This window comes from Paenibacillus sp. OK076 (assembly GCF_900110055.1).
Taxonomy (GTDB): domain Bacteria; phylum Bacillota; class Bacilli; order Paenibacillales; family Paenibacillaceae; genus Paenibacillus.
Genome location: NZ_FOCH01000001.1, coordinates 1,211,100 through 1,268,770, shown reverse-complemented (window position 1 = coordinate 1,268,770; position 57,671 = coordinate 1,211,100). Strand labels below are relative to the sequence as shown.

General features: G+C 47.4%; 53 protein-coding genes, 1 tRNA gene and 1 pseudogene (1 of these 55 only partly in view). 19 read left to right on the top strand and 36 right to left on the bottom strand.

Annotation, left to right across the window (positions count from 1 at the left end):
- Nucleotides 1-309: the 3' portion of a hypothetical protein gene (locus tag BMY78_RS05860; protein ID WP_090895554.1), read on the top strand. 99 nt of this gene lie to the left of the window's left edge; only the last 309 of its 408 coding nucleotides appear in the window; its start codon lies beyond the left edge, outside the window; its stop codon occupies nucleotides 307-309.
- A gap of 116 nt (nucleotides 310-425) precedes the next feature.
- Here the strand turns inward: BMY78_RS05860 and BMY78_RS05855 are convergent, their stop codons facing one another.
- The 6 genes from BMY78_RS05855 to hemE form a co-directional block, all read right to left on the bottom strand.
- Complete coding sequence (locus tag BMY78_RS05855; protein WP_090895551.1) at nucleotides 426-1,061, bottom strand: fumarylacetoacetate hydrolase family protein; 636 nt, start codon at nucleotides 1,059-1,061, stop codon at nucleotides 426-428.
- Nucleotides 1,062-1,165: 104 nt separating this feature from the next.
- On the bottom strand, nucleotides 1,166-1,918 hold the full coding sequence (locus BMY78_RS05850; protein WP_090895549.1) for a glycerophosphodiester phosphodiesterase: 753 nt from the start codon (nucleotides 1,916-1,918) through the stop codon (nucleotides 1,166-1,168).
- Nucleotides 1,919-1,945: 27 nt separating this feature from the next.
- Nucleotides 1,946-3,364 (bottom strand): CapA family protein, encoded by a 1,419-nt coding sequence (locus tag BMY78_RS05845; protein WP_090895546.1) that lies wholly within the window; start codon nucleotides 3,362-3,364, stop codon nucleotides 1,946-1,948.
- A gap of 185 nt (nucleotides 3,365-3,549) precedes the next feature.
- On the bottom strand, nucleotides 3,550-4,974 hold the full coding sequence (hemY, locus tag BMY78_RS05840) for a protoporphyrinogen oxidase (RefSeq protein ID WP_090895543.1): 1,425 nt from the start codon (nucleotides 4,972-4,974) through the stop codon (nucleotides 3,550-3,552).
- The gene (hemH, locus tag BMY78_RS05835) at nucleotides 4,974-5,924 is read right to left on the bottom strand and encodes a ferrochelatase (RefSeq protein WP_090895541.1); all 951 of its coding nucleotides are present in this window, start codon (nucleotides 5,922-5,924) and stop codon (nucleotides 4,974-4,976) included. Before hemH ends, hemY begins: the two co-directional genes overlap by 1 nt.
- Complete coding sequence (gene hemE / locus BMY78_RS05830; RefSeq protein ID WP_063564891.1) at nucleotides 5,917-6,981, bottom strand: uroporphyrinogen decarboxylase; 1,065 nt, start codon at nucleotides 6,979-6,981, stop codon at nucleotides 5,917-5,919. The genes hemH and hemE overlap by 8 nt, the downstream gene beginning before the upstream one ends.
- A 204-nt stretch (nucleotides 6,982-7,185) precedes the next feature.
- Between hemE and BMY78_RS05825 the strand changes: the two genes are divergently transcribed.
- Nucleotides 7,186-8,397 carry an MFS transporter gene (locus BMY78_RS05825; RefSeq protein WP_090895539.1) on the top strand — a complete coding sequence of 404 codons (1,212 nt, stop codon included), beginning with the start codon at nucleotides 7,186-7,188 and terminating at the stop codon, nucleotides 8,395-8,397.
- Between the two features lie 108 nt (nucleotides 8,398-8,505).
- On the opposite strand, the gene BMY78_RS05820 is transcribed toward BMY78_RS05825, so the two are convergent.
- Nucleotides 8,506-9,732: a cytochrome P450 gene (locus BMY78_RS05820; protein WP_090895536.1), complete on the bottom strand. Its 1,227-nt coding sequence runs from the start codon at nucleotides 9,730-9,732 to the stop codon at nucleotides 8,506-8,508.
- Nucleotides 9,733-10,239: 507 nt separating this feature from the next.
- On the opposite strand from BMY78_RS05820, the gene BMY78_RS05815 reads away from it, so the two are divergent.
- Complete coding sequence (locus BMY78_RS05815; protein ID WP_090895534.1) at nucleotides 10,240-11,451, top strand: asparaginase; 1,212 nt, start codon at nucleotides 10,240-10,242, stop codon at nucleotides 11,449-11,451.
- A 244-nt stretch (nucleotides 11,452-11,695) separates the two neighbouring features.
- Here the strand turns inward: BMY78_RS05815 and BMY78_RS05810 are convergent, their stop codons facing one another.
- The gene (locus tag BMY78_RS05810) at nucleotides 11,696-12,328 is read right to left on the bottom strand and encodes an O-methyltransferase (protein WP_090895532.1); all 633 of its coding nucleotides are present in this window, start codon (nucleotides 12,326-12,328) and stop codon (nucleotides 11,696-11,698) included.
- A 241-nt stretch (nucleotides 12,329-12,569) separates the two neighbouring features.
- Between BMY78_RS05810 and BMY78_RS05805 the strand changes: the two genes are divergently transcribed.
- The 4 genes from BMY78_RS05805 to BMY78_RS05790 all read left to right on the top strand — a co-directional run bounded on the left by BMY78_RS05805 (nucleotide 12,570) and on the right by BMY78_RS05790 (nucleotide 17,350).
- Complete coding sequence (locus BMY78_RS05805) at nucleotides 12,570-13,721, top strand: THUMP domain-containing class I SAM-dependent RNA methyltransferase (RefSeq protein WP_090895528.1); 1,152 nt, start codon at nucleotides 12,570-12,572, stop codon at nucleotides 13,719-13,721.
- Between the two features lie 214 nt (nucleotides 13,722-13,935).
- On the top strand, nucleotides 13,936-15,933 hold the full coding sequence (locus tag BMY78_RS05800; protein ID WP_090895526.1) for an LTA synthase family protein: 1,998 nt from the start codon (nucleotides 13,936-13,938) through the stop codon (nucleotides 15,931-15,933).
- Between the two features lie 97 nt (nucleotides 15,934-16,030).
- Complete coding sequence (locus BMY78_RS05795; RefSeq protein ID WP_090902087.1) at nucleotides 16,031-16,456, top strand: cytidine deaminase; 426 nt, start codon at nucleotides 16,031-16,033, stop codon at nucleotides 16,454-16,456.
- Nucleotides 16,457-16,615: 159 nt separating this feature from the next.
- Nucleotides 16,616-17,350 (top strand): DsbA family oxidoreductase, encoded by a 735-nt coding sequence (locus BMY78_RS05790; protein WP_090895523.1) that lies wholly within the window; start codon nucleotides 16,616-16,618, stop codon nucleotides 17,348-17,350.
- Nucleotides 17,351-17,668: 318 nt separating this feature from the next.
- Here the strand turns inward: BMY78_RS05790 and BMY78_RS05785 are convergent, their stop codons facing one another.
- Together BMY78_RS05785 and BMY78_RS05780 are read right to left on the bottom strand one after the other, a co-directional pair.
- Nucleotides 17,669-18,499 (bottom strand): aldo/keto reductase, encoded by an 831-nt coding sequence (locus BMY78_RS05785; RefSeq protein ID WP_024629201.1) that lies wholly within the window; start codon nucleotides 18,497-18,499, stop codon nucleotides 17,669-17,671.
- Between the two features lie 174 nt (nucleotides 18,500-18,673).
- Nucleotides 18,674-18,955, bottom strand: coding sequence for a hypothetical protein (locus BMY78_RS05780; RefSeq protein ID WP_076292069.1), 282 nt, complete (start codon nucleotides 18,953-18,955; stop codon nucleotides 18,674-18,676).
- Between the two features lie 204 nt (nucleotides 18,956-19,159).
- Here BMY78_RS05780 and BMY78_RS05775 point away from each other — a divergent pair, with 204 nt between their 5' ends.
- On the top strand, nucleotides 19,160-19,558 hold the full coding sequence (locus BMY78_RS05775; protein ID WP_090895520.1) for a hypothetical protein: 399 nt from the start codon (nucleotides 19,160-19,162) through the stop codon (nucleotides 19,556-19,558).
- A gap of 91 nt (nucleotides 19,559-19,649) precedes the next feature.
- On the opposite strand, the gene BMY78_RS05770 is transcribed toward BMY78_RS05775, so the two are convergent.
- The 10 genes and pseudogenes from BMY78_RS05770 to BMY78_RS05725 all read right to left on the bottom strand — a co-directional run.
- Nucleotides 19,650-19,871, bottom strand: a complete 222-nt coding sequence (locus BMY78_RS05770) for a YuzB family protein (RefSeq protein WP_053783596.1) — start codon at nucleotides 19,869-19,871, stop codon at nucleotides 19,650-19,652.
- A gap of 21 nt (nucleotides 19,872-19,892) precedes the next feature.
- Nucleotides 19,893-20,195: a heme biosynthesis protein HemY gene (locus BMY78_RS05765; protein ID WP_090895517.1), complete on the bottom strand. Its 303-nt coding sequence runs from the start codon at nucleotides 20,193-20,195 to the stop codon at nucleotides 19,893-19,895.
- Between the two features lie 144 nt (nucleotides 20,196-20,339).
- A complete protein-coding gene (locus BMY78_RS05760) occupies nucleotides 20,340-20,597 on the bottom strand; it encodes a hypothetical protein (RefSeq protein WP_090895514.1) in 258 nt (85 codons plus the stop codon).
- Nucleotides 20,598-20,837: 240 nt separating this feature from the next.
- A complete protein-coding gene (locus BMY78_RS05755) occupies nucleotides 20,838-22,052 on the bottom strand; it encodes a M14 family metallopeptidase (protein ID WP_371129120.1) in 1,215 nt (404 codons plus the stop codon).
- A 241-nt stretch (nucleotides 22,053-22,293) separates the two neighbouring features.
- Nucleotides 22,294-23,103, bottom strand: a complete 810-nt coding sequence (gene racE / locus BMY78_RS05750) for a glutamate racemase (protein ID WP_090902080.1) — start codon at nucleotides 23,101-23,103, stop codon at nucleotides 22,294-22,296.
- Nucleotides 23,104-23,330: 227 nt separating this feature from the next.
- Nucleotides 23,331-23,717: a YtxH domain-containing protein gene (locus BMY78_RS05745; protein WP_090895511.1), complete on the bottom strand. Its 387-nt coding sequence runs from the start codon at nucleotides 23,715-23,717 to the stop codon at nucleotides 23,331-23,333.
- 186 nt (nucleotides 23,718-23,903) lie between these two features.
- The gene (locus BMY78_RS05740) at nucleotides 23,904-24,809 is read right to left on the bottom strand and encodes a DUF4261 domain-containing protein (RefSeq protein ID WP_177185664.1); all 906 of its coding nucleotides are present in this window, start codon (nucleotides 24,807-24,809) and stop codon (nucleotides 23,904-23,906) included.
- A gap of 11 nt (nucleotides 24,810-24,820) precedes the next feature.
- Nucleotides 24,821-25,282 (bottom strand): DUF86 domain-containing protein, encoded by a 462-nt coding sequence (locus BMY78_RS05735; protein ID WP_090895506.1) that lies wholly within the window; start codon nucleotides 25,280-25,282, stop codon nucleotides 24,821-24,823.
- A gap of 173 nt (nucleotides 25,283-25,455) precedes the next feature.
- Entirely contained in the window at nucleotides 25,456-25,743 is a 288-nt protein-coding gene (locus BMY78_RS05730) for a Dabb family protein (protein ID WP_090895502.1), read from the bottom strand.
- A gap of 284 nt (nucleotides 25,744-26,027) precedes the next feature.
- A pseudogene (locus BMY78_RS05725) lies at nucleotides 26,028-26,420 on the bottom strand (holin family protein); the annotation flags it as partial.
- Between the two features lie 439 nt (nucleotides 26,421-26,859).
- On the opposite strand from BMY78_RS05725, the gene BMY78_RS05720 reads away from it, so the two are divergent.
- The gene (locus tag BMY78_RS05720; RefSeq protein ID WP_024629188.1) at nucleotides 26,860-27,456 is read left to right on the top strand and encodes a helix-turn-helix domain-containing protein; all 597 of its coding nucleotides are present in this window, start codon (nucleotides 26,860-26,862) and stop codon (nucleotides 27,454-27,456) included.
- A 684-nt stretch (nucleotides 27,457-28,140) separates the two neighbouring features.
- Here the strand turns inward: BMY78_RS05720 and BMY78_RS05715 are convergent.
- A complete protein-coding gene (locus BMY78_RS05715) occupies nucleotides 28,141-29,295 on the bottom strand; it encodes a sn-glycerol-1-phosphate dehydrogenase (protein WP_090895501.1) in 1,155 nt (384 codons plus the stop codon).
- A gap of 160 nt (nucleotides 29,296-29,455) precedes the next feature.
- Between BMY78_RS05715 and BMY78_RS05710 the strand changes: the two genes are divergently transcribed.
- On the top strand, nucleotides 29,456-29,635 hold the full coding sequence (locus tag BMY78_RS05710; RefSeq protein ID WP_090895499.1) for a hypothetical protein: 180 nt from the start codon (nucleotides 29,456-29,458) through the stop codon (nucleotides 29,633-29,635).
- Nucleotides 29,636-29,694: 59 nt separating this feature from the next.
- Here the strand turns inward: BMY78_RS05710 and BMY78_RS05705 are convergent.
- A tRNA-Leu gene (locus BMY78_RS05705) sits at nucleotides 29,695-29,778 on the bottom strand.
- Between the two features lie 234 nt (nucleotides 29,779-30,012).
- Between BMY78_RS05705 and BMY78_RS05700 the strand changes: the two genes are divergently transcribed.
- The 4 genes from BMY78_RS05700 to BMY78_RS05685 all read left to right on the top strand — a co-directional run bounded on the left by BMY78_RS05700 (nucleotide 30,013) and on the right by BMY78_RS05685 (nucleotide 33,271).
- Entirely contained in the window at nucleotides 30,013-31,200 is a 1,188-nt protein-coding gene (locus BMY78_RS05700; RefSeq protein ID WP_090895498.1) for an adenosylhomocysteinase, read from the top strand.
- A 40-nt stretch (nucleotides 31,201-31,240) separates the two neighbouring features.
- Nucleotides 31,241-32,233 (top strand): Gfo/Idh/MocA family protein, encoded by a 993-nt coding sequence (locus BMY78_RS05695; RefSeq protein ID WP_090895497.1) that lies wholly within the window; start codon nucleotides 31,241-31,243, stop codon nucleotides 32,231-32,233.
- A 65-nt stretch (nucleotides 32,234-32,298) separates the two neighbouring features.
- Nucleotides 32,299-32,694, top strand: coding sequence for a DoxX family protein (locus BMY78_RS05690; RefSeq protein ID WP_090895495.1), 396 nt, complete (start codon nucleotides 32,299-32,301; stop codon nucleotides 32,692-32,694).
- Nucleotides 32,695-32,911: 217 nt separating this feature from the next.
- Nucleotides 32,912-33,271: a winged helix-turn-helix transcriptional regulator gene (locus tag BMY78_RS05685; RefSeq protein WP_090895493.1), complete on the top strand. Its 360-nt coding sequence runs from the start codon at nucleotides 32,912-32,914 to the stop codon at nucleotides 33,269-33,271.
- Between the two features lie 79 nt (nucleotides 33,272-33,350).
- Here the strand turns inward: BMY78_RS05685 and BMY78_RS05680 are convergent, their stop codons facing one another.
- From BMY78_RS05680 to BMY78_RS05660, 5 genes are all read right to left on the bottom strand, one after another.
- Nucleotides 33,351-34,967, bottom strand: coding sequence for a sensor domain-containing diguanylate cyclase (locus BMY78_RS05680; RefSeq protein WP_090895491.1), 1,617 nt, complete (start codon nucleotides 34,965-34,967; stop codon nucleotides 33,351-33,353).
- A 178-nt stretch (nucleotides 34,968-35,145) separates the two neighbouring features.
- Entirely contained in the window at nucleotides 35,146-35,895 is a 750-nt protein-coding gene (locus tag BMY78_RS05675) for a spermidine synthase (RefSeq protein WP_090895488.1), read from the bottom strand.
- 96 nt (nucleotides 35,896-35,991) lie between these two features.
- Complete coding sequence (locus tag BMY78_RS05670) at nucleotides 35,992-36,894, bottom strand: LysR family transcriptional regulator (RefSeq protein WP_090895486.1); 903 nt, start codon at nucleotides 36,892-36,894, stop codon at nucleotides 35,992-35,994.
- A gap of 146 nt (nucleotides 36,895-37,040) precedes the next feature.
- Nucleotides 37,041-37,778, bottom strand: a complete 738-nt coding sequence (locus BMY78_RS05665) for an SDR family oxidoreductase (RefSeq protein ID WP_090895484.1) — start codon at nucleotides 37,776-37,778, stop codon at nucleotides 37,041-37,043.
- A gap of 26 nt (nucleotides 37,779-37,804) precedes the next feature.
- Nucleotides 37,805-38,047, bottom strand: a complete 243-nt coding sequence (locus BMY78_RS05660) for an Atu4866 domain-containing protein (RefSeq protein ID WP_256221963.1) — start codon at nucleotides 38,045-38,047, stop codon at nucleotides 37,805-37,807.
- 196 nt (nucleotides 38,048-38,243) lie between these two features.
- Here BMY78_RS05660 and BMY78_RS05655 point away from each other — a divergent pair, with 196 nt between their 5' ends.
- Nucleotides 38,244-39,176 (top strand): AraC family transcriptional regulator, encoded by a 933-nt coding sequence (locus tag BMY78_RS05655; protein ID WP_090895482.1) that lies wholly within the window; start codon nucleotides 38,244-38,246, stop codon nucleotides 39,174-39,176.
- A gap of 335 nt (nucleotides 39,177-39,511) precedes the next feature.
- Here the strand turns inward: BMY78_RS05655 and BMY78_RS05650 are convergent, their stop codons facing one another.
- Complete coding sequence (locus BMY78_RS05650) at nucleotides 39,512-39,949, bottom strand: MerR family transcriptional regulator (protein ID WP_090895480.1); 438 nt, start codon at nucleotides 39,947-39,949, stop codon at nucleotides 39,512-39,514.
- Nucleotides 39,950-40,153: 204 nt separating this feature from the next.
- Between BMY78_RS05650 and BMY78_RS05645 the strand changes: the two genes are divergently transcribed.
- Nucleotides 40,154-41,038, top strand: coding sequence for an SDR family NAD(P)-dependent oxidoreductase (locus BMY78_RS05645; RefSeq protein WP_090895478.1), 885 nt, complete (start codon nucleotides 40,154-40,156; stop codon nucleotides 41,036-41,038).
- A 110-nt stretch (nucleotides 41,039-41,148) separates the two neighbouring features.
- On the opposite strand, the gene BMY78_RS05640 is transcribed toward BMY78_RS05645, so the two are convergent.
- On the bottom strand, nucleotides 41,149-42,543 hold the full coding sequence (locus BMY78_RS05640; protein WP_090895475.1) for a DUF1254 domain-containing protein: 1,395 nt from the start codon (nucleotides 42,541-42,543) through the stop codon (nucleotides 41,149-41,151).
- 159 nt (nucleotides 42,544-42,702) lie between these two features.
- Here BMY78_RS05640 and BMY78_RS05635 point away from each other — a divergent pair, with 159 nt between their 5' ends.
- A complete protein-coding gene (locus tag BMY78_RS05635; RefSeq protein WP_090895473.1) occupies nucleotides 42,703-43,863 on the top strand; it encodes an oxalate decarboxylase family bicupin in 1,161 nt (386 codons plus the stop codon).
- Nucleotides 43,864-43,940: 77 nt separating this feature from the next.
- Complete coding sequence (locus BMY78_RS05630) at nucleotides 43,941-45,080, top strand: zinc-dependent alcohol dehydrogenase (RefSeq protein ID WP_090895471.1); 1,140 nt, start codon at nucleotides 43,941-43,943, stop codon at nucleotides 45,078-45,080.
- Nucleotides 45,081-45,191: 111 nt separating this feature from the next.
- Here the strand turns inward: BMY78_RS05630 and BMY78_RS05625 are convergent, their stop codons facing one another.
- The 4 genes from BMY78_RS05625 to BMY78_RS05610 form a co-directional block, all read right to left on the bottom strand.
- Nucleotides 45,192-46,001: a class I SAM-dependent methyltransferase gene (locus BMY78_RS05625; protein ID WP_090895468.1), complete on the bottom strand. Its 810-nt coding sequence runs from the start codon at nucleotides 45,999-46,001 to the stop codon at nucleotides 45,192-45,194.
- Nucleotides 46,002-46,174: 173 nt separating this feature from the next.
- Nucleotides 46,175-48,163: a PTS fructose transporter subunit IIABC gene (locus tag BMY78_RS05620; protein WP_090895466.1), complete on the bottom strand. Its 1,989-nt coding sequence runs from the start codon at nucleotides 48,161-48,163 to the stop codon at nucleotides 46,175-46,177.
- Nucleotides 48,164-48,300: 137 nt separating this feature from the next.
- Complete coding sequence (pfkB, locus tag BMY78_RS05615; RefSeq protein ID WP_090895464.1) at nucleotides 48,301-49,212, bottom strand: 1-phosphofructokinase; 912 nt, start codon at nucleotides 49,210-49,212, stop codon at nucleotides 48,301-48,303.
- A 2-nt stretch (nucleotides 49,213-49,214) separates the two neighbouring features.
- The gene (locus BMY78_RS05610; protein WP_090895462.1) at nucleotides 49,215-49,961 is read right to left on the bottom strand and encodes a DeoR/GlpR family DNA-binding transcription regulator; all 747 of its coding nucleotides are present in this window, start codon (nucleotides 49,959-49,961) and stop codon (nucleotides 49,215-49,217) included.
- Nucleotides 49,962-50,224: 263 nt separating this feature from the next.
- Between BMY78_RS05610 and BMY78_RS05605 the strand changes: the two genes are divergently transcribed.
- Complete coding sequence (locus BMY78_RS05605; protein ID WP_090895460.1) at nucleotides 50,225-50,926, top strand: G1 family glutamic endopeptidase; 702 nt, start codon at nucleotides 50,225-50,227, stop codon at nucleotides 50,924-50,926.
- A gap of 116 nt (nucleotides 50,927-51,042) precedes the next feature.
- Here the strand turns inward: BMY78_RS05605 and BMY78_RS05600 are convergent, their stop codons facing one another.
- The 3 genes from BMY78_RS05600 to BMY78_RS33615 form a co-directional block, all read right to left on the bottom strand.
- Nucleotides 51,043-51,492 carry a hypothetical protein gene (locus tag BMY78_RS05600; protein ID WP_143067007.1) on the bottom strand — a complete coding sequence of 150 codons (450 nt, stop codon included), beginning with the start codon at nucleotides 51,490-51,492 and terminating at the stop codon, nucleotides 51,043-51,045.
- Nucleotides 51,493-51,656: 164 nt separating this feature from the next.
- Nucleotides 51,657-53,084 carry an FAD/NAD(P)-binding protein gene (locus BMY78_RS05595; protein WP_090895455.1) on the bottom strand — a complete coding sequence of 476 codons (1,428 nt, stop codon included), beginning with the start codon at nucleotides 53,082-53,084 and terminating at the stop codon, nucleotides 51,657-51,659.
- A gap of 410 nt (nucleotides 53,085-53,494) precedes the next feature.
- Nucleotides 53,495-57,661 carry a beta strand repeat-containing protein gene (locus BMY78_RS33615; RefSeq protein ID WP_371129119.1) on the bottom strand — a complete coding sequence of 1,389 codons (4,167 nt, stop codon included), beginning with the start codon at nucleotides 57,659-57,661 and terminating at the stop codon, nucleotides 53,495-53,497.
- Nucleotides 57,662-57,671: the final 10 nt, after the last annotated feature.

The following is a 57,671-nucleotide window of genomic DNA, read 5'->3' as shown; positions in this document are numbered from 1 at the left end:
ACGAAATGGTCCATCGTTAACATCGATACCAAAGACGAGAGCGAAGATGAGTTGCTGAGTGCTCTGAATCAACCGTCGGAAGATGACTTGGTTCAGAATTTGTACGCGGGTAAATCGCTGAAGATGATTGCAGATGAAAATGATGGTGATTTCAACGAGGTTGTCGCATTGCAAATCAGGCAGCTCATGGAGCAATTAGATCAACGACTCGCAAATGGAAGTATTAGCGCGGAGCAGCACGCAGTGCAAAGCAGTGAACTGGAAGAGCTGGTCACGGAGAGTGCCAATACTGCCTACAGCTTCGCGTAAATGAAAAGCCTCCGCTTGCTACGACAGAAAATGAGGGCACGCCAAAAAGGAGCGTCGAAACGCCCCTTTATCTGTTTCATATTTACTCTAAGTAAGCAGATTGATGATCTATGAAACTACTGAACCGCTGCTGCAATCGTGCATTTACCCAAAGATTCGCCGCCCCAGGTCAGTTCAAGCACATCTCCTGCTGCCGTTGGTCCAACCCCTTCTGGTGTACCTGTAAAGATGACATCTCCAGGTCCCAGTCCGTAATGATGACCTACATAATCCACAATATCCTGTAGACTGAAGATCATGTTACGAATATTGCCACGTTGGACCTCGGCACCGTTCTTGGTAAGTGTAAAGTCTTTCTCAAGAAGAGCCTGAGCCCCCGGAAAGGACTGGAATGCAGTAATTGGAGCCGAGTTCTTGAACCCTTTAGCTGCCGTCCACGGATGGCCTTTTTTCTTAATAACCGTCTGTACGTCACGTAATGTAAAATCAATGCCAAACGCATACGCATCAACCAACTCATCCACAGCCATACCCGGCTCATAATCCCGCCCGATTTGGATGACCAGTTCAGCCTCATAATGAACTTCGCCCTTTGTCGCAGGCAATTGCAGCGTTTCACCATTCAAGGGGACAACCGCATGGGAAGGCTTCATAAAGATCATCGGCTCATCCGGAACCGCGTTACCCAATTCTTCTGCATGAAGTTTATAATTACGTCCTACACAATATACATTACGAATGTTTGTCAGCATGGATTTACGACCACCTTTATCGGATTCATTAGCGTGTATGGAGCATGTTTATCTTTTTATTATATAAGTACATATCATATTTGCGCTATTCAAAAAATTGGAGCTTACGGCCTGAAAAATCGGCTGCTCGTTTCCTGAAAAGCCTGTTCCCACACATCAGGCCGGTTTGTGCATAACATCAGCTCCGGATCAATCGCCGCAAGCCGCTTCATGATGATTTTGTCATCCACTGTCCAGGCCATGACCTGAATGCCTTCATTTCGCATCTCACGCATCAGTGATTTGTCCACATTGGTGTAACCGATGGAAAGAAAACTGCAATTCATCTGCCGCAGCACTGCGGCCAGATCCCCTGGACGTGCATCAATAATCAACCCCGTTTTGAACTCCGGGGCCCGTTTCTTCACTTCAACCAGAGCCGCAGGCTCAAACGAAGTGATCACCACATCATGCTGCATATGTCTCTTCCTCACCTCATGGATAACCGCTGCCGGCAGACCGGGATACATATTGCCTTGCGTTTTCAGCTCGATATTCAATCGCACTTTGCCACAGGCCCGGTCCAGCACTTCGCTAAGCGCAGGAACGCGCTCCCCTTTATAGGCTTTTCCTTTCCATGATCCCGCATCCAGCTGCTGTATATCTGCCCAGTCCTTTTCTCGAACAAACCCTTTTCCATTCGTAGTCCGATCAAAAGTAAAATCATGAATAACCACCGGCACACCATCACGTGATAACTGTACATCCAGCTCCATCCACTGAACTTCCGGCTGTTCCATGGCAAGCAGAAATGCAGCCATCGTATTTTCTGGTGCAATGGACGAAAATCCACGGTGCGCTACACAAAGGTTGTTCATTTCATCCCCTCCTAAATAAATTGAATCTTAATTTACCGATGCGATTCCGTTCGCATCAAAACGAACACCTGGCGAGAGCTGTGTCATCTGCTCCAATAGCAGTTTGTTAGCTTGATCCACCATCGGAATGGCCTGGCCCAACCCTGCCTCATAAGGAATAACCTTCATGCTGCATTTGGCATCCTTACTACAGCTCGCCTGAAAAACCGCTGTTTTCCACGTTTCCTCTGTCGTTGATTTCGAGAAAATAAAGTTGCCTGTACTATATGCAATCCATTTGCCTTTGTAGTACTCCACCCCTTGCAAGACATGGGGATGCCCGCCTATGACCAGATCGGCTCCGGCATCTACAAATTCATGTGCTAATCGAGTCTGATCATTATTTGGTGTGCTGACCCGTTCCTCTCCCCAGTGTGCAACAACAATAACCAAATCAGCCTTTTGACGGGCTTCCTGAATGGCTTTTACCGCCCCAGTAGAATCGTAGGTCTCGGCAACACCTGCCCGATTCCCTTCCGCTTTCCAGCTTGTTTCAGGTACAACCCGGCTGAAGCCAAGCAGTGCAATCTTCATGCCCTTGCGCTCCAGATATGCAGGTGCATAAGCCTCATCCCTGTTCATCCCCGCCCCTGTGTGCGCAATACCATATTGCTCAAGATAAGTTAATGTGTCGACCAAGCCTTCTATACCTTGATCCAGAATATGATTGTTGGCCAGATTCACGGCATCAAATCCTGCTGAAGCCATCGCTTCGAGCGCCTTTGGCGAAGATTTGTATACATAGGTTTTGTCTGCTGCACCAGTTCCACCAAGGGTTACGGGAGTTTCAAGGTTTCCAATGGTCAGATCATCTTCCTTGAACAAGTTGCCGAGCTTTGCAAAGGGATAGTCATAACCATTCTTCTCCAACAATTCAGCCACTTTGCCTGAAAACTGAATATCACCCACAAAGTTAATGGTTACATCCTTCGCCGAATGAGAAGGCTGTGTCGTCCCAGTTCCTGCACCTTCGCTGCCCTTTGAACCGGAAGAACCCGAAGAAGCGGGAGTATCCGTCGATTTTTTCGTTCCGGTATCTGTCTTTCCATTTGCCTTGGAGTCTGTAGCATCAGGCTTGCTCTCACCAGACTTACCGCCGGAATTTTCAGTTACCTGTTCATCAGAATCCTCCGATTCTTCATCCGGAGTATGACCTTTCTCCGAATCCGGTTCAGTTGAACTTACCTGATCACCGCCCTGTGGGCCCTCTTCATTGGTAGGTTCCTGCTTCACAGTCGTTTCTGTCACCACCGGGTCTATTTGCTGCTCCTGCATGCCTACTGCGTAATAGATGCCGACGAGTCCAATTGCCGCAATTAATACCAGATTAATGATCCAAATCCGGCGTTTGCGGGCACGTTTCACTTTTTTCTTTTGTACACTTCGTTTTGATCTTGGGGGATACATAGGCAGCTCCTCTTCTTCACAGCAATCCTTATCATATTATATCAGGCATATTCTGGATTTCCATCATTCCTTGGAACTGCAAGTATTGAAAGAGTTCACATCTCTCCCCTTTTCGCTATATGGTGCAAAAAAAAGGCCGTCTCCCCTGTAGAAAAACTCTACGTTCGAGACAGCCATGTACGTTATTATTTTGCAGCAATGAGTTGCGTAGCTTGAACTGACATTTCCTTCGCCTGTCTGATGCAGTCAGGCAAGCCTACCCCTTCATAACCAGCACCCGCAATGTATACCCCCGGCAATTTGCGGCCAAGTTCCTCCCGGAGTGCTGCAATCTGCTGCAGATGGCCTACCGGATACTGTGGCATGGATTTGCGAAGCCGAGTAATTTCCGAGAAGATCGGAACGGCTTCTACACCCATCGTTTCACGCAAGTCCTTGAGAACCAGGTCCGTCAGTGCATCATCCGGGAGTTCCACATTCTGTTCATCTCCGGAACGGCCAACGTAGCAACGAAGCAGTACTTTGTCATCCGGGCTGGTGTGCAGCCACTTGGTTGATGTCCAAGTACATGCTGTAATATTGCGACCTTCCTTACGCGGAACGAGGAAACCAGATCCATCAAATACATGTTCGATATCCTTTTTCTCAAAAGCCAGCACCACATTCGCTACCGAAACGTAATTGATTGCATCCAGAGCCGCTGTATCCACATGTGGTTGCAGCAGTTCGGATGCAACATACGTAGGCACGGTAATGACTACATCATCTGCTTCAAGACGCTCTCCGTTATCCAGTTGAATGTTATATCTAGCCGCATCTCCATTCAGAACCTCCAGGGATTGCACGGAAGTGTTCAGCCGTTGATCCACGTCCTGCAACTCATGTACAAGCGCATGAACCAGGCTCTGCAAGCCCTGACGAAAGTTCAGAAAAGCACTTTTCTTCGTTCCCGTATGAGTCTCTGCCGGTTTGCGGCCAGTCATCATTCCCCGGATCAAACTACCGTAATCCCGCTCCACTTCACCGAATTGCGGAAAGGTTGCCTGAAGACTCAATCGCCGCATATCACCTGCATAGATGCCCGCAAGCAGTGGCTCAGTGAGGTTTTCCAGCACTTCCGCTCCAAGACGGCGTTCAATCATATAACCGAGCGATTCATCCTCCGTTGTACGGCGGGGAGGGATGACAAAATCCATTAATGCCCGCAGCTTGCCTGCCGGAGATACAAGACCACTTCTTAGAAACGGTCTTAACTCCGTCGGAATACCGAGAACGAGTCCTGCCGGCATGGGATGCAACTTGCCACGCTGCATGATGTACGTTTTTTTGGATTCCGGATTTTGACTGACCAGTTCATGGTCCATTTCCAGCTCTTTAGCCAAATCAATCATCGCCGTTTTGCGGGCAAGGAAAGAATCCGGCCCCTTCTCAATAACGAACCCATCACGGTGCAGCGTCTCAATCATGCCACCCATGGAAGAATTTTTCTCAACCAAGGTAATGACAGGTTCAACTCCTGCTTCCCGGTAATGCTTTCGGATATAAAATGCCGCGCTTAGGCCGGTCAGACCTCCGCCGACAACAACGACACGACGTTTATGGTCTTCCATTACTCATCCGTTCCTTGCTGCCATTGGCTAATAATGACGTCACTTAACGTTTCCATGTAAAGCGGGTCACTATTGAGAGAATCGATACGCATGAGGCGCATGTCGATCTCTTTCGCAATCGCTTTGGCCTCAATATCAAGATCATAGAGCACTTCCAGATGATCTGATACGAATCCAATCGGTGCTACAAGCACATCCTCCACCTGTTCACGAGCAAGCTCCTGAAGGGTATCCAGAATATCAGGCCCGAGCCAAGGCTCTGCTGTCCGCCCCGCACTTTGCCACGTGAACTGCCAGTTGGTAATTCCCAAACGGGATGCAATAACTTCCGAAGTCTCCAGCAGTTGCTGCGGATATGGATCACCGATATCTACAATTCGCGCAGGCAGACTGTGTGCACTGAACAGCACTCGTACATCCCCGCGTTTGGCTCCCGCTTCCTCGAAAGCATCCAATTTGGCGCTAACACGTGTGGAGAGAGCCTGAATCAATTTGGGATGCAAATGATAACTCTCAATAAAGGACATCTGGATACCCAGTTCTTCCGCTTTCTCACGAGCGCGCTTGATGTAGCTTCCTACACTCATCGTGGAGAAATGAGGTGCCAGTACGATGCCTATTGCAGTCTGAATTCCATCCTTCGCCATCTGTTCCACGCCATCCTCAATGAACGGATATGCATGCTTCAACCCTTGATAACAACGGAATTCAACTTCTTCTGAACGGCCATCCTCGTTTAACGTCTCCTGAAGGGCCTTAACCTGATTATCCGTGTTTTCCCGAAGAGGAAATACACCCCCAACGATGGCTTCATAACGGTCGGTCAATTCCTTCAGTTGTTCCGGTTCAGGCGGACGTCCTCTGCGGATATGTGTGTAGTATGCTTCAATACTTTCCATATTCTCAGGTGTGCCATACGACATCACCAGTACACCTACTGTATTAGTCATTAGTTACCGTCACCCCAGTCTTCAAAGCTTCAGCGGAATATTCATGAATATACGCCGTGAGTTCTCTTAATTTATCCAATGATGCCTCAGGAAATAGTCCGTGCCCCAGATTGAAAATATACCCTGGCTCCTTGATGCCTTCATCAATAATCAGTTTGGCATGCTGCTTGATCAGATCCATCGGTGCAGTCAGCACATAAGGGTCCAAGTTCCCTTGAACAGCAAATTTTCCGCCCAGTCGTTTACGTCCCTCAGAGATCGATACTCTCCAATCCAGCCCAATCACATCGGCTTGCAGATCATGCAGGGTTGGCAGCAATTCACCAGAAGCCACACCAGGGAAATAAATTTTCGGTACATTCAAATCCGATAATTCGGTAAAGATACGAGTAATCGTCGGCAACACATACGTTCTAAAGTCGTTTGGCGAAAGTGCGCCCACCCAGCTGTCAAACAGTTGGAATGCTTTACCGCCGTTCGCAATGTGTGCACGGACATATGTAATCACCATATCGCCCAGTTTTTGCATCAATTTATGCCACACTTCAGGTTCACTGTACATCATCGTTTTGGTCCGTATGTACCCTTTGGAAGGTCGGCCTTCAATCAAATAGCTGGCAATGGTAAACGGTGCACCGGCAAACGTAATCAAGGGTACATCCAGTTCCTTGTCCAGAATGCGAATCGTCTCCAGAATATGAGACAGATCTCCTTCCACATCAATAGGACGCAAACGATCCACATCTGCCGCCGTGCGGATTGGATTGTCTATAACAGGTCCAATATTTTTAACAATATCAAAATCTATACCGAGGGAAGCAACCGGATTCATAATATCGGAATACAAAATAGCCGCATCCACACCGAGTTTACGTACCGGCATGAGTGTAACTTCAGCTGCTAGCTCAGGTTGACGGCAAATTTCGAGCAAAGAATACTTTTCTTTAATCTTGCGATATTCGGGATCATAACGCCCAGCCTGACGCATGTACCACACGGGAACACGGTCCACCTGCTGTTTGAAGCTGGCTTGAATCAGACGATCATTATAGCTCATGTAAGAAGCCTCCAATAGTTTTTGGACTCATAAATAACATTATGCCCTTTTTAAAGAGCAGTAACAACCACGTGTCGATCTGTTCCGATGACAATACTATGACATTCCTTACATCCCCTCACTCATATGCAAATTATGTTATAATGAAAGAATCGTGTTTTTTTGAAACGTTGCAGAAACGATCTGAAAGGAAGTGAAAGCACTTTGAAAACGTGGAAAGTAAACCTCATTGTGCTTTGGTTTGGACAATTTCTGGTCAACTCGGGCATGACCATGATTACCCCGTTTTTGTCCCTTTATCTCGCCAAGGATCTTGGCGTGGTTGGTGAGCATGAGATTGGCATATGGGCGGGATTTATATTTGCTGCCAACTTCCTCACCTCATTTTTGTTCCAGCCCTTGTGGGGCAAATTGTCCGACAAGTACGGCCGGAAAATTATGTTGCTGCGTTCCGGCTTCGGGATGGCGATCGTAATTGCCTTAATGGGTTTTGCACAGAACCCGTGGCAGCTCCTTTTATTACGGTTGCTCAACGGTACGATCTCCGGCTTCAACCCGGCAGCAGTTGCGCTGATCTCGGGCACAACGCCGAAGGATCGCATGGGTTTCGCCATGGGCATCAGCCAGTCCGGTCAAGTGGCCGGTACGATTCTGGGTCCGCTGATCGGCGGTTTGCTCGCTGATGCAGTGGGCTTCCGCCCGATCTTCTATATTACTGGCGGACTGATCTTCGCAGCTTCGATGCTCGCCATGTTCCTGGTCAGAGAGAAGTTTGACCGCAAAGAAGCGGCCAAACTGCCGGAACAATCCGTATTGTCCGGTCTGAAGGAACTGAACAAGTCTCCCCAATTACCTGCCTTGTTCGCTGTAACATTCCTGCTGCAATTTGCCATGATCAGCCCGATGTCACTCTTGCCGCTGTATGTACAGAAACTACACGGTTCGGATGTCAACGTGGCCTTCTGGGCAGGTCTTGTCGGTGCAGTCACGGGACTCTCCAACATGGCCATGTCCCCGATTCTCGGGAAGCTCAGCGACAGGATAGGTTCACACAAAGTACTTACGTTTTCTCTTATAGGAACAGGGCTCATGCTTATACCTCAGGCTTTCGTGCAGACGGTATGGCAGCTCATTCTCGTCCGTTTCATGATGGGTGTGTTCATGGGTGGCCTGCTTCCGAGTGTCAACGCGCTCATTCGCTCCTATACGCCAGATAGCATGATTAGCCGGGCCTTCAGCTTCAATACGAGTACACTCGCGCTCGGTAACATGCTTGGAGCCGTAATCGGCGGCTTTATGGCCGGGTTCATTGGCATCGAAGGACTGTTCATCGTCTCCGGTGGGCTGCTGCTGCTCAACATGATGTGGGTAAGACTCAAGCTGTACCGAAAGCCCCCTCTGATCAGAGAACCATGACGCTTGAATTCAAATGATATTTTGCTCTTAAAAAAAGCCGCTTTCAGCGCCTACTATTAGGCAAGAAAGCGGCTTTTGGCATTGATTTGCTCAAACCTCAACATTGATTCATTGAGCCATCGAGTCAGATGGCTTGTAAATTGAACTTGTGAATTGAATCGGATATTCTTTCACGCCAAATACAAAAGCACTTTGAATCGGCTGCAAAACGGTTTCCGGCACAAGCTGAATGTCTTCCATTTGCCGAAGCATCGTCTGAAGTACAACCCTCGCCTCCAGTCGTGCAAGCGGCGCTCCGAGACAGAAGTGAATACCAAATCCAAAACCCATATGTCTGTTCGGCTTGCGATCGGGCACGAACTTCTCTGCCTGATCGAATTGGGCGATATCCCGGTTGGCCGATCCTACCCAGGATATCACCTGTTCCCCTGCCTGAATTGTTTGTCCGTTCAATTCTACGTTTTCTTTGGCGATACGCCCAATGGCCACAATCGGCGGATAATAACGCAGCGTTTCCTCTACCGCAGTCGGAATAAGCTCAGGGTGTTCTCGCAGCTGCTGTTGAAGCTCAGGCTGCTCTGACAGAATACGAACAGCATTGGTAATCAGATTGGTTGTGGTTTCATTACCGGCAGCAAGTAACAAGATGCAAAATCCGACCACTTCCTCTGCCGTTAGCTTCTCCCCTTCAATCTCTGCAGAAAGCAGTAAAGAGATCAGGTCATCCTCTGGTCGCTGACGTCTTTCTTCCATTATGGCCGTGAAGTAGCTCGCCAGCTCCTGCTGGTTCCGTTTCTTTTCTTCCATCAATTCCTGGAAAGCATCATCACTGTCATCCCGCGCCCCCTTAACGAGTGCATCAGACCAGTCTTTGAACTTCTGGCGATCTGTTGCAGGGACGCCTATCAATTCGGCGATCACGATAACCGGAAGTGGAGTGGCAAGATCATCGATAAGACGCATACGACCTTCTGAAAAATGCGGAGTCAATAATTCATCAGCGATTTCCTGAATCCGCGGAGCTAACGCTTCAATCGCTTTAGGTGTGAACGCCTGATTAACCAGATCCCGCAATTGCTTGTGCTTCGGCGGATCTGTAGTCAGCATGCTGGCGTTAGCGCGATCACGTTCAGAAGAGAACAGTTTAGGGTTTTTTAACACATATTGCACATCTTCATAACGGAAAACATCCCAGCATTCTCGATGGTTGTCATAGCGGACTGGAGTATTGTCACGAAGTTCAGCGTACACCTGGAAGGGAAGTAATTGCTGCTCCACCGCCTCCAGCTCCCGGATCGGAATGTAATTGGCATACTTTCTGGGTGCTCGGTTCATCGTTTCTCCTCCAATCATTAATATATATTTATTTACATATAGAAATCACCTTTTATTATAGACTTAACGCTGTGGGCATACAAATATTTGGCAATAATTGAGCCTCCTTTCCTAGAACGTATTACAAAAATCGTCAAGACCTGCTAATTTATACCCCAGTGCTATTCGTCTTAGATAAGATCACTTCTGCTATGGACGATCCTGCAACACTTCCCCCCAATTTTTTCGATACCCTATCAGGTCAAAAGACTTATATGTAATAAAATATGACACAAAAATTCATATAGTATAATTTCACACTCCTTATTCTCTTTTTCACCTTCTCATATTTATCCATAAAACCTCATAAATACACTGTATACTCTATATATCTATCAATGTAACCGATTACTCTACTCATATCTATAATTGTCATATTATTTAACATGAAATACAATCAATTTGAAATCACTACATATAATCCTCAAAAAACATCACACGAAACTAACCTGAAGGAGAGTGCTTTTCATGAAAAAAACTTCAAATCTTCGTCCTTGGGCTGTATGGAGCACAGCTGCTTTGACAGCTCTGACCATCTCCCTGTCCCCAATTGGAACCTATGCGGCTCATGCGGCTACGGTAGAAGTGAGCGGTACAACCAGTGCAGTTCAGACCGCATCATCCACTCCGGCTCGCAATACAACCATCCCTGTGCTATCGGATTCGTTCAAACAATCCGCTCTGCCTAATGTTCTGGTCATTGGGACGGGTGGTACGATTGCAGGTCAATCCGAGGATGCAACCAGCTTCCAGAACTATAAGGCCGGTACACTCCCGATTGGAGAAATGGTCGACGCCTTACCGGACAAACAGAAGATTGCAGATGTTAGCACACTCCAATTCGGAAATTCAGGCTCAGGCTCTTATACCATGGCTGATCTCTATGACTTGTCTCAGACGGTAGACAAGGCTCTGGCTCAGTATGACAGCGTTGTGGTTACCACAGGTACAGATACCATGGAGGAAATCGCCTACTTCCTCGACATGACCGTACAAAGTGATAAACCCGTCGTCATTACAGGGTCCATGCGCCCTTGGACCGTTATCGGCTCCGATGCACAAGCGAATCTGTACAACGCCATCAAGCTCGCAGGCAGCGGGCGCACCACTTCATTTGGGACCGTGCTGATGTTGAACGATACGATTCAACTGGCGCGCGGCGTGACCAAAACGAATGATTATCGAACTGACACGTTCGAAACCCCGATGCTTGGTGCAGTAGGTTATATTGATGAAGAAAACATTCGAATTTATCGTGCCCCTGCACGTGCCTTGAAGCCTGAAGGTGCATTGAAACCGGCCTTTGACCTGAGCAAAATCACCAAGGCAGATCTCGCCAAGGTGGAAATTGCCATTTCCTATCAGGAAGCTGGCGGCGAGGCTATTGAAGGATTTGTGAAAGGCGGCGCCAAGGGGATCGTAACGTCCGGTACCGGAGCAGGCGGTATCTCCAAAGCAATGGGACAAGCACGCACCAAAGCGGTGGAGGATGGCGTCATCTTCGTAACGACCACTCGGACAGGTTCAGGCAGTGTATATGGCGGAGGGAAAGGTGTTATTGCCGGTGACAACCTCAGTCCTCAGCAAGCACGCATTTTGTTGATGCTCGGACTGTCCTTCAGCGATGATTTTGACACGATTAAAAAATGGTTCGAGACTTATGGAACGCCGGAAGTTTAATAAGGCACTCATCACTTTATATCTTTAAAGAAAACAAGAGACGATTCACTCCCTGTCTCAGGGTTGTGATCGTCTCTTGTTTTTGTAACATTGTCCCTCCATCTCCTGCATTGAAGATTTAGGTGCAACACGGATATCGTTCCATCTATATACTGACTTATTTATTTCAGTGGATGAGCGCAGAAACAGAAAAAACCGCTTGAATGACGTTCCAGCCGAAGCTTTGTCCTGTAAGCTGATATGCTTACTTCACCCAGGCCAGAGCCAGACCATCATAATCCGGCAGCATCGTCGTTACCAGCCGCGGGTCACTGGCCATCTGCTCGTTGAAGCGCCGAACCGCGAGGACAGCCGGACCCTGCTTGTCCGGATTAAGCGTACGGCCGCGTAGGAAACAGTTATCTCCCACAATCACCGCCCCGGGCCGCGCTAGCTTAATGGCGTAATCGAGATAAACGGGATAATTCTCTTTGTCTGCATCAATGAAGAAGAAATCGAAGGTACGTCCTTCCTGTGCCAGCTGCGCCAGACTGTCGGCTGCGGGCCCAATTCGATATTCGACCTTATCCCCAAAGCCTCCTTCCTCCAGATGACCACGAGCCATCGCTGCGTATTCCTCTTTCAGTTCCAGCGAAGTCAGGGTTCCCCCGTCACTTAAACCGCGAGCAAGACAAATTCCGCTGTAACCGCCAAGCACACCGATTTCGAGTACAGCCTCCGCTTTCGATGTCTTCGCAAGAAACGTGAGCAAACGGCCATAGGCCGCTGCAACTGAAACTTCCGGCATGCCGTTCGATCGGATGGCTTCTTTTACCTTTAACAAGAGATCATCCTCTTGAAATAATTGATTTACATATTCGTCAGGGGTCAGATTCACCGCTAAAATCCTCCTTGGACACTTGGACTGCTTTCCATATGGATGCCAATGTTCTATAATAAATGTTTGTTGTCAAACACAGGCGGTTGAACTGCTGCATCAGCTCGAAAGATGAATGCATTAGCGCACCGCATTTCTCATTGTAAGTTTTTTCACGGAAAGCGGCAAGGCCGCACCGTCACTATACAGCTGCGAGAAGCACATTCCTTCTCTGGCTTGAAATGGAGTTGAAATGAATCACATGGCTCAATTGCAATTGATTGCGACCTCGGCGATGGGACTCGAGGCTGTTGTCGCCCGGGAACTGAAGCAGCTGGGGTATGAGGATGTTACGATCGACAATGGCCGGGTTTTCTTCACTGGAGATTATATTGATATTTGCCGATGTAATCTGTGGCTGAGAAGTTCGGATCGCGTATTGGTCAAAATGGGTGAATTCCCAGCGACAACGTTCGATGAATTGTTTGAAGGTACCAAAGCATTACCTTGGGAGGAGTGGATTCCAGCCGATGGCGAATTTCCGGTAGAAGGTCGCTCCCACAAATCTCAGCTAAGCAGCGTGCCTGCATCACAAGGGATCGTGAAGAAAGCAATCGTAGAGAAACTGAAGCTGACTTATGACACGGAGTGGTTCCCAGAGGATGGGTCTCGTTATGTGATTGAGGTCATTCTGCTGAACGATCGCGCCCTGCTTACTTTAGATACGACGGGACCAGGTCTGCATAAACGGGGTTATCGTAAACTCGTAACCGAAGCACCACTCAAAGAAACGCTTGCTGCGGCACTTATTCAGCTCAGCCGCTGGAATGTATCCCGTCCATTCTATGATCCATGTTGTGGATCAGGCACCATGCTGATCGAAGCCGCCATGATCGGCTGGAACATTGCACCAGGACTGCGTCGTACGTTTAACTCCGAGAACTGGGCTGTCATTCCCGAAGAATTGTGGGAACAGGCGCGCGAAGAAGCATTTGACGCGGTTCGCGACGATATTCCATTGCAAATTTCGGGCAGCGACATCGATCCGGAAGCCATCGAAGTTGCACAGGCAGCAATCAAGAGTGCCGGCTTCGCCAACGAGATTGAAGTCAGCGTCCTGCCCGCTCATCGTGCAAGACCACAGGGCGAATATGGTGTCATTATTACCAACCCTCCATATGGTGAACGTTTGAGTGAAGAAAAAGAAGTGCAGAAGCTGCTGCGTTCTTTAGGGCGCAGTTACCTCGATTTGCCGACATGGTCCTTTTTCGCCATCACATCGACCAAATCTTTCGAGGAAGACTTTGGCCACAAGGCAGACAAGCGCCGTAAGTTGTTCAATGGACGCATTGAAACCCAATATTATCAGTATTTGGGCCCACTGCCTCCACGTAATAAAGCACCGCAACAATAATATTATTGGAATGATCAAGCGCTCCTGCCTTCCACGGCTGGGGCGCTTTTTTTGCAAGTATTTCGGGAGAACTATGATTGATCTTGATGACATGGCTTCCGCATGAAGTATTTCTCCCCTAGGCATAGTTGAAAAGCCATGACACCACGCTATAATGGATAAAGTCCTATTTTACATTCCGTTAACAAAACCATTCATCAGGGAGGAGACATATATGTTTGTCACTAAGCCAACACGCAGCCTTACGCCGCGCGGGCTTCTGAATCATCCACTTACGTTATATCTTATTTTTCTTGTACTCATGCTGCTCAAATTAATGTGGCTCCACCACAATCTGCACGCCTATAACATTACAATGGGGCTTCTGGACAAAGTGATTGCCATCGGTTCGCTGCTGCTTCTGTCCTTCTGGACCTGGTGGCTGCCTCGCCGGGGCATGATTATATCACTCATTATACTCAATCTGCTGCTCACTGCACTGATCTATGCGGATATGGTTTATTATCGCTACTTTCAGGATTTTTTAACGATCCCTGTACTGATGCAAGCCAGACAGGTCGACGCTTTGGGAGACAGCATCGCTACGCTTATCTATGCCAGTGATCTGTGGTTCTTCGTCGATTGGCTGGTGGTTATCCCGTATGCAGCGATCCTGCTGTTCAGCAAACGTAACCGTCGTGGAGGTTCCATCGCATATTCGAACGGATTGAACTCTTACTCATCAAACTCCCGCAAAACAAGCATGCGTCGTCGACTCACTGCAGGCAGCATTGCCCTGATACTAGGTCTGGGGCTCGCGGTTGGTCCGATTTATTTTTATAGTAAAACCTGGGCAAAAGGGTTGTTTGATAACAACTGGTGGAACGTATCCATGTACAACGTTACCGGACTTCTTGCTTTTCATGGCTATGATCTGTACAACTATGCCAAAGACCAGCTCGGCTCCGGTCCCGAGGTCGATCCTGCCGATCTCGAACAGGCGAAAGCATATTTTGCAAGCAGACAACAGGCTGACCCACTGAAGGATGCGATGTTTGGCAAGTACAAAGACAGCAATGTGATCATTGTCCAAGGTGAAGCCTTCATGAATTTCATGATTGGTCAGAGCATTGGCGGTCAGGAAATTACGCCTCATTTTAACGAGCTGATGAAGGAAAGCCAGTACTACAGTCATTTTTATCACCAGACAGGTCAGGGGCGAACATCGGATGCCGACTTTGGGGCCAATATTTCATTGCATCCACTGTCGGTTGGATCAGCGTTTGTCCGTTACGCAGACCACAGCTATGATTCCCTGCCTTCTATCTTGAAGGATCATGGTTATAGTACAAATGTATTTCACGCCTATGAGAGCGGATTTTGGAATCGCTACACGATGTATCAGAATATGAAGTATGACAAGTTTTACAGTAAAAATGATTTTGAACAGGATGACCCACTTGGCTGGTCGCTGTCGGATGAGTCCTTTTTCCGCCAATCGGTTGAGAAAATGAGCAGTGAGGTTACTGAGCCGTTCTACTCATTCCTCATTACACTCAGCAGTCATCATCCATACGCGTTACCCCAAGATAAACAGCAGCTGGATGTGGGTGAATTCAAAGGAACGATGTTTGGCAACTATCTGCAATCCGTTCATTACGTGGATTCTGCGCTCGGCAAGATGGTGGAAGATCTGAAAAATCGGGGATTGTGGGACAAAACGATCTTCATGTTCTATGGGGATCACGATAACTCCATCAAAGAACAGCCACAATACGAGAAATTTCTCGGACGTTCGCTGAACGATCTGGATATGGAGCAAATTATGAACGAGGTGCCTTTGCTGGTGCATCTGCCGGACGGTGCCGCAGCGGGAACGATTGACGAGCCTGCTGGACAACTGGATATTACACCTTCAGTGCTGCATCTACTTGGTATTTCAGATCAATCCTACTACCACATGGGCAACGATGTGTACGATGGTTCCTCTCGCATGGTGGTATTGCGCAGCGGAGCATTTACAGATGGATCCCTGTTCTATATTCCTTCGGATGATTACCTCTATGACAGCGGCTCCTGTTACGATCTGTCTACTGGTACCAAAACGGATATTAACGCTTGCCGATCTGGTCATGACGAAGCAACAAAGCGACTACAAGTGTCAGATACGGTTAATACGTTTGACCTGATCTCGCGTTTTCACGAGGAGCAAACGTCTGATTCCGAATCCTAACAAACACTGAGCGGAACGTTGCACCGTCGGAACACTGTATAATTCATTTTCCAAAGGTTAACCCGACACTACAATGAAATGGAGCTAGTGCATGACCATGACGTCACATCCAGATCAATTCAATATCGAACAAAAACTGTTCGAAGAAGCTGCAAACTTTGTCAAACATCGCTATCCTCAAGGGTGGGGCGGGGCAGCTGCCGTTTATACTGAAGCTGGCTCGCTGTTAATCAGCGTAGCTCCAGAAGTGATTAATGACGCCACGCATCTGTGTATGGAAACAGGAGCCTATCTGGAAGCCCACAAATTAAACGAGCGGGTCACCCACTCGATCTGTGTGGCACGTGACGATGAGCACTCGGAATTCAAGGTCCTCACCCCTTGTGGTGTGTGCCAGGAACGACTGTTTTTCTGGGGAGAAGACGTGAAGGCTGCCGTATACGATCCAGATGGAGCTTTGATTTACAAGAGATTGGACGAAATTCAGCCTTATCATTGGACCAAGGCATACCAGGATAAGTAAGAAGTTAAACTAGAAGTGTTGAGGCTGCAGTCCGCTGCATGCTTCAGCACTTCTTTTTTTTCGAGGCTTGGTAATAACCATAACCTTGCGAATGAAGGAAAGTCGCTATATAATTGTAACTGTATTGGTTTCATTTATAGATGATGGAGGTTTTAATTGATGAATATTGAAATATGGTCCGACTTTATGTGTCCTTTCTGTTATATTGGCAAACGTCGTCTGGAGAATGTATTAGCACAATTCCCACACCGCGATGAAGTGCATTTACAGTTTAAAAGTTTTGAGCTCGATCCAAATGCTGAATTGAATAGTGGCAAAACCAACGCAGAATATCTGGCTGCCAAATACAATATGAGTGTCGAGCAGGCACGCGGCATGAATGCACAGATGAACGCCAATGCTCGTACGGCTGGACTGGAATACAACATTGATGAGATGATTCCTACCAATTCCTTCTCTGCTCACCGCCTGACCCATTGGGCAGAAACACAAGGAAAAATGCTTGAGCTTAGCGAACGACTCTTTCAAGCGATCTTCATTGAAGGTAAACATGTCGGCAATACCGATGTACTGATCGCGTTGGCTGAAGAAGTGGGTCTGGATCGCAGTGCAGCAGCTGAAGTGTTGTCCAGTAATCAATTCGCAGACCAAGTGCGTGCTGACCAGGCCGAAGGCGAACAATTAGGCATCCGGGGTGTACCGTTCTTCGTGTTTGATCGCAAGTTCGCTATATCTGGTGCTCAACCTGATGAGGTGTTCCTTGACGCGATCCAGAAAGCATGGGATGAGCGTTCCCCTTTTACCATGGTAGAGTCCAGCACCACTAACGCAGATGGCAGTGGAGTATGCACCGAAGACGGCTGCGAGGTTCCGCAACCGGATCAATCCAAATAACACAAAAGCAGCAGGATCAAGGGTAATCCCCTGAACCTGCTGCTTTTTTTATAATCTACAACTCAAGCTAATTATAAAGTTTTAGTGTTTGATGAACAGTTGCAGTGGAGGGGATGGAATTGATTCTGAAGAAGCGGAGTGTTCGCCTGAAAGCTTTCTGTAAGAAAGCTGCTTCGGAAGCATAAGCTGTTTCCTAATTTTCACCTTTTGAATATTGAATCAAAAAATTTGGAGACAACAGCGATCGGAAGAACGATCCGTAACCGGAACAACTCCAAGCAGATCATTAAACACTCATTTTGGAATTGAGCTACACACTCAATCCCAAAACAGCTGATCCGGATGTGGCCCCGTCCGTTTATCCGAATCCAGCGCATCAATTAGTTTCAGCTCATCCGGAGTCAATTCAAAATCAAAGATATCTGCATTCTCGCGAATCCGCTCCGGGGTAACCGACTTCGGAATCGTCACAATCTGGTTCTGGATATCCCAACGCAGAATAACCTGTGCTGGTGTTTTCCCATATTTCTGGGCCAGACTTTTCAAAGCCGATTCCTTGTTCAGTTTACCTCTCATAATGGGGCTCCATGCCTCCAGTTGAATGCCCTGCTCCCCGCAGAAATCCTGCAACTCCTGTTGAATCAGACCCGGATGCAGTTCCACCTGATTCACCGCGGGCACCGTTCCACCTTCATCTATGATATCGCGCAGATGGTGCACTTCGAAATTACTTACACCAATGGCACGTACACTTCCTTCGCTGTATAGACGTTCGAAAGCTCTCCACGTCTCCTTATACTGGTCTCTGCCAGGCCAGTGGATTAAGTATAGATCAATGACATTCAATCCAAGCGCCTTCTGACTTGCCTCAAATGCTCTCAAGGTCGAATCAAAGCCTTGATCCTCATTCCACAGCTTAGTTGTCACAAACAGCTCATTACGGGCAATACCGCTGCTCGCAATGGCTTGTCCCACTTCCTCTTCATTTCCATAAACGGACGCTGTATCAATGCTCCGATATCCGACTTCCAATGCGGTCTCCACCGCTTGTTGTACTTCCTTGCCCTTTGCTCGATAAGTCCCAAATCCCAGCCATGGCATCGTCACGCCGTTGTTCAGAATCGTACAATCTGTAATATGTTTTGTCATTCTGTACCTCCTGTGTGAAATTTGCCTGCTCTTGGTCTATTAACCTTCTCACCAAATTTTAAGCGGCACATTACACACAGTTTGACTAAAATCCACTTCTTGGGTCTATTCAAAATAGACATGAATAACCCGCAAAGCACTGCTGCTCTGCGGGTTCTGGTGTGACAGGAACGCTTATAGATCCCCTTGCCCATTCTGACTCTGGATCGAGTTCAATCTTCTCTTCTCCTCAATGAACATCTCTTCCGCCAGCTCAACGCCCTGACCTCCAAGCGAACGTTCAGCTTGAAGCATAGCTTGCTCGGTATGCGCCAAACGGCGTTCTGCCTGTTCAATGGTCTGTTCTGTTGGATGTGACATTGCCTGTGAAACGGCAAAATGAAGTTTGTTCACTGCATTCTGCGCCTGGGATACGGTCGTATCGGCTTGCAAACTGGAATCATAACGCTTCGGCATGAGTATTCCTCCTTGGGATCATGTTCCTGTTACCCCTTTAGGATGGTTGACATCGGCCTTCCTTATTCTTCTTTCGTTGAAACAATAAAGGATTACTTCAATGTTCCCTATATGAGATCAAGGATGAATATCAATGATGTGTATAACTTTTTCCGTTCTGACTGCGTTTAATTGATAATTACCTTTTCACAAGGAGGTGTATATTTGAAGAACTTTGGGATTGTGTTCATTCTGGTACTTTTATTACTGCTAATCAGTGGCTGCACACCTTCGACGTATGAAATAACGGGATATACAGGCTCCTCTATTAATAACGAGATTCCGGTCCCCGTGAATGCAAAGCAGCTGAGCATAACGACACATTCAGACAATCCAAACATTCTGACAGGCATTAAATATGAATTGAAACATATTGGGGGAGAACAGGGATTATATGTACCATCCGATTATTTTGAGAAGTTATCCGAAGCCGGATGGGTTGAGGTGGAAGAGGAGCGTATGGGACATGTGCATTTTCTAAAAAAAAGTGATACAATCCTCGCCATTGAGATTCAAGAGGATACCTTTGAGATTTTTGAAATGAGGCACGACTTTACGTTCTAATTTCGTACGATTCCTCATCACAACTAAAAAAGAGAGGCCGCAGCCTCTCTTTCCTTTTGTGGACAAGTTTGTCCACTGCATATCCATACAATTACTTCACGAATTTCGCTACTTTAGCAAGCACTTCTTCTTCTGTCGGAGCACTGATGTACCGACCGTTGATGAAGACAAAAGCACGCTTCGCGCAAGGACCGCAATACGATTTGCAACCAATTTTGATCTCCGTATCCGGAGCCATTTTCTCCAACTTGGCCACAATCGATTTGAGTCTGATATGATTACATTTTTCGCATACGCGGATATCGTTAGCCATGAGTTCCCCTTCTTCGCTCCCTTAGTGGTCGCCGTGGTTGCCTTGGGATGGGTTCGTAATAACGAAGCCTTCTTCAGGGAAGTAAAGGTAATCAATTTTAACGCCATCCAGCAAAGGCTGATCATTCTCAAGAATAACGTCAATCTCTTTATCGGTAGATACAACCGTATCATTGTCTTTTGGTGTATCGATATCGAGTCCGTAGTGGGCATGATCTCCATGTGCATGTGTGATCACAACGCGCAGCAATTTACCTTCGTTCTCAGGCTTGTCCAGTTCAAGTTTCAATACTTTCGCGGCATTACGTGTAATTTTGCAGTTCATATCATTCATCTCCTATATTGTAATTGCTGGTCCCAACAATTTTTCATTATTTCTAAACTCCAGCATCTATTGTAAAGAAAATTACTGCGCTTCGCAATAACATTGATGCAAAATCGATGTTAAAACCACCCATTTTGTGTCGGATTAAGACGACGCCTCCGCTGTAAGTACCGGATATTTGCGCTCCGCACGACTTACAAACCAGTTCATCAGCAACAACGTAACCCCGATATCATCTATAGGCATAAACGGCATCACGTCAGGAAGTACCCAGTAGAGCAGTGCCGGGATGATGAACAGCAACTTCTCACCCAAAGGGATCTGCGGAGCCCGCAACAGACGCGGCAGCCGTTTGAATACTTGTGTCCATCGTTTGAATGACAGCAGTCTTCTCCACTTCATATGAACCCCTCCGTATGATTATTGCACTGAAATAAAACAGCACACGTTATAGTCACTAATAGTTACACCCATCATTACCTGTTCCAGAGCGATCCGGAACGAATGATGCAATATGCAGATTAAAAAACGAACGCCGGTCACAGCGCCCGTTCCTGTTATACGAATGGACAACCCGTAAGTTTCATGTCTTCCCAACCGGATTATGTGAAGTCAGATTTCTTGGATTCCCAATCCTCCCTGTTAGTGCTCTCGATCTGTTAATAATTCAGCCAATAGCATGCCAACCTCTACGCAGATGTCATCGAACTGATCCATGGGCAGCGGGTTGACCCCGAGTCCCACTTCTACTGTGAAGCCAGGCTTCCGAAACTTCTGGATGAACCAGTCTTTGTACCCTGCATCGCTTCCACCCAGCTTAACTGCCTTGTACCCTGAGGCCCTTGCCAGTCTACGTGACAGCGGTGCACTCTCCTTTGGCTCCAAATCCCGGTAGTTCCAATAAATTTCCTGTCCCTGGCTGTGCAGCGAAACGACAGCATCGAAATGATGCTGCTCGGTCCACTGTGCAAGTGCCCACGCCTCCGGTTCCGATAAGGGAGTGGTTCCTGCATAATCTCTTGGCCCTGGGGACGTTATTCCTCTTCTAGCCGCCTCTTCCTCCCAATAAGCCGGGAATTGATCGTTAAGGTCTACTCCCCTAATATTGGATTTCCAGTGCGTAAAATGTGAGCGTCCGGCATTCCATTCCAGCAATTCTTCTGCATGGGGATGATCATTGACCACGCCCTCCTGCACCAATTCAACTCCATCCGGATTAACCATGGGGACAGCCCACAGCGTAGTTTCCTGCATCCAGCGTTCCGTCTGAAATTGATGCCACGGCGTAGATGTACTGTAAGCCTTCGCATATTCTTCAATGAATCGCATCAGAACCGCGGTAGTCAGCCACTCATTTGCATGAACAGATGCGTTGACATGAATATGTTTGGGACCTTGACCCAAACGCAGATAAGGCAAAGCCTTGCCCATGACACTGCTGCCAATCGAGCCAATCTCGATAAATGGATATTTCTTTTCCAGCAAACCGATATCACGTTTCATTTCACGGTAACCATACTCTCCCTGCAGCTTGACGATAGTTTTTCCATTTGAATCCGGAATATGAATACATCGCCCGCACCAGTCCGGAATATTCGCTATTTCTGGATTAGCTTCGCGCAATTCTTCTTCAATCAGTCCAAAACGTAATGCGATACCGGCCACTTTCTCTCCCGGTTGCACTGCATACCTGCGCCCCGTTCCCGGCATAATGCGCAGCATCTGTCCTGTCAGCAAATAAGGCTGGGACGCTGCTTCCGGGTTGAGAGCGGCAAGTAACTCCTTCGTCATATGGTTTGCTGCCGCAATACGCGACAAGGTATCTCCCTGATGAACAATAATCCATTGCAGCTCCATGTTGATCTCCTTTCCTATAGAAACCGTGTAATCTCCTGTCCCTTTCTCGCCTGTGTCCTTACTGTATGTAATATGTATGCCGATCTGGTTGTCCGTCATGTGACATGAATCGTGTAAATCCCTCCAACATATGAAAAACGTAATCACATTCCGAAGCTCTTATCCTTTCTCATATAATCAAAAGAATCCCGGAACACGAAGTGTTCCGGGATTCTTATAAGCATAGAAACCAAAAAAAACGCTATGATAATTGCGTAACCTGCCACACAACTGGCGTTTTGGAGATCTGCTCTCCCAACCATTGACGAGTAATATTCTGGAACATGCGTGGGTCCCCTGTGCAAAAAAACTGATGGACCGGCGTCTCATCCCCACTGGCCAGCTTTCGTTTATCATACAAAATCGTACTTATTTCCCTCGCCGTTTCATCTGCCGAACTGATCAGCTTCACTTCCTGCCCCATAACCTCCTGAATGGTATCCATGAGAAAAGGATAGTGCGTACAACCCAGAATAAGACAATCAATCGGCTGTTGCTTAATCTGGCCTAAAGACTGCTCCACCGTACTTGTCGTTTGCTCGGAACGGAATTCGCCTTGCTCCACCAGTGGCACAAGTGCCGGACAAGCCTGAGTGACCACATCAATATAGGGGGACAACTGTTTGAGTGCAGACGTATATGCACCACTTCCAATGGTTCCCACGGTGCCAATGACACCGATGCGTCCTGTGCGTGTCGCTGTGATGGCTGCTCGTGCTCCCGGATGAATGACACCAATGACAGGCACATTCACCTTGGCTCGAATATAGTCGAGCGCTGCTGCTGTAGCCGTATTACAGGCGATAACGATAACCTTCGGATTGAACTGGATCAAGAAATCAACGATTTGTTCCGTGAATTGTTTAACTTGTTCGGACGAACGGGGTCCGTACGGTGTCCGGGCAGTATCTCCAAAATATATGATCTTTTCCCGTGGGAGCTGACGCATCACTTCCTTGGCGACGGTCAATCCCCCTACACCGGAGTCTAATATAGCGATTGCTTGCTGCACGAACACACCGCTTCCTTCTTCATTGAATTGGTTCTGTTAACAAATTGGTTCCCAGAGCTTTCTTCCTACCGTATGAATTTTCAGGCAAAAAGGTACCTACATCTTACCCGATTTCATTGCAGGGTTCAAACAAAAATGCGGTATCGTTCAACTCCTGCACGACGAACACACAACAAAGCAGGCTCCCCTCCAGATGGAGGAAAGCCTGCTCGCGTTCAAGCTTAGCTTTAGATATTGTCTTTGGAGTCGTCGGCAGGAAGCTTCGCGATGACTTTAATACCTGACTCATTTGCTGCATCTGCATCAACGGAAGACTCAGTATCAGTAATGACGGCGGATACGCGTACTTCTTTACCTTCAGCGCAATTGCGCCAGGACTGGATATCCTGGATAACGACATCTGCCGTTTCTTTTACTTTGGATACGATCTGTGCGCTTTGTTCGCCTACCTTGCTAGCCAGTTCCTGACCTTTCTCACTCACCTGACGTGCACCTTCCGAAATATCTTGACGAAGTTCACGTCCCGATTTTGGCGCCAACAGCAAAGCTGTCACTGAACCTACAACCGAGCCGATTAATGCTCCCCACAACAAACTTTTGTTAGAATCCTTCACGTCGCATCTCTCCCTTTACCTTAAATGAAGTACCGAATAACCAAGCAACAGCCTGTTGCTCGTTAATCCGGGCGAATGCCTACTCTGTTGATGCAGTATAAGCAGCAAGGGCTTGACCTGACACTCGGATACCAAAAAAATTCTGGATGTCGTCTTTCGCACCTTCTGGCGTTATCAAGACATGCCTCAAGTCTGCCGCGCCGGCTCAAGCGGAGCAACGGCATGTTCATCACCCGGGTCCAGATCAATTACATATCGTCCTGGTGCAATTAATGCCGCCTGATGCTCACAACGCCAGCGTCGTCCGCCGGAAGATCCCAGCGTCTGTCCATCCTGTAGAACATCGCCCTGATCAAATATGTAATAGGCGGCCCCCAGCAATGTCTGGGCTACCGTATCCGGATCAAGTCCAATGAAATGACACTGTACATCAGGCACGCCAAGTGCCGACAATCCTACCGTGTCCATAACCAGCTGACGCTGTTCCTCCGTGCCCCCAGCCTGATACATGCGCACATTCATCGCAGCGTAGAGATGCTCCTCACGCTCCTGTGACAGCACATAGGCTTTCGGTTCAACCAATTTGTCACTGCCATACCAGTATAACGCCTCACAAGGCAGCACTTCCATAACAGCCTGAATCGTCTTTTGGAACAATTCGAGTCGCTGTTTGCGCGGCATGGCAGCAGTGAACATATCATGAAGCCGGATGGAATATTGGATCGTTTCCATAGCTTGTCCTGCTTCTGGCCAATGCCAGGCTTGCTGCAAAGCCCCTCCAAAGCGGGCACGATCTACAATTTCAGTAATGGGGAGAATGCACGTCTGTGCTGGAATATTACCTTCCTGAAAAGAAACCTTATGGTCCAGATGGTAGAAAACCAGCATTTCAGGTTCATGCTCCTCATTGCCTTGCTTCACGTCAAGCCGGACTTGTCCGGTATGACGACTTAGTGCCTCCTGCAAACGCCCCCGATCTATAACGGGACGTTCCTGGAATAACAGCTCAATCATATATACCGGATGAAATCCGGAAGGTATGTCATTCGTTTCATTATTTCCTTCTTGATCTTCTTTCCATTCGTTCGTCATGCTGCTTCCCCTCATTCCTTGCTCTGTCCCTCGGCCTGTGCAGTCTGGAAAGGCCCGAGTTCTTTTTCCACATAGGTATTGACCTGATGGGAAAAATGTTCAAGCACGCCCGGCAGGTCACTGCTCAGCGGATGCAGTTCAGATCGCTCCCAGCTGTAATAGTCCTGAACGAGCGGCTTGCGCAACGATACGAGGCGACTCAGCACCTCATAGGTTGCATGATCAAAAACCTTCTCTTCATGGTTAATCTGAATAATATCGTCATAGCTGCTCGCATCACGCATGATGAATCCGTCAATCAGATAACTCCCTACATCCGTAACGATTTCAATTGCGAGATGAAGACAGCGTTCCTGTACCAGACCCAGCATGAGACTGCCATCCCAAGCTTGTGAAGCACGGCGAAGACCTTCGGCCACCTCCGGTACGGCAGCAAGCCGGCGTGCAATCTGTTCCCTGTTTACGTAATACAATGTGTTCACTTCCCGTTCAGTGAATTATCGGTTCCTTTTTCCTCTTCGCTTCAGCCAAAATAACATCACAGGACAAGCGATCAGAAACACGACAAAAATATATAAAAATTCCATTACGTCTCTTAAATCGCTCATGCAGAGTCCCCTTTATCCAAAGTAGAATGAAGAACAGATTAGATTTCGTAGTCCACTGCAATCGACTGCTCTCTGACCTCGTTCATATACTTGATGACTTCCTGATGCAGCGGATGTACCTGATATGCCTGAAGATCTTCCAGTGATGCAAACTCTGCCGTGAGTGAGATGTCAAAAGATCTGTCTGAACGGAGCACGTCAATACCTACTTCAAGCGAAACCAGAACATCAATTTTGCCTTGCAGATTGCGAAGAACATTCGCAGCCGCTTCAATACTTTCATTAGAACGATCTTTCATTTTAAACAGAACAATATGTTTAATCATCAGACAAGCACCTCATTTGAGTATAATAATTGGTATGAATGAATTTTCTTGTATCCAAAATATATCATAACGTCCTCTATTACGAAAGGATACTTGGAAACGTTCTCTTAAAAGACAATCTAATCGGGGCTACCTTCATTCGCCTTTGTTTTCTCCTGGGGCATATTATCCGTCTGTTCACTTTGGTTTGTCTGTTTTTCCGGGTCAACTTCTGTTGCCTGTTCATTTGTATCCTTCTTCTCCACATTCGGCTGCGGTATAGGCCATTCCCGGTCAGACAAATCTTCCTGTTTTTTAAGCACCGCTATAGCCTGTCTGAGCTTGTCTGGCAATGGAAGCCCAATGCGGGCATAATTTTCGGTAATGGATATCAGCTCATTCACCAGATAAAAGTAGATGGCTCCCCCTTTAATGATGTCCGTTCCCATGAGCAGGTCAATTCGGTGAGCAAGCAGAATAACCGTCAGCATGAGACCTTTGCGGGCGAGCCCCCAGAATCCAACATTACTATTCAATCCTTTACCCGTTCTTACTGCCGCAGCGAGACCCGTAATGTAATCCACAGCCATTGCAACCGCCAGCAAGCTAAGCAGCTGATCCCATCCACCAAAAGCAAACGTCATGAACGCCCCTGAAATGGCAGCAAAGGTACTTACGGATGGACTCACGTTTCTCACCTCTCCCTCTCACTTGATCTCCATACAAGATATGTAAGAGTAAGAGATTTTGACAGGCCACCTGCCCGGCCGAACACGCGGATTTCTAATTTCAGATTTGTGCACATTGGTAATTGGTTCCTTTAACGAAAATCGAATATTTATGGGTAAATCAGGGAAATAAACCGCATCATATCAACAAAAAATAGATAAAAGTACTATAGTCTCACTAATAGGTAATTAGACTCATTTTATTTTTATTCATTATCTATTTCATCCCTTAAATTTAGTGAAACATTGTAATCTAGGAATATACTAGGATGTGAATTGCGCCTGTTCTAGTTCATAACTCCTCCTTTGTAGAGGATTCACGCATCCCTTCATTTGAAACAGGTGCACCCGGCACTTGAAAGTACCCCCGTACTTATTGTAGTATTTGGTTAAAAAAATCGGAGGAAATATGCCTAATCAACCAGAACAACATTCCATCCAGGCGTGGTCTCTGATCAACCGTAAATATTTAGGAAAAGGCGTCCGTGTTAAACGATTCCGAAAACCGACACGCTGTCAAATCCGCAACCGTGTTCTTCTTGCCGTGCTGATGGCCAATGATATCAAGTTGTCTCAGCTCGCCGAAGATCTATCCATCTCTTCACGCAGCGTCAGCGCGTGGGTGTATGAAGGACGGATACCCGGCAGTACCAATTTGGACAAGGCATGCCAATTGCTCGGCTACCCGCGCCACATTCTTTTTAATGAAGAAGTGGTACGCAAAAGCCCTGTCATTTGTCAGCCCGAGCCTTCCCGCTTCATGAAGCGTACGGTGACCCGTTCTCCGGTTAGCAACCGTATTCTGACAGGCTTGTGCATGGTCCATGATTTGTCGGTGACAGATGTCAGCCACTGGATCGGGGTTCACCCCGGCACTTTCCGCAAATGGCTGCATCAGGGAACGCTGCCTTCTGCTGCGTTTCAGGAACAAGCGGAACAATTTTTCCGCATCCCGAAAACTATTTTGTTCGCAGATGTCATCTTGAAAGATCGCCACAATAACTAAATTAGCGAACAACCAAAAGGCTCTGTCCTCCCCCATGGGAAAGACAGAGCCTTTTTAAATTATTATTTTTATCGTACAGGTTAAATTAGATTATCATTTCTCCAGTCGGGTGTACTCAGGTACTCAGCATCGTCTCTCAGGGGCGATAAGCGGCTCTCTTGTCCTCCAAACAGCTTTGGATGCATCATTCCTTCACTCCCAGTCACTCCTTCACCTGAGCCGGTACAGCGTGCTCTCCGAACGAGGAGATCACTTCCTTATCGAAAGGCGCGGCGACTCATCCCCATATGTACCTCATCGATGCCAACTAACCAACTCCATTAAATCATGGATCATTTAAAGAAATAGAACTTTATCGTTAGCATCATTTCCACAAAATATTTGTACGAACAATTTAATCCAACACTTTATATGGGATACAAAAAAAAGCCTTTCCCCTAAGGGAGCAGGCTTCAATCTACACTCTAATTCAGCTTGTGTAACGTTTGGTCCGCTCTATCCTACCCCCTTATATGACCGTGTTTTTCAAAAATTCATCTGAAAATATTGCTGTTGAATCAAATAACACCATCTCTATTGTAAACAAAGATAGTATCTTGTCTCGTACATTACATTACGCACTCACAATTTGTACGTACAACTAAAGTCATTAGATAACACTTGTTCATACTATTTCTTTCATCCTTATTTCGAACCCACGTTAAGAATTTCATTGATATATTTCAGTCCCGTATATCGATCTCGAAGCAAATGAGCTGTGGTGAACGCATGTTCCACCATCTCCATGGATACACCCAGTTGTTCAGTTGTTGTAGGGCCCCCAACTTGCTCAAGCCAAGCTGTAAGCTGCGATGCATCCGGCAGATTATTGTATACACGGAAAACCGGCTCGTCGGATTGTTGTGCAAGATCTTTGTATTTTACGGTAAGCAGTGCACAGGCCACTCCCACCTTGGCTCCATGCAAAACAGGTTTGTGCCCTGCCTCCATCAGATCCATCTCCCACCGATGGGACACATGATGCTCTCCACCAGATGCCGGACGGGAATGATCAATGATCAGCATGGAAATACCGGAAGCAATCAGCGCATCCATTAATACAGTCACACCATCGGCCCGTCCTTCAGCGATACCTTTGACATTCTCCACACAGGTCGTTAGTGCTTCTTCCGTCATGCGGTAAGCTACGGGGCAGAACGGTTCCCCACCCATATCCCTGGAAACTACCCAGTCCGCCAGTGATGTATATTTACCAAGCATATCTCCGAATCCGGCAGCATTCATCTCTTGGGGAGCTTGCTCCAATATATGAACATCCGCGAAAATAGCTTCTGGCGGCACCGCCTGGAACGTCTGTTTGACGCCGCTGACAATAAGAGGTGCACCTGCTGAAGTAAATCCGTCAACCGAAGCCGCTGTAGGTACGGACAGAAAGGGCTTGTCCATTTTGGAGCAAACAAATCTCACCAGGTCATGAATGGTCCCTGAGCCAGCAGCAATGATCGCCTGACTTTCCTGTTTCACACCCAAAAGTACCTGCACAATTCCACCCTCATCGGCGATCACGTCCCCCGCTTTGTTCTCTGGCATACATATCTCATCCACATGAACGCCTGCTTCACGAATGTTCTTTACCACCTCGTGTCCTGCTGCTGGCCCTGTAAATCGATCATATACCACTGTTACATGTTTGTACCTTTGCTCGGACAAATAGCGAGGTAACCGCTGAATAGCTCCATGCTCCAGATAGACCTGCATTTGCACCAACCGATGATCATGCCCACAATTACAATTCTGCGCTTCTTCATTCCATGCAGCAATTCGCTCGTTCATATTCATTTCGCTCTTAACCTCCCTTAAGAAATATCATGCATAATTACATGGGTAAAACCACAAAATGAAAAAAGGAAATAAAATGTGAGTATTTTCCTGATCACACTTTACTTCCTGTTCTAAAAATTTGCAAATCCTAAACTCACATTCCCAAGCAGGTGAACCTATGAAATTAACCAAAGAAATAGGGATTTCTCTCGGATTTCTCGCAGGAACGACGTTGGGCAGCGGCATTGCTTTTCTGTTTCGTTTACAGGCGTATGAGGTCATGGCAAGTGTTGCGCTCTTTGGTATTGCTGGAGCGATTGCAGGCCTGTGTGTGCAGCAATTCATATTCAATAAATAAAAAACAAAAAAGCTCGCGAATTGCCTTTTAGAGCAATTTCGCGAGCTTTTTTTCTTCGATGCGGTCGAGAGGACTCGAACCTCCACGGGGGTTAGCCCACACGGACCTGAACCGTGCGCGTCTGCCAATTCCGCCACGACCGCATAATATGTATCTTCTCATCCTGGATGAAAAGCATTCCGGTCAAGCCATTGCTTGTTTTACCGTAATTAAGAGTATACATGCTCTCAAATAAGTTTGCAACACCTTTTTTACTAGCTGCAATGCATAGGACATATGTCCTTTTTTAACCTCATCAAACTCCCTATCGTAGACATTAAGCAGATCAAGTGTCCTTTTGGACACGCTATACCTTGCATAGAAATGGGGAGTTTTGCATGACGATAAAGAACACTACACAAGAACATATTGAAGAAGGAAAACGCAGCATTCACTGGACGGAAATGCATATGCCCCTGCTGGGCGAATTGAAATCCCAGTTTGCCAAAGAGCTGCCTTTTGCTGGCTTAACCATCGGTATATGTATTCATGTGGAGCCCAAAACAGCTGTGTTATGCCGCACACTTCAAGCAGGCGGAGCCAACGTTGTATTGACTGGCAGCCCGGGCACAACCAAAGATGCCGTCACAGCAGCTCTGCGGGAAGAAGGCATCACGGTATATGGTCAACGTGCGGACAGGCGCAATGAGCACCTGCATAATATCCACAGTGTACTTCGTCACCACCCCCATCTCCTCATGGATAATGGAGCCGATCTGGCGCGTACCTTCATTCAGCAGTATGATACTCATTCTCTTATCGGTGGTACGGAGGAAACGACGACCGGTGCCAATCTGCTGCGTGAAGAGACGGGTGAGAACATCCCTTTTCCGATTATTGTTATTAATGATAGTCCACTCAAACGAATCATGGAAAATGAACACGGTGTTGGACAGACCATTATTGAAGGTTTTATGCGTACTACAAACCTGATTCTGCCCACACGTCGTTTCGTCATCGTAGGTTATGGAACCTGCGGACGAGGCATTGCCAGGTATTTGCGGAATCTGGGCAGCCAGGTCGTCGTTGTTGAAACCGATCCGATTGCTGGCCTGGAAGCGGCACTGGATGGATTCAGAGTGGCACGATTGGAGGATACATTTGAATTTGCCCAAGTGTACATTACTGTCACTGGCCGTCCTAACGCCATTCTGAAGGAACATTTTAATCAAATGAATGACGGAACGATCCTCGCCAATGCCGGGCATTTTTCTTGGGAGATGGATCTGGAAAGTCTCCGTCAGGACGCAGAGCATTCGGAACAACTGACAGCGGATATCGAACAATTTACATTAGCGAACGGACGTCGACTCATGTTACTTACTCAAGGCGAGATGCTGAACCTAGCTGGTGGCAGCGGCAACCCTGCCGAAACGATGGATCTGGGCTTGTCCCTGCAAGCCGCCTCTCTCCACTATCTTGTAAAGCAACGCCAACATCTCACCCTCGGACCACAGCCGGTTCCTCACAGCGTTAACAACACCATTGCCGGACAGATGCTGAAGCATTTAAGCTACAAAATCTAATCCGTGTGATTGGTGATCTGCATTTAAAGGAGAGGTTCACATGAAAAAAGCCAAACTTTGTTTTATCGGTGCAGGATTCCATGCATCCACGAATATATATCCATCTGCTGTTGAAGCAGGAGCAGAAATTCAAGCCGTCGCCACCCGCAGTATTGAAAGGTCCGAGGCGGCTCTGCTTCGTTTTGGGAGCAGCGGGAACGCGTATGACAATACTCAGCTGATGCTGCAGAATGAAGACTGTGACGGCGTGATTGTTGTAGCGCAACCAGAGGATCAGACAGCACTTGCCCTTGAATGCATCCGGGCTGGCAAAAATGTATACGTGGATAAACCCCTCGGATGGAATGCTGCTGAAGCTGCTGCTGTGGCTGAAGCTGCCCAAAAGGCAGGTGTGGTTGTCATGGTTGGATTCATGAAACGATATGCGCCGGTCTACATGAAACTCAAGGAACTGATCGATGGTGGATCATTGGGCAGAGCACGTTCTTTCCAAATGAAATTCGCTGTAGACAGCACACCCTTCTGCAAGGATGAGGAACAATTCATGAAGCTCGCTGCCATTCATATGGTCGATCTGATGCGTTTCCTGTTCGGGGAAGCCGTACAGGTCACAGGCACGTCGGTTAAAGACGGAGAACATATTAACCAGAGCATTTCCCTGAAATTTGATCAAGGTGTGGTGGGCAGTGCCTACTTTGTCGGAATGAGTGCATGGTCACGCGAGAGCGAAAGTGTACTTGTCACCTTTGACGATGGATTTGCGTTAGCAGATGAAATTAACACACTTACGGTTCATCAATCTCGTACAGGGGATACCCTTCCCTGGAAATCCCTTGAGGAGCAGGATACTGTTTTCACCCCTTCTGGCTCTCCCATGTCAGGGGCTTATCGCGATCTCTACTTACGAGGATTTGTAGGGGAGATGGCTCATTTTATGGAATGCTGTCAGAACAAATCTGATCCACGTTCCAGTGGTACGGATAATATTGAAACTATGGCGTTGTGTGATACCATTCTGGCGTCGCTGATCTGAGATTCGTACGATATTCGTTCCATCATTTTATCATTTTATACAACCTGAGAAGAGGAAATAAACATATGTTAGACGCCGGATTACTTATTATTCGACTTGTTATTGGTTTTATTATGATGGGTCATGCATGCAAGAAACTGTTTGGCTGGTTTGGTGGAGAAGGCATATCAGGAACAGCCGCATTTTTCGGGGTGATTGGTCTGAGGCCTGCGAGAGTTATGGCTGTCTGTGGGGGCCTTATTGAATTGATCGGCGGGTTCCTGTTTGGGACGGGTCTCTGGACTGGTTTTGCTGCCATATTGCTCATCATCCCTATGCTTGTTGCCATAGCAAAAGTCCATGCAGGTAAAGGGCTTTGGAATCTAAACGGAGGATTTGAGTACAATTTGGTTATGCTCGGATCGCTAATCGGTGTTGCACTAGCGGGTGCAGGGGCGTATTCTCTGGACGCTTTAATCTAATCTAGCTTTCCATTCCTTTCTATTCCTGAGAACCTCGATGTTTCGTGATACGAAACCGGGGTTCCTTTTTGTTTTAACTTCATGTCAATGCATGGGATGGGGTTTATAATCCAAGGGAGAAGTGATATGCTCATAGATGAGTAATATGTACATTTAAGTGCTGTAGTACTGAAATGGATACTATAAATAACCACCACAAACTGGAGGTGCAATTATAATGAAAATGAACGCGAAAGATGTGTGTCCCTCGCCTTATGGCTGTTCCGTTGAAGTCACGCTGAGCGTCATTGGAGGCAAATGGAAAGGTGCGATTCTATATCACCTATTCTCCGGCTCGTTAAGATTCAACGAGATCAGAAAGTTATTCCCTGATATTACTCAGCGGATGTTAACTCTCCAATTAAGAGAGCTGGAAAACAGCGGAATTGTTCACAGGGAAATATATCCTCAGGTTCCACCCAAAGTGGAATATTCGCTTACACCGTTTGGAGAAACGCTCCAGCCGATTATTTACAGCATGCGAGACTGGGGAGAACAGTATACAAATGAAGTCCTGGCCAGATCACAAGAGGTCTAAACAAATGACAAAAAGAAGCTAATCCTTTCTTCGATGGGATCAGCTTCTTTTGTTTTTCAAGATTGAAGGTACGCAAACCTTATTTTATGACCGTCTGAATGGTAATGGTACGATTACGTCCCTCTTCCTTGGCTTGATATAACGCATTGTCAGCCAAATGGAACAACTCTGTTGCCGTTGTGGAATGCAGTGGATATTCGGCAATGCCTGCCGAAATCGTCACAGAACGATCAATGGGCAATATACTTTGTTCCACCGATACACGGATATGCTCGGCAATCTGATACGCTGTTTTGGAATCCGTATGTCGCAATAACACAACAAACTCCTCCCCGCCAAAACGGGAGCCTACATCCTGCGTCCGAACGGACAGTTTAATAATATTCGCGATATGCTGCAGAACCTGATCCCCTGCATGATGCCCATACGTATCATTTATGGATTTGAAGCGGTCAATATCCAGGACCACAATGGAGAAAGGAATTTCTTCATCAATCCAGCGCTGGATGACTTCTTCAAATGTTCTACGATTCGTCATTCCGGTTAATACATCCGTTCTGGCATCATAAGTAAGCTGATCCTTCTGTTTTCGAAAATTCGCCAATGCGGTCAACACGGTGCGTGTTAACAAATCCGCTTCCCTGTTCCAATGCGGCTTCATTACAGGCAGATCTACTTTACCCTGATCCACCTGGTTAACCAAGTCCGCAAGATAAACAAATGGACTGGCCAGCTTGCGCGCTACACGAATAACGATAAGTGTCAGAATGATAAACGGGATTGAAGTGTACAGCAGCAGCATGCGAATATGTTGATTCAGTTGATCGTATACCATCTGGGTTGGAGATACAACGACAACTCCCCAATCTGTTGTGGGAACCTTATAATAACCTGCGAGTGAATCCACACCCGCCAGATTCTTGTATTGTTCTTTGCCTGTCTGGTCGTGAAGCAATTTTTGCACCACTTGATTTTTGCTTAGATTTTCACCAATTCTTTCCGTATCCGGATGAAACAACAACGTCCCTTTGGCATCAACAATAAAAAAATAAGAGCCATTACTGGTCTTCAGCTGACTGCCAAATGACAGGTTCAAGATGTTGTTTTCCTGTAGATAGATGCTCCCACTAATTAAACCATTGAATTTACCTGATGGACTGAAGATCGGTTCACTTATAAATACGATTCTTCGTTCCGAATAAGGCCCGCGGTAGGCTTCGGATATATAGGAAGACCTTGATTTAAACGCCTTTTTGGCTGCATCAGAAGTTATAGGCTGTCCGAGGCTTTTTTCCAAATAAGGAGAGGAACCCCGAATAATTCCCGATGCATCAACCAGAGAAACCGAATTGAAATAATTACTGCTGTTTCGAATCAAATCCAGTGTAGAATCCAGTTTTTTCGCATCTGAGTAGTCTATTTCCGGAAAATAACTCGCTGAATACTTCAAACTGGTCTGCATGGATTGAAACAACGAGTCCAGTGTTTGGCTCATCTGCACGGCACTGGAATAATTAAGTGAGAGTGTACTATCAATCAGCGACTGCTTCTGGGATGTATAAGATGAAATAAACATAATGGTCAGTGTCATCAAAACAGCAATGGTGACCAATCCACTCAATAGAGCGGTAAGGCTGATTTTTTTGATCTTCCTTACTTTTCTTTTTAATCTGGATGTTTTATTCTCTGCGATCATTATTGCTTCCCCCGGTTTTTCATGAAAAGGCATATTCCTTCTATTTTATACGAAAGTTGTTAAGAAGAAATAAATAGTTTATGAAGTTAAGAAAATTAAATCGGAAGATTGACGATTTGATGACATTTGATGACATGGAAGCCGCTTTCTTCGAAATCTACTGGATCTGGATTCAAGATTAAGATTCATATGAATCCACAATTACATATCCCTCGCCAGGCTGTTGTTCTACAAACCCAGCCATATGACGCGTTTGAAATGAAATCGGTCCGTCGCTACCGACCAAAATGCGATTTTGAACTTCATCCGTTGTTTCAGCTGGCAATGCAAATGAGCGCGTATACGCGAAGTGTTCCTGTAACGTGGCATGAATCGCATTCACCAGTCTGTCATTGCCAACACGACCAAATACATTCAGCAATACGATACCACCAGAATGCAATTTGTTTTTTAACATAGTGAAAAATGAGCTTGAAGTAAACTGTGCAGGAGTTCCTGCAGCCGTAAAGGCATCTACAATAATATAATGGTATGAACCTGAGGCCTCCTGCTCCAATAGTTCACGACCGTCACCAACCAGCACATGATCTCCACGATATCCAAAGAAAGTTCTGCTGAGCTCAACGACTTCTGCATCGAGTTCGGCAACTTTTACTTGACGGTTGGACAGGTAGGTTGATAAGGTTCCAATACCATGCCCAATGACAAAAACAGATTCATAATCGGGATTATTTCGTTCCATCAGATGCACCATCGCTCTTGGATACTCCAGCACCATTCGGGATGGCTCGTCCAGATCCATCGCCCCCTGAACTGCTGCATTGGAGAACTCCAGCACACGAAAACGGCCCTTTTCCCCATAAAGCTTGGATGTATCATATATCATCAACTCATGCTGTTCACTCTTATTTCGGTATAAAACTCGCACTGACCGTTCTCCCTTCGTACTTTTACGCAAATGACTATAAGTGTGTTCCTAAAAAAAACCGACTCCGCTGGAACGGAAACGGTTTTCCATGACTATTTACGATTGAATCGCCTCATGCAGAGCCTGGACATACTCCATCCCCAGATTGGAAAGCGAAGCATTTTTGTGGCTGATCCATCCGACATTAATGGTCTCTTCACACTCCAGCGGCACGGGGATGATCTCGTTCCCGTTCAGGTCGGCACTAAGTACACCTGTCGAGATCGTGTATCCGTTCAAACCGATTAGCAGATTAAACAGCGTAGCTCGGTCATTAACCTGTATGCTTTTGGGATGAGAAAGCGTGCTTAGGATCTCCTCTGAAAAATGGAAGGAGTTATATTCCCCCTGGTCAAAGGACAGGTATGGATAATCCTGAAGCTGTTCAATCGCAACCGATTCCTGCTTCGCCAGCGGATTTTGCACACTGATAAAAATATGCGGCTTGGCAACAAACAGACTGTTGAACACCAGCCCCGCATCCTTAAGCAGCTTGTTAATCACCTTGGCATTGAATTCATTCAGATATAGTATGCCAATCTCGCTGCGCAGGCTTTTCACATCCTGGATAATCTCATACGTTTTCGTCTCCCGCAGAGCCAGTTCATATTCATCCTGTCCATACTGCTGCACCAGCTTAACGAAGGCATTTACTGCAAACGCATAGTGCTGTGTGGAGACGGAAAAATGCTGCGGAGACGGCTTCGCGTTCAAATAACGATTCTCCAGCAATTCCGCCTGCTCCACCACTTGGCGCGCATAACTTAGAAATTCCACACCTTCTTTGGACAGCGTAATTCCTTTATTTGTGCGTTCAAAAATGGTAATCCGCAGCTCCTGCTCCAGATCCCGGATGGCATTCGACAGGCTGGGCTGGGAAATAAACAGCCGCTTGGCGGCTTCATTCATCGAGCCACGCGTGGCGACTTCAATCACATATTTTAGCTGTTGCAGCGTCAATGCATTATTCCCCTCTCTCTGGTGCGTTACTTGATCATACTATACCATATTGCAACCCGGACGAGCTCTCTTTCAGGGTACAAAAAGACGCCCTCAACCCGTACATATGGTTGTGGACGTCTTTGGAGTTTTACTTACAGAGAGGTTTAAGCCATACTTGCTGTTGGTCTCACCACGATTTCATTCACATCCACCTCAGCCGGCTGGTTGATCGCGTACAGAATGCTCTGAGCAATCGCCGTGGCCGGAATGGTTATGCGCCGATAGTCTTTCATAAACTCGCGTGCTTCAGCATCCGAGATGGATTCGGCAAGTTCGGATTCAGTCACACCTGGTGATACGAGGGTCACGCGAATATCTGCGCCTACCTCCTGGCGCAAACCCTCCGAGATCGCACGGACAGCGTATTTGGTTGCACAATAAACTGTGGCTGTTGGGGTCACGGCATAGGCACCAATAGAGGCGATATTAATAAACTGGCCGGAACCCTGTTCTTTCATAACCGGTAGCCCCACGGCGATGCCGTGTAGAACACCCCGAATATTAACATCAATCATACGGTTCCATTCGTCGACTTTTCGCGCTTCAAGGCGCGATAACGGCATGACTCCTGCGTTATTAACAATCACATCCAAACGTCCATAACGACTGAGCGCAAGCTCTACGATCGTTTGCATCTCTTCCAGCTGTGTAACATCAAGTGCATGATATTCTACAGAACCACCTTCCGAACGAATGGAGGACGCCAGCGCCTCCAGACGATCCACTCGTCTTGCACCAATGACAACATGTGCACCATGCTCTGCCAACAGACGCGCCGTTGCCTCCCCAATTCCGCTGCTTGCACCCGTAATCACAATGACTTTTCCTTTTACATTAGACATTTTGATTTCTCTCCCCATTCAATATTTTATTGTGCACTTTCTCTGTACAGCACCATGCCCGCATGGTAAAGCACACCGTCCTTAAAATCTCCATCTGCGGTAAAGCCGGTATCATCCACATATTCAATATGGTCTCCATCGACTACGTACCGACCTTGATATGCACTTTGCCTATTTCCCCGCGCTTCATCATAGCGACCGTCAGGGAGAAGTTCGTGCTTGATGTAGCCATCCTTCGTCACCCACATTCCAACATACGGGTGCTTCACTTCTTGTTTTCTCCCGATGTTTTGCCTGCCATATTTCCAGGACACTCCTTTCTGTTTCCAACAGATTCAATTGCTTATCTTCATTATGTAAGGGATCAGTCTATGTGCGATAGAAGAATCCCACAGTATTCTTGCCTATTCGTCCAGCACATTCTAAAATGGTTAACAAGTACGAGGAAAGGAGGGCCTGCAATCCATGTTTTCAAAATTGGAACAGAATACAGCTATTATTCAGCAGCAGCAGGAATTGGCTCGCTTAATCGGCCGATTCACCCACGAAGACGGGGTTCATCTAACAGCAATTCCTTCGCTTGCTTTGATCCGTGCTTCCCAGGTTTCAGAGCCCATTCATACCGTGCACGAACCCGCCCTCTGCATTGTAGCCCAAGGGTCCAAACTGGTTATTCTCGGGCAGGAGAGCTACACCTATGACTCTTCACAGTATTTGGTCGCTTCCATAAATTTGCCTATTTCAGGGCAAGTTGTACAGGCCACTACAGAACATCCCTATCTCTGCCTGCGACTTGATTTCTCATCAGGGCAGATTTTTGATCTTATTCAGGATTCTCCCTCTACGCAAAATAAACCCGACAATTCAACACGTCGCGGGTTGTTTGTAAGTTCAACCAAGCCTCCACTTCTGGAAGCCGTAATCCGATTGGTCAGATTGCTGGATACAGCTGAAGACATTCCTGTACTTGCACCGCTTATGATCCGCGAGATTCTATATCGCCTGATACAGGATGAACATGGACATTCCATTAGGCAGTTTGCAATTCAGAACAGTCACGCACAGCATATCGCTCAGGTCATTGAAGTGATTCAATCAGAATACGCCCAACCGCTGCGAATCGAGCAATTGGCTTCTATGATCAACATGAGCACGTCCTCCTTGCATTATCATTTCAAGGCTATTACCGCCATGAGTCCACTGCAATATCAAAAACAGATTCGATTGCAGGAGGCCCGGCGAATGCTGCTTGCAGGTTCAACCGATGCAGCCGATGCTGCATTCCAGGTTGGTTACGAGAGTCCTTCCCAATTCAGTCGGGAGTACGCCCGCATGTATGGCCTTCCTCCCAAAAGTGATATCAAACGCCTTCGGCAGACACTCCATATCGAGTGCTGACTTTAAGTAAAAATGAAGCTGTCTCAAAAGGAAATTCCGCCTTGCTCCAAGCGCTAACGAACCTACCGCAACTTAAAATGCAGATCATCAACGCTTGCAAGATTTTAGGAACCTCAGTAACGCTATTTCGTCATAACACGTTGTCAAAACCTAAAAAATCGACCGAATCGACGAAATAACGTCTCTGTGATTCCTTAGATCTCAGATCCGGGCATATGGAAGCGAATAGCGTGTCTCAGGTTCATTCAAACAAAATAACACGAACAAGGGATGTTCCTGTCATATTTCATGACTTGCGGGACATCCCTTGTTGGGTTCCGCTGAGCTTGCAGCGTTCAGGAGAAAATGTTCTTTTTTTCAAAAACAGACATCTGTTTCTCCCCGGTAATCGGGCACTCATCCGGAAACATGCTACGCTTCTCCATCTTCTCATCGATAAAATCGACGATCTGCTGCAAGGAGACAATCTGCGCTTCAATCTTCTTCCGATGGTTTAACAGCATATCACGCTCATCCGGGAAATCTTCCAGGTCCGAATCCACCGACATCTGTAGATAAGGCTTCATCTCCTCCAGAGACATACCTGTTTTTTTCAAACAAGTAATAAGCTTCATCGTCTGAATATCCTCCGGACGGTATACCCGATGGCGATTGGCCTTGCGTTCAGCTCGGGGAAGAAGTCCTATCTTCTCATAATAACGAATCGTATCTTCCGATAATCCGGCTTGTTCTGACGTCTCTTTAATAGAGAACACTACAGGATCATTCATCATCGTTGACCTCCTCCGCATTCATTAAATTCTATCTTACAACTTGGAGTCAGCTCCAAGTCAAGGTGTGATGAGTTCCAACATTCCACTACTCAAAAATTAAAATTTAAGCCAACAGTTCGCTTGACTTGGAGTCGACTCCAAATTATAGAATGAGCGCATTAGACAGATTGGCTCTGTCATCCCATTCACTCAGGAGGTATTTATATGAATTCAAACTATATACGTCGCACAGCCTTAATTACAGGATCAACTTCGGGAATCGGTCTTGAACTGACTCGCATCTTGTTAGCCGAAGGCTGGGAAGTTATCGGCCTTAACCGGTCTGCTTTTCCAAAGGAGGACAGTGATATTCAGGACGGATTGCGCTCCGGCCAGCTCCGTTGGGTTCAAGCTAATCTTACTCAGTACGATAGTCTGAGAAAAGCACTCAACCAGATTAAATCCGAAACGGATACCATAGATGTATTGTTTAATAATGCCGGGGGGAGCGGTAACGATCTCCGTTTGTCCGATCAGGGGCATGAAATGCATTTTGAACTACAGACAGTGGTGCCGTACATCATTTATATGGAACTACAGGATCTTCTTCACAAAAGCACCTTGAAAACCGTTATTAATACATCCACCAGTGCGTTTAATATGGTCAAACAGTTTAACCTGAACATTCTGGAACATCCAGCCGAGTTCAAAAAGCTGTTCGGTCCTTATGCCGTCTCGAAGCTGGCACTGTCCTTGTGGACACGCGAAGCTGCTGCTTCCCCTGCGGCTAAGGGAATCCGGTTACTCAGCGTGGACCCTGGAGGCAACAATACACTCAGAGGTAACAAAACATCCGGACTGCCCTTTTACATCAAACCAATCATGAAGCTGTTCTTCCCACATCCAAGTCACGGAGCTTCTCTGCTTTATAACGCTGCCATTGCGCAAACCAAGCTTACATCCGGTACTTTCTTGATGAAAAACAAACCCACCCATCTTCGTTTTACGGATCAAGGCTCAGCCATTCTGAACAGAGTACATGACATTTATGAGCATGAATTTATGCAGCTTGACTCCAAAACCGATCCAGTAAGCAAAAAAAGGATCTGAGCTTTCTTCTGTATTTATCCAAAAAGACGGGACCGAGCGTATCGGTCACGTCTTTTTGCTGTTCCTTTGAATTCATTTAATCCGTTGATTTATGGTATCCAGCACCATCCCTATTGTATCCTGGCGACCGGAGGTACTTCATACTCCCTTTCCAGCATCGATGGTTTCGGCGCAAACATTCTCAGTACCAAATTGAATTCTCCTGGCGGTGCGGGAAGCCAATTCGACTCTTTCCCTTCAGGAGCAGATGGCTGGATATAAATGTCCAATGAACCGTCAGGGTTGTACAGCAAACCTTTCGTCAAATCCCCAATCGAATATCTGCGAATGGCATTATCGACCAGATAAAAATCCGAGCCATACAGGGTGAGAGACCAAAATCCGGTCACCTGTGGAAGATCATTCGGGTTAAAATGCAACACATAACGCTGCTTGCCTTGCAGCTTTTCCCCATTTTGATCAACAAATGCACGTGCATATAGCTCTTCCTGCGGGACATTGGCGCCCAAACCGGAATACGCAACGACAGCTCGCAGCAGAAATTGGTTGCCATAGGTTCCAATATTATGGCCGATATACCATCCATTGGTGGTCGGGATCGATTGGACTGAATTCGTAATGATACCCTGCGCATCTTTTGCGGCACGCAGTAGTCCGGCTTTCGTGGCAGCATTCAGATCAGCTGGTTCAAACCCCTTGGCAGGATCAATGCCAACTAGCTTGAACTGATCCAGCAGAACTGCATCACAGGCAGGCGGAGGGTTTTGCCGAATCTGCTCCGTCATGATTTTATAAAAAGCTAACGGATCGTTCTTCATGGAAGACATCTGATTCAAAGACGAATCGTCTGTTATGCCACTGGAAGGATTACGGGTTGGTGCTGAGAGGGTGAATTGTTTCTCGAAAGCAGCTGCACGGTTCAGATCCTCTTCTCCATTCACTTGCACACGTCCGAGCAGCCAAACGATTGGCGTTGGCGTTTGGATAGATGTTTTGGTTACATTACTGCTTCCAGCCGGCCCAACGATGGTAAATTGCTCTGCCTTGTTTTTGGTCGTACGATTGGACACATTCCTGAACGTATTGGTGTACGCATCAAGCATTTGGACGGTGTAATAACGGTCATCCGTATTAGCTGGAACGTTCAGGACCACTGAACCTTTGGAGAGATCCAGCCAGGCACTAAAATAAAGCGTATTGCTATTAGGAGTTACAATATCGTGATATTGGGGAGAAGCCAGCTTGCTGGAATAATAAAACTGATTGAGCGGAGCCCTTGTTTTCAGAGCCATCTGTCTCGTATGTTCCATAACTACCAGTGGATAGCCGTATATGTAAGCCTGAACCCCAAGCGAATAAGCCAACTGTTCCTGAGAAGAAGCTACTTTGTTTTTCTTTATGTAATCTGGACTGGCCTGAACCTCCATTGGCCTCGCGACGATCGAAGTGGATACAATCCCAACGATGAAACAGATGTAAAGCAATAACCTGAAACGTTTACGCATTCCACTCACCACCTATCATGAATTTTCACGTTATTTTCCACCTCATTACCGCAGATTATTCCAATTCCCGTCCCTCATAATTGCCAGGCTCTGGTTCATAATCTTTCACTATACCGACATCTGTCATGGGATGAAGTGATGAACTGGAGGAATCCGCATATGAAAAATGAAAACAACAATGGCAAGCCATTAATTATACCCCAGCCAATACGAAAAGACGGTGCCGGAGGACCCGATCTGGGACCTCGGGATGTGATGAGAGATTTACAAAATCCCGATATGCTGGTGCCTCCGATAACCGACAACGGCTTATTACCCAACCTGAGAATGTCTTTTTCCGATACACATATGCAGTTAAACCATGGCGGTTGGTCCCGCGAAATTACGGTACGGGATCTGCCCATCGCTACAACACTGGCTGGTGTGAATATGAGTCTTACACCTGGAGGCGTACGGGAGCTGCACTGGCATCAGCAATCGGAATGGGCGTATATGATCTGGGGTACAGCACGGATCACGTCCGTGGATCAGCAAGGTCGTAATTTTATTGCAGATGTTGGACCGGGAGATCTGTGGTTTTTCCCAAAAGGTCTGCCTCATTCCATTCAGGGTTTGGAGGATGGGTGTGAGTTTTTGCTTGTATTTGATGACGGGTCCTTCTCTGATCTGAATACATTATCCATCTCGGATTGGTTTGCGCATACGCCACCAGAAGTGTTATCCGTCAATTTTGGCGTACCTGAATCCGCATTCCACTCCATGCCAACAGAACAGGTTTACATTTTTCAGGATCAGGTCCCTGGTTCCGTCGCAAGCCAGGAAGTGCAGTCCCCCTATGGCACCGTTCCGCTCTCCTTCAAACACCGGCTGTTAGCCCAGAAACCGATCATTACACCAGGAGGCAGTGTGCGCATTGTGGACTCTACCAATTTCCCGATCTCTACAACCGTTGCCGCAGCACTCGTCGAAATCAAGCCTGGAGGCATGCGCGAGCTTCACTGGCATCCCAATGCGGATGAATGGCAATACTATTTGACTGGGCAAGGAAGAATGACGGTATTTGGAGGAAATGGTGTCGCGCGCACTTTTGACTATCGGGCGGGAGATGTTGGATACGTACCTGTAGCCATGGGGCATTATATTCAGAATACGGGCACCGATACGTTATGGTTTTTGGAGATGTTTAGAAGTGATCGCTTTGAGGATATCTCCCTGAATCAATGGATGGCATTAACCCCGGAAGATCTGGTGCGTGACAACCTGAACGCTTCCCCTGAACTGCTTCATGCACTGCGTAAAGAAAAATGGCCTGTGGTTTAGTAGAGCTACATCTCTATCAAATAGAGGCTAATCGGGTAAATGTTAAATAATCCCAATCACGAAGGAGGAATATGAAGATGAAAGCCGTTACTTTTCAGGGAACCAAGGATATTCAAGTCAAAGAGGTGGACGATCCTCGATTGCAGCAAAAGGATGACATCATCGTGCGTATTACTTCTACAGCCATATGTGGATCAGATCTGCATATTTATCAGGGAGCTCTGCCAGCCCAGAAGGATTATGTCATCGGCCATGAGCCGATGGGCATTGTTGAGGAAGTCGGCCCTGAAGTGACGCGAGTAAAAAAAGGAGATCGAGTGGTATTGCCTTTTAACATCTCCTGCGGCGAATGTTTTTATTGCAACCACGACATGGAGAGCCAGTGCGATAACTCGAACCGCAATCCGGAGGTTCATACCGGAGGTTATTTTGGCTTCACGGAGCGATACGGCAATTATCCTGGCGGCCAGGCTGAATTTTTGCGTGTTCCTTATGGGAATTTCATGCCTTTTGTCATTCCCGAATCATGTGAACTGGAGGATGAAGCTCTGTTGTTCCTATCCGATGTGCTTCCTACTGCGTACTGGAGTGTTGAGAATGCCGGGGTGAAGCCGGGAGACACTGTAACTGTGCTTGGCAGCGGGCCGATTGGTCTGATGGCACAAAAATTCGCCTGGATGAAAGGTGCCAAACGAGTCATTGCTGTGGATCGCCTTCCATATCGACTGGACAAAGCCAAACGAATGAATGATTCCGAAGTATTTAATTTTGAAGATTACGATGATATGGGTGAACATATTCGCGAAATCACCCAAGGCGGAGCGGATGTTGTCATCGACTGTGTAGGCATGGATGGCAAGAAATCCACTTTGGAGGAAATTGGACAGAAGCTGAAAATCCAAGGCGGTACATTAAGTGCAATTGAGATCGGTATCAAGGCTGTGCGCAAATTCGGGACGATGCAAGTAACGGGTGTCTATGGCTCAACCTATAACATGTTCCCCCTAGGCAATCTGTTTGAACGAAACATTAACCTGAGAATGGGACAAGCCCCTGTTATTCACTATATGCCGGAGCTTTTCCGCAAAATCACGGCTGACGAATTTGACCCTACCGAGATCATTTCTCACCGCATTGCGCTGGAGAATGCGAAGGAAGCTTATCGGATTTTCTACGAACACGAAGACGAGTGTACCAAAGTTATACTGAAACCTTGAGTATGTGACGACGATCAAAAGGCAGAGGACCCGTGTAAAGAAGGGAAATCTGCCTTTTTTTGATTTTATTATTTGCCCACTTCAACAGATTGGTTAAATGATGATGAAGCCTTATTTCGCCTTTACCGCCTGAATATATACACTTTCTCCTTTGAAGCTAACGAGTCTGCCAGACTGCGCCAGTTCAAAATTGAAATACTTCTTAATCACTGATGGCACGCTCAGCATACTTGCTTCAAGCTCTTTGCTCTCCGGCTCCGGAAGTCCAGCCCTGTTGCACCAGTCTTCAAATATAAAGTGTTTTTCAAAGGAAACCATCGTTTCCATTCGAAATCCGGCAAGCTCCAACATCCGAATCCATTCCGTCTTACGCCATGCCCGAACATGACTTCCATCACGCCACTTCTCGATTTCATTGTAAAATTGGTCGTTCTCGTCACGTTCAGGTGCCACATTATCAATTAATAACAGTCTGCCACCAGGTTTCATTACTCGAAGCGCCTCTGAGATAAAAGAAGGTACGTCTGGAAAATGGTGTGCAGCAATACGACAGGTCACCAGGTCAAAGAAATCATCCTCAAAAGGAATGTGTTCAGCATCCCCAGCTATAAAATCCACATTCTGATGCCCATTTCCCCGGATAAAGCGCTCAGCCACTTGTAACATCTCATCCGTTAGATCCAATGCGATAACCTGCTCCACAAGCGGAGCTAATGCATTAGCAACATGCCCTCCTCCAGTGGCAATATCCAGCACCTTCATATCAAGGCTCGCTTGAGATGAAGCAACAAGCAAGGCCAGATCATCCCCTTTGGCATGACCGACACTAGTCACGTATTTCTCTGCATTTTTAGCAAATTGTTTGCGCACTTGTCCTTTAATCTGCTCATTAGACACGATATCTCCCCCTTTTCGTTTCATTAGATGAAACTGAGTTTCATTAATTTGTTATTATTTATCTTATCACAGAATGACCTCTAGCGAAATAAAAAAGCATCTCCCCAGTGGATTTCACTGAGAAGATGCCATCTTATTTTAAACAAATTATTAGATAGAGAATGTTTATAATTTTAAAGAAAACTTTACCCTTTGACTTATTTCACAACGGTTGGTGATTTCTTCCACAGTCCTAGGATCAGACCGGAGATCACTGCACCGATTGCTACAGCAAGCAGGAAGAGTAATGCGTGATTCGCCAGTGCCGCAACGAAGATTCCGCCATGCGGAGCAGGTACGTTAATGCTCCACAGTTGAGTCAGTCCACCTGCAACAGCAGAGCCGAGAATACAGGATGTCAGGACACGCAGCGGGTCAGCCGCAGCAAATGGAATAGCACCTTCTGTGATGAAGGAAAATCCGAGCACGTAATTCGTCAAACCTGATTTGCGTTCTTGCTCCGTAAATTTGGATTTGAAGAAAGTCGTAGCCAGTGCAATCGCCAGCGGCGGTACCATACCACCTGCCATAACAGCTGCCATCCAGGCACCATCCGTATTACCGCTGGATGTGAACACACCGATAGCAAACGTATAAGCCGCTTTGTTAAACGGACCACCCATATCGATGGACATCATGCCGCCAAGCAGCAAGCCCAGCAACACAGCATTACCGGTACCCAGGTTTCCAAGTGCATCTACAAGCCATGTGTTAAGGGAGCCGAAGATTGGATCAAAGACATAGAAACTGATTGCACCCACGATAAGCAATCCGAACACTGGATACAGCAGGATTGGTTTTAATCCGTCAATTGCTTTAGGCAGTCCTTTAAACAGCTTGCGCAGACCAATGACAACGTAACCTGCCAGGAAACCGGCAGCCAGACCACCTAGGAAACCGGCGTTTGAATTCACGGCCATCAAGCCACCGACCATACCAGGCATCAGGGCCGGCCGATCACCAATACTCATCGCAATAAATCCGGCCAGGACAGGAATCAGGAAGTGGAACGCACCGGTCCCGCCACCAATCGTTTGCAGCAGTTGTACAATAGGATTGTCCGGACTCGCAATTTGTTCAAACAAGAAGGATATGGCGAGCAAAATACCGCCACCCACGACAAATGGGAGCATATGCGAGATCCCGTTCATTAAATCTTTATAAATCTTGCTGCCCACGCTCACTTTGCCTTGGCTTTCACCTTCACTCTTGCCACCGCTGCCACCCTGGCTTCGGTAGATCGGAGCGTCCCCGTTAACGGCCTTGCGAATCAGTTCTTCGGATTTGCGAATGCCATCACTCACGGGTCTTTGCAATACCGGTTTGCCATCAAAGCGGGCCATTTCCACATTTTTATCCGCCGCAACGATAACCCCTTTGGCACGAGCGATTTCATCAGCTGTCAGTACGTTCTGTGCTCCTTCGGAGCCATTCGTCTCCACTCGGATATTAACGCCCATTTCATGTGCTTTCTTTTTGAGTGCGTCTTCAGCCATGAATGTGTGAGCAATACCTGTTGGACAAGCGGTTACTGCAACGACAAAATCTTCGGATGCCGCATTGCCAACAATAAGACCTGATGTGTTCTGCTTCTGATCATTCCCACTGCCAGAGCCAGCGTTTGTTCCATTTGCAGCATTTGCTGCTTTCTCCGCTTCGGCTTTTTCTTTGGCAGCTTTTTTCTCCGCTTCTTCCGCCTGTTTGGCATCGAATAATGCAGTCACTTCTTCAGGAGTGTCCGTGCTCATCAGCTGCGAGATGAAATCGCTATCAATCAACAGCCTGGAAAGAGCAGCAAGCGTACGAAGATGTGTATTGGCCGCTCCTTCTGGAGCTGCAATCATGAAAAATATATGAGCTGGTTCATCATCAAGTGCTTCAAAATCAAGGCCTTTTCGACTCTTGGCAAATACAACTGTTGGCTCATTGACTGCTGTTGTTTTGGCATGAGGCATGGCAATACCGCCACCGATCCCCGTGCTGGATTCAGCTTCACGTTTATAAATCATTTCCTTAAACAGAACCGGATCATTAATCCGTCCGCTACGGTTTAAACTTGCAATGAGTTCATCAATAGCCTCTTCTTTCGTCGTGGCTTGCAGGTCCATGATCATCGTTTCCTGGATCATCAGGTCTGTTATTCTCATTTTGGTACACTCCCTTAAATTCAGTCGGTCTGTGTGATGCAGACCGACTTAAAATTGTACTTTTTACGATGTTATCTGCTATTCACTGAATCCCCTTTTCGTAAAAAGAGGCATACATTCCATTCATTTTGTACGGACTATATTTGGGTTATGGTGACTTGAGTCCGCAGTTCTTCAATGAGTTCCCGAGTCGCCAGGTCATCCGAGAAAGCTGTTGCACTACCCGAAGCAACCCCCGTTCGGAACGCTTCAAGCAGGTCTTCGTTTAATCCAAATGTCCCTACGAATCCACCGATCATGGAATCACCAGCACCAACCGAGTTCTTGACAATTCCTTTTGGCACGCTCGCATGGTAGACATCTGTTTGGGTAATCAACAGCGCACCTTCTCCTGCCATGGAGATTAACACGTGCTTGGCACCTGCTTCCAAAAGCTTGCGACCATAGGTCACCAGCTCCTCTTGAGTGTCGATGGTTACTCCGAAAAGTTCAGCCAGTTCATGATGGTTCGGCTTCACCAGCAGTGGTTCATGCACCAGAGCATCCATTAAGGCGGGTCCTGTCGTATCGATCACAAATTCGGCACGCGTTTGTTTGCACACGTTGATCAGCCGATCGTAGAAATCAGCTCCCAGCGAAGGTGGTACACTTCCCGAAAGAATGACGATATCTCCTTTTTGCAAGGCGGATAGCTTGTTAAGCAACCCCGCCGCTTCCTCTGGTCGAATGGCTGGTCCCAGTCCGTTAATCTCCGTCTCTTCTCCATGCTTCAGCTTGATGTTAATTCGGGTATCATCTGCAATGGTAACGAAGTCCGTCAGAATGTTGTCTTCCTTCAGCTTGTCATTAATGAAACGGCCCGTGAACCCTCCTAGAAATCCGAGTGCGGTGTTTTCGGCTCCCAGTTGATTAAGCACTCGAGATACGTTAATACCTTTGCCTCCAGGAAGTTTCAAGTCCCGATTCATACGGTTCAGATCACCAAGCTTCAGATCATCCACTTCCACGATGTAATCAATGGAAGGATTAAGCGTTACGGTATATATCATGGCTATCCCTCAATTATTTTAGTTTTCTGGGCGATCACAGAGCGCCAGTGTTCAGGCATACGTTCTGTAATCAAGTCTGCCTCCTCAAGGTCAAACAGTTTGGCAAAAGTAATTTCCCCAATTTTGCTGGAATCAGCCAGCACGTAAGATTTCCCGGACAATTGATGTGCACGCCTTTTAATCAAGGCTTCCTCCGGATCAGGAGTTGTATACCCCATTTCGGCGTCCACTCCGTTGGTTCCGATAAAACATTTATCAAAACGGAAGTTGTCCATGTTCTGTAATGCAATACTTCCAATCACGGCTTTAGTGTGAATTTTCATCATTCCGCCAAGCAGATAGCTGCGTATACGCTTACTTACCAGCGCTTCTACATGTGAAAGTCCGTTCGTCACTACCGTAACGTCCTTGGCTTCAATATAGGGAATCATGGCTAATGTCGTCGTCCCCGCATCCAGATAGATACATTCACCATTGTTGATCTCCTGTGCAGCTAAACGAGCAATTACTGTTTTCTGTTGGATGTTTTTGAACGTTTTTTCTTCCATACCAGGTTCCGGCGTCTTTTCATTCACTAGAGCCGCACCACCATGAATGCGTTTCAGCATCTGACGGCTTTCCAGATCAATCAAATCGCGCCGTATCGTTGATTCAGAAGCACCCAGCACATCGACAAGCTCTTGCAGTTTCACAATGCCTCTTTCGTGTAAGCGCTCTATAATTACAGCATATCGTTCTTCAGTTAGCATTTTCATTCCTCCAACTGCTTTTTATAGTATCATAAAATCCGTAAAAAACAATCACTTTCATTCAAATTAATTTAAAAACATTCAAAAACCATCAATATTCGACATATTATAGACATAAACCATCACATTCAACTCTAAATATCGTTCAAAATCGTTCAAAGCTTATTTCTTGTTCAGATTGTCCATGTCCTCTTTCGTCTCCCATGCATTTGATGATATCGAACGAATAATTTCGTCTCTATTCTCACATGGGAGGTAGCCTTATGGCGAATAATCGAAACAAACGCCGAAAACCCTGTATCCCTCCAACAGGCAAAACGAAAACGAATTCTGCATTGCGCTTCGGGTGGATTTCCTCCAACTGGAGCGGTTATGCCCGAGCAGGTGACAAAGCTCAATTCAGACGTATCTCGGCTGAATGGAATGTGCCCTTTGTTTTACCATCGTCCAAGTCCTCATATTCCTCAGCCTGGATCGGAATCGATGGATACGAAAATTCCAATCTCATTCAGACTGGAACAGGCCATGATTGGGTTAACGGTCAAGCGAGTTATTACGCGTGGTGGGAAATTCTTCCTGACGTTGAAACGGTCATTCCTTTTCCTGTATCTCCAGGAGATCGAGTCAGAGCTACCATTTATAAAATCAATCGTACCCGCTGGTGTATCACTCTTCATAATCTGACCCAAAATTGGACTTTCCGCACCGTTCAGCAATATACAGGCCAGCAATCATCCGCAGAATGGATTGTAGAAGCTCCATCCGTAGGAAACTCCATCTCCCGAATGGCCAAAATCACGCCTGTCACTTTCAAGTGTTGTCGCCTGAACGGTCGCTCCCCCGGCTTCATCGCCAAAGAGAAAGGCATCATGATTCAACAAAAACAGGTTGTTTCCATTCCAGGAGAACCGGGACCATGCAGAGACTCTTTCGTCGTAAAACGAAACAGCCGAGGCTATTGTTGACAGATTGGTTGTAGACAGATTCGTTAATGAAAAAAACTGCAATGTGCCGTATTCGGCGTACCATTGCAGAATGGATATTCGGTCATTATGGAATTGACACGATTCTCTTTTTTCATTTATAGGAATAGCTCAACCTTGTCTGGCTTGGGTTTTACCCAATTTCCTTCTTCATTAATAAATGCTCCCTTGAAACGCCCCATTTCCAATTTCTCTATTAGCTTCGACTCATCCAGCACCAGAATTTCGGACAACTGCTGCAAGCTATAATAATCATTTGGATCGTAATCCAGTAGGATCGGAACAGCCATGTCGTACAGTTCTTTAATTAGATTCTCCAATGAATGACGGCCGAGGTTGTCCATGGTTTGGAAAAACTTCAGGTCATGGGACACCAGATTGCGGAACGATTTATCTTTCAAGTTCATCCACAGCGTATTACATGCCTGAACACTCATATAGTTCTGCTCTACATCATAATATTGGATCTCATCAATCTTCATATACTTTTCCTGAAAAGCCACAATTTTGATCAAGGGTTCATTTCGTTTGCGTGACGCTTTCTTCAAATGGGTTCTGAACCCCTCATAATCCATGATTCTCACAATAATCTATCGCCTGCCTTAACGCTGTATAACGATATTTTACAGCATTATATAAGCACCCGTAAATGTAACTTTAGGAAAAGGAAGACCGTACAGCATCTATCCTGCTGTACGGTCATTTTGAATACTCAGATTCCAACTTCACTTTTCACCCAACTTGCGGTAAATTCCTGTTCGTTATACTTAAAAAATTGCTCCAAGATCTGTTCCCGGTCATCCAGGAAAAGCTGGTCGGCTACAGCTGAAACCAACTTCGGCACAGCATTCCTTGTCCCCGATATTGCTGAGGCAGAAAGGCCGCAGCTTGCAAGTGCAGAATAGTTGAAGACAAACAATCCCCGCAGCTTATCTTCCCCCTCCTCATCTCTGCTGGTCATTGCAAACCCAGGACTAAGGTAGGGATGTGCGTCAAGCAGTGTATTCCTGTGTTCCGTCGGAGCTTGATAACGGTCTGCCCAGCGTGCAATGTGGGCCTCCACCATTCTGAGCTCGGGACGCAGTGCCGGATCACTCACCATCCCCGTACTTATGACCAGAAAATCAAAGGAGTGCTGACCCTGTGGCGTAGTCACTACCGCTTTCCCATCTTTCATCTGTACATCCAGCCAAGGCGCATGAAGATGTAACTGGAAGCCTGGCCATGCAGCGGCCCGGTTGAAGGTATCGTTGGTCGGAGGCTGATTGTATTTGAAAAAATGGGAAATAGTCGCATACTTATCCTCGTCCGACAATACGTGAAACCTTTCGATCATACCGGATTGCTCCATCTGACGAATCGGGTTAATGCTCGGCAATTGTTCCCGTCGTACAAATACATGAGCCTCAGCCACGCCTGTGGCTAGTGCAAAGTTGGCATTATCAAAAGCAGACGCCCCTCCGCCAAGTATAGCAATCCGTTTTTCTTGTAACCGTTCAAAATCAATCAACTCCGACGTGTGAGCGTACAGATGTCTAGGTACTTTCTCAGCGATCAGCGGGGGTACATGCCACTCCCCGCCGCCCTGGATGCCCGTAGCCAAGACAACCTTTCGTGCCAGCAACATATTACTTGGAGCCCCTGCACCTGTAATGTGCAGCCGGTGTATGCCTCCATCTGCAGGTTCAATCAGTCTCAGTTTCACTTCATTCACGACAGGCAGATTCAGCACTTCCCTGTACCAACGCAGATAGTTCATCCATTCACTGCGCGGAATTTTATCAACTGCATCCCATCCGGAGGGTCCTGATTGCGCCTCCCACCATGCTCGAAACGTCAGCGAAGGAATTCCTAGATCAATGGAAGTGAGATGTTTCGGTGTACGCAACGTGACCATACGTGCGTAAGTTTCCCAAGGTCCCTCCAACCCTGCAGCATTTTCGTCGATGACCAGAATGTTGGATATCCGCTCACGCAGGAATCCAAAAGCAGCCCCCAAGCCGCTCTGCCCACCACCTACGATAACGACATCATAGATATGGCCTTCGTCATGTTCCCGCGGGCGAATCCAATCCGCACCTCCATATGCGAGATAAGCCAGATCATCTTGTACTCGTTGGTTTAATGTTTCAAGGCTCATCATTCTTCAACCCTTTCAACGCCCACTCGTATACTTCTACGAACCGCTTTTTAATGTTATGTTGGTGTAATAATTTGTTTTGTTAATGAATATTCTGCAAATCCAAAGCAGCCTAAATCTTTTACCATATGGATAAATACAATAATTTCGCCACAATTCCTAACATCATTTTCGTTAGGATTAGCGTTATTATATGAGCTGAGGTCATTTTTTTGAATATCACGATAGATTTCTTGTCATCACACCTAAAAATATCTAACATACTTGTTAACTATAACGAAACCAAATGCTAATGACTTCGTCCTGTATGTAAAAAAGACAGATCAGGTTGGATATTAGCGGTCGATCCAACCCGGATCTGTTTTCGTGTTGTCTTATTTCAATAAGTGAAATGATGAAGAATTACTATCTCATGTCAATTCGTGTACTGACCATACAATACCGTTCGTTGTTCCAATCCCCAAATTCAGTGTGATCGTTAATCCATTTGCTGCGTAAAACAACCCAATTACATCTCCAGCGTTCAACGCCACCTCCGCAGCTAGCGTTACAGCTCCACTACCGAGTATTGCCCGCAATGTGAGTAGCGTCACACTGATATTCAGGATTGGCAATAGTCCATTGACCAAAGTAGTGGTGGTGGGGGATGTTCTTTGCACCAGAAACGCTGGATTGACACCAGCACCCAATGAAATGGAGATCGCGGCAGTTGTAGAAAAATTGATGGTTGCCACAATCGAATAGGTCCCTGTATTGGGCACCGTGTAATTGCCTGTAGTTGCATTAAAATTTGCATTGCCATAGTAAGGACTTGCTGTACCCCAGTTGGTTAACTGTGTACTGGTTGCTGTGGATAGGTTAGCCAAAAATGCAGAAAACCCTTGTGCAGCTAAATTGGGGCCTGATGCACCTGTAGCCCCTGTGGCTCCCGTGGATCCAGTAACTCCAGTCGTCCCGGTAGCGCCAGTTGAGCCAGTTGTACCCGTTCCCGTTGCTCCGGTTGTTCCCGTTCCGGTGGCGCCTGTCACACCTGTGGCACCCGTTGACCCCGTCGCGCCGGTGGCTCCGGTTGTTCCCGTTCCGGTAGGACCTGTCGTACCTGTTACACCCGTTGAACCCGTGACTCCGGTAACGCCGTTGGTTCCAGTTACCCCCGTTGATCCTGTCGCGCCGGTGGCTCCAGTAGCCCCGATTCCGGTTGCGCCTGTATCACCAGTTACCCCAGTAAGTCCCGTTGCACCAGTGGCTCCTGTTGCCCCCGCTCCGGTTGTACCTGTCGCACCAGTTTCACCCGTAACTCCCGTTGCTCCAGTTGTTCCCGTTCCCGTTGCTCCTGTATCACCAGTTACACCGGTAGAGCCCGTTGCACCTGTAGTTCCGGTAGCCCCAGTTCCGGTGGCTCCTGTCACACCGGTTACACCCATGGAGCCCGTCGCTCCGGTTATTCCTGTTGCACCTGTATCTCCAGTAATTCCAGTGGCTCCTGTTGCACCAGTCGAACCCGTACCTCCAGTTCCGGTTGCTCCCGTTACGCCTGTCGCACCCGTATCTCCTGTGACTCCGGTCGTTCCTGTTACGCCTGTTGTTCCTGTATCGCCAGTGATTCCGGTCGCTCCCGTTACGCCTGTTGCACCTGTATCTCCAGTGACACCGGTCGCTCCGGTTATTCCTGTTGCACCTGTATCTCCTGTGACTCCAGTCGCTCCCGTTACGCCTGTTGCACCCGTATCCCCAGTGACTCCAGTCGTTCCCGTTACGCCTGTCGCTCCCGTATTCCCAGTAACTCCGGCCGTGCCCGTTACACCTGTTGCACCTGTTGCACCCGTATCCCCAGTGACTCCAGTCGTTCCCGTCACGCCTGTCGCACCCGTATCTCCAGTAACTCCGGCCGTGCCCGTTACACCTGTCGAACCCGTAACTCCAGTAATTCCGGTCGCGCCTGTTACGCCTGTCGAACCCGAATCCCCAGTAACTCCGGTTGCCCCCGTTACCCCTGTTACTCCTGTATTGCCAGTAACTCCGGGGGCTCCGGTTACACCAGTCGAACCCATTTCTCCAGTGACTCCAGTCGTTCCTGTTACACCCATGGCCCCTGTATCTCCAGTAGCTCCGGTCGTTCCTGTTGCACCAGTTGAACCCGTATCGCCAGTAAATCCGGCCGTGCCCGTTACGCCTGTTGCTCCCATATCTCCAGTGATTCCGGTCGATCCCGTTACGCCTGTCTCACCTGTATCGCCAGTAATTCCGGTGGCTCCCGTTACGCCCGTCTCACCTGTATCGCCAGTGACTCCGGCTGCTCCCGTTACACCTGTCGCACCCGTATCTCCAGTAATTCCAGTGGCTCCCGTTACGCCTGTTGCACCCGTATCGCCAGTGATTCCGATGGCTCCCGTTACACCTGTCGCACCCGTACCTCCAGTAATTCCAGTGGCTCCTGTTATACCAGTTGCTCCTGTATCTCCTGTAACTCCAGTAACCCCGATTGCTCCTGTTACGCCTGTTGCTCCCGTATCTCCAGTAACTCCAGTCGTTCCCGTGTCACCAGTAACTCCGGTCGTTCCTGTTACGCCTGTCGCACCAGTATCGCCAGTAATTCCAGTGGCTCCTGTTGCACCAGTCGAACCCGTATCGCCAGTGACCCCAGTCGTGCCCGTTACGCCTGTCGCACCCGTATCTCCAGTGACCCCAGTCGTGCCCGTTACGCCTGTCGCACCCGTATCTCCAGTGACTCCAGTCGTTCCCGTTACGCCTGTTGCTCCTGTATCGCCAGTAACTCCGGTCGATCCCGTTACGCCTGTCGCTCCTGTATCGCCAGTGCTTCCAGTAGTTCCCGTTACGCCTGTTACACCTGCATCTCCTGTAACTCCGGTTGCTCCCGTTACACCTGTCGTACCCGTATCGCCAGTAAATCCGGTCGCTCCTGTTAAACCAGTTGAACCCGTATCGCCAGTGACTCCGGTGGCTCCGGTTACACCTGTCGTACCCGTATCGCCAGTGACTCCGGTGGCTCCGGTTACGCCTGTCGCACCCGTATCGCCAGTGACTCCAGTCGCTCCCGTTACACCTGTTGCTCCCGTGTCACCAGTAACTCCGGTCGTTCCTGTTACGCCTGTCGCACCAGTATCGCCAGTAATTCCAGTGGCTCCTGTTGCACCCGTATCGCCAGTGCTTCCAGTAGTTCCCGTTATACCTGTTGCTCCTGTATCGCCAGTGACTCCAGTCGCTCCCGTTACGCCTGTTGCACCTGCATCGCCAGTAACTCCGGTCGCTCCCGTTACGCCTGTTGCACCCGTATCCCCAGTGACTCCAGTCGTTCCCGTTACACCTGTTGCACCCGTATCTCCAGTGACTCCAGTCGTTCCCGTTACACCTGTTGCACCTGTATCGCCAGTGACTCCGGTCGCTCCCGTTACGCCCGTTGCTCCTGTATCGCCAGTGCTTCCAGTCGTTCCCGTTACACCTGTTGCACCCGTATCGCCAGTGACTCCGGGGGCTCCCGTTACGCCTGTCGCACCCATATCTCCAGTAACTCCAGTTGCTCCCGTCACGCCTGTCGCACCCGTATCCCCAGTAAATCCGATGGCTCCCGTTACACCTGTTGCTCCTGTATCTCCAGTAAATCCGGTCGTTCCTGTTACGCCTGTCGCACCCGTATCTCCAGTGACTCCAGTCGTGCCCGTTACACCCGTTGCACCCGTATCGCCAGTGACTCCGGTGGCTCCCGTTACGCCTGTCGCACCCGTATCGCCAGTAACTCCAGTTGCTCCCGTTACGCCTGTTGCTCCTGTGTCACCAGTAACTCCGGTCGCTCCTGTCGCACCGGTTACTCCAGTGGCGCCCGCAGCCCCAGTGGCTCCTATTCCGGTTGCGCCTGTTGGACCGGTTACCCCAGTTAAGCCCGTCGCACCTGTGGCTCCAGTCGTTCCGGTTCCCGTTGCTCCTGCCACACCAGTTACACCAGTAGGCCCCGTTGTACCAGTAGCTCCTGTAGCTCCGGTTCCGGTTGCGCCTGTTGCACCAGTTACACCCGTAGATCCCGTTGCTCCTGTGGCTCCCGTTATTCCAGGATCGCCCGTGGCCCCTGTATTCCCAGTCACACCTGTGGTACCTCTAGCGCCTGTTACTCCAGTTATACCTGTCGTGCCAGTCACTCCAGTGCTACCTGTGGTTCCAGTTACTCCGGTAGCTCCCGATCCGGTTGCGCCTGTAATCCCTGTTGCACCTGTTATGCCCATTGCTCCCACAACTCCGGTAGCACCGGTCACACCTGTAACTCCTGTTATTCCGTTCACTCCAGGATCGCCCGTCGCTCCAGTTATCCCTGTTGCACCTGTTATTCCTGAGGCTCCCGGTAATCCAGTTGCACCTGTCTTTCCTTGAAACCCTCTATATCCCCTCGGTCCACGAAACACAAGACATCTGGATCTAACAGCTCTTTTCTTTTTTATCTTAAACTTCTTTTTGGATTTATATTTGTGTTTTCTTTTTTTAGATACGCGAGTGCCTGCTTTTTTCAATTTGCGTTTGGTTGTACTGATTGAGGACATTTTGTGCTCCTTTTTGGACGTATAGCTCACAAGAAAATCC

Coding starts and splice junctions, on each gene's coding strand:
- BMY78_RS05855 (WP_090895551.1), bottom strand. CDS start 1,061: ATGCTGACAAACATTCGTAATGTATATTGTGTAGGACGTAATTATAAA.
- BMY78_RS05850 (WP_090895549.1), bottom strand. CDS start 1,918: ATGAACAACCTTTGTGTAGCGCACCGTGGATTTTCGTCCATTGCACCA.
- BMY78_RS05845 (WP_090895546.1), bottom strand. CDS start 3,364: ATGTATCCCCCAAGATCAAAACGAAGTGTACAAAAGAAAAAAGTGAAA.
- hemY (WP_090895543.1), bottom strand. CDS start 4,974: ATGGAAGACCATAAACGTCGTGTCGTTGTTGTCGGCGGAGGTCTGACC.
- hemH (WP_090895541.1), bottom strand. CDS start 5,924: ATGACTAATACAGTAGGTGTACTGGTGATGTCGTATGGCACACCTGAG.
- hemE (WP_063564891.1), bottom strand. CDS start 6,981: ATGAGCTATAATGATCGTCTGATTCAAGCCAGCTTCAAACAGCAGGTG.
- BMY78_RS05820 (WP_090895536.1), bottom strand. CDS start 9,732: ATGAACCGAGCACCCAGAAAGTATGCCAATTACATTCCGATCCGGGAG.
- BMY78_RS05815 (WP_090895534.1), top strand. CDS start 10,240: ATGAAAAAAACTTCAAATCTTCGTCCTTGGGCTGTATGGAGCACAGCT.
- BMY78_RS05805 (WP_090895528.1), top strand. CDS start 12,570: ATGGCTCAATTGCAATTGATTGCGACCTCGGCGATGGGACTCGAGGCT.
- BMY78_RS05800 (WP_090895526.1), top strand. CDS start 13,936: ATGTTTGTCACTAAGCCAACACGCAGCCTTACGCCGCGCGGGCTTCTG.
- BMY78_RS05795 (WP_090902087.1), top strand. CDS start 16,031: ATGACGTCACATCCAGATCAATTCAATATCGAACAAAAACTGTTCGAA.
- BMY78_RS05790 (WP_090895523.1), top strand. CDS start 16,616: ATGAATATTGAAATATGGTCCGACTTTATGTGTCCTTTCTGTTATATT.
- BMY78_RS05785 (WP_024629201.1), bottom strand. CDS start 18,499: ATGACAAAACATATTACAGATTGTACGATTCTGAACAACGGCGTGACG.
- BMY78_RS05780 (WP_076292069.1), bottom strand. CDS start 18,955: ATGCCGAAGCGTTATGATTCCAGTTTGCAAGCCGATACGACCGTATCC.
- BMY78_RS05770 (WP_053783596.1), bottom strand. CDS start 19,871: ATGGCTAACGATATCCGCGTATGCGAAAAATGTAATCATATCAGACTC.
- BMY78_RS05765 (WP_090895517.1), bottom strand. CDS start 20,195: ATGAACTGCAAAATTACACGTAATGCCGCGAAAGTATTGAAACTTGAA.
- BMY78_RS05760 (WP_090895514.1), bottom strand. CDS start 20,597: ATGAAGTGGAGAAGACTGCTGTCATTCAAACGATGGACACAAGTATTC.
- BMY78_RS05755 (WP_371129120.1), bottom strand. CDS start 22,052: ATGGAGCTGCAATGGATTATTGTTCATCAGGGAGATACCTTGTCGCGT.
- BMY78_RS05740 (WP_177185664.1), bottom strand. CDS start 24,809: ATGACGAACGAATGGAAAGAAGATCAAGAAGGAAATAATGAAACGAAT.
- BMY78_RS05730 (WP_090895502.1), bottom strand. CDS start 25,743: ATGATTAAACATATTGTTCTGTTTAAAATGAAAGATCGTTCTAATGAA.
- BMY78_RS05720 (WP_024629188.1), top strand. CDS start 26,860: ATGCCTAATCAACCAGAACAACATTCCATCCAGGCGTGGTCTCTGATC.
- BMY78_RS05715 (WP_090895501.1), bottom strand. CDS start 29,295: ATGAATATGAACGAGCGAATTGCTGCATGGAATGAAGAAGCGCAGAAT.
- BMY78_RS05710 (WP_090895499.1), top strand. CDS start 29,456: ATGAAATTAACCAAAGAAATAGGGATTTCTCTCGGATTTCTCGCAGGA.
- BMY78_RS05700 (WP_090895498.1), top strand. CDS start 30,013: ATGACGATAAAGAACACTACACAAGAACATATTGAAGAAGGAAAACGC.
- BMY78_RS05695 (WP_090895497.1), top strand. CDS start 31,241: ATGAAAAAAGCCAAACTTTGTTTTATCGGTGCAGGATTCCATGCATCC.
- BMY78_RS05690 (WP_090895495.1), top strand. CDS start 32,299: ATGTTAGACGCCGGATTACTTATTATTCGACTTGTTATTGGTTTTATT.
- BMY78_RS05685 (WP_090895493.1), top strand. CDS start 32,912: ATGAAAATGAACGCGAAAGATGTGTGTCCCTCGCCTTATGGCTGTTCC.
- BMY78_RS05680 (WP_090895491.1), bottom strand. CDS start 34,967: ATGATCGCAGAGAATAAAACATCCAGATTAAAAAGAAAAGTAAGGAAG.
- BMY78_RS05665 (WP_090895484.1), bottom strand. CDS start 37,778: ATGTCTAATGTAAAAGGAAAAGTCATTGTGATTACGGGTGCAAGCAGC.
- BMY78_RS05655 (WP_090895482.1), top strand. CDS start 38,244: ATGTTTTCAAAATTGGAACAGAATACAGCTATTATTCAGCAGCAGCAG.
- BMY78_RS05650 (WP_090895480.1), bottom strand. CDS start 39,949: ATGATGAATGATCCTGTAGTGTTCTCTATTAAAGAGACGTCAGAACAA.
- BMY78_RS05645 (WP_090895478.1), top strand. CDS start 40,154: ATGAATTCAAACTATATACGTCGCACAGCCTTAATTACAGGATCAACT.
- BMY78_RS05640 (WP_090895475.1), bottom strand. CDS start 42,543: ATGCGTAAACGTTTCAGGTTATTGCTTTACATCTGTTTCATCGTTGGG.
- BMY78_RS05635 (WP_090895473.1), top strand. CDS start 42,703: ATGAAAAATGAAAACAACAATGGCAAGCCATTAATTATACCCCAGCCA.
- BMY78_RS05630 (WP_090895471.1), top strand. CDS start 43,941: ATGAAAGCCGTTACTTTTCAGGGAACCAAGGATATTCAAGTCAAAGAG.
- BMY78_RS05625 (WP_090895468.1), bottom strand. CDS start 46,001: ATGAAACGAAAAGGGGGAGATATCGTGTCTAATGAGCAGATTAAAGGA.
- BMY78_RS05620 (WP_090895466.1), bottom strand. CDS start 48,163: ATGAGAATAACAGACCTGATGATCCAGGAAACGATGATCATGGACCTG.
- pfkB (WP_090895464.1), bottom strand. CDS start 49,212: ATGATATATACCGTAACGCTTAATCCTTCCATTGATTACATCGTGGAA.
- BMY78_RS05610 (WP_090895462.1), bottom strand. CDS start 49,961: ATGCTAACTGAAGAACGATATGCTGTAATTATAGAGCGCTTACACGAA.
- BMY78_RS05605 (WP_090895460.1), top strand. CDS start 50,225: ATGGCGAATAATCGAAACAAACGCCGAAAACCCTGTATCCCTCCAACA.
- BMY78_RS05595 (WP_090895455.1), bottom strand. CDS start 53,084: ATGAGCCTTGAAACATTAAACCAACGAGTACAAGATGATCTGGCTTAT.